Origin of the sequence: Paraburkholderia sp. EB58 (genome assembly GCF_050436665.1) — a bacterium.
GTDB lineage: Bacteria > Pseudomonadota > Gammaproteobacteria > Burkholderiales > Burkholderiaceae > Paraburkholderia.
This window is the reverse complement of sequence record NZ_JBNDMQ010000038.1, coordinates 1-55,097: the sequence shown is the minus strand read 5'-3', so window position 1 is coordinate 55,097 and position 55,097 is coordinate 1. Positions and strand designations below refer to the sequence as shown.

The 55,097-nt window shown below is 58.8% G+C and carries 60 protein-coding genes and 2 pseudogenes; 25 read left to right on the top strand and 37 right to left on the bottom strand.

Annotation, left to right across the window (positions count from 1 at the left end; all coding sequences use genetic code 11):
• Positions 1 to 415 precede the first annotated feature (415 nt).
• The 6 genes from P3T40_RS36825 to P3T40_RS36800 all read right to left on the bottom strand — a co-directional run bounded on the left by P3T40_RS36825 (position 416) and on the right by P3T40_RS36800 (position 2,522).
• Positions 416 to 889 (bottom strand): hypothetical protein, encoded by a 474-nt coding sequence (locus tag P3T40_RS36825; protein WP_429272612.1) that lies wholly within the window; start codon positions 887 to 889, stop codon positions 416 to 418.
• An 8-nt stretch (positions 890 to 897) separates the two neighbouring features.
• On the bottom strand, positions 898 to 1,290 hold the full coding sequence (locus P3T40_RS36820) for a hypothetical protein (protein ID WP_429272611.1): 393 nt from the start codon (positions 1,288 to 1,290) through the stop codon (positions 898 to 900).
• A 92-nt stretch (positions 1,291 to 1,382) separates the two neighbouring features.
• Entirely contained in the window at positions 1,383 to 1,640 is a 258-nt protein-coding gene (locus tag P3T40_RS36815; protein ID WP_429272610.1) for a hypothetical protein, read from the bottom strand.
• A gap of 102 nt (positions 1,641 to 1,742) precedes the next feature.
• Entirely contained in the window at positions 1,743 to 1,871 is a 129-nt protein-coding gene (locus P3T40_RS36810) for a hypothetical protein (RefSeq protein ID WP_429272609.1), read from the bottom strand.
• A 49-nt stretch (positions 1,872 to 1,920) separates the two neighbouring features.
• Positions 1,921 to 2,199 (bottom strand): hypothetical protein, encoded by a 279-nt coding sequence (locus P3T40_RS36805; protein WP_429272608.1) that lies wholly within the window; start codon positions 2,197 to 2,199, stop codon positions 1,921 to 1,923.
• 83 nt (positions 2,200 to 2,282) lie between these two features.
• Positions 2,283 to 2,522 carry a hypothetical protein gene (locus P3T40_RS36800; RefSeq protein ID WP_429272607.1) on the bottom strand — a complete coding sequence of 80 codons (240 nt, stop codon included), beginning with the start codon at positions 2,520 to 2,522 and terminating at the stop codon, positions 2,283 to 2,285.
• A 326-nt stretch (positions 2,523 to 2,848) separates the two neighbouring features.
• Between P3T40_RS36800 and P3T40_RS36795 the strand changes: the two genes are divergently transcribed.
• Positions 2,849 to 3,169: a DUF2471 family protein gene (locus P3T40_RS36795; RefSeq protein ID WP_429272606.1), complete on the top strand. Its 321-nt coding sequence runs from the start codon at positions 2,849 to 2,851 to the stop codon at positions 3,167 to 3,169.
• Positions 3,170 to 3,296: 127 nt separating this feature from the next.
• Here P3T40_RS36795 and P3T40_RS36790 read toward each other — a convergent pair whose 3' ends face one another.
• The 12 genes from P3T40_RS36790 to P3T40_RS36735 all read right to left on the bottom strand — a co-directional run bounded on the left by P3T40_RS36790 (position 3,297) and on the right by P3T40_RS36735 (position 11,118).
• A complete protein-coding gene (locus P3T40_RS36790) occupies positions 3,297 to 4,130 on the bottom strand; it encodes a PRTRC system ThiF family protein (RefSeq protein WP_429272605.1) in 834 nt (277 codons plus the stop codon).
• Positions 4,127 to 4,387, bottom strand: a complete 261-nt coding sequence (locus P3T40_RS36785) for a Mov34/MPN/PAD-1 family protein (RefSeq protein ID WP_429272604.1) — start codon at positions 4,385 to 4,387, stop codon at positions 4,127 to 4,129. Before P3T40_RS36785 ends, P3T40_RS36790 begins: the two co-directional genes overlap by 4 nt.
• A gap of 63 nt (positions 4,388 to 4,450) precedes the next feature.
• Entirely contained in the window at positions 4,451 to 4,771 is a 321-nt protein-coding gene (locus P3T40_RS36780; RefSeq protein ID WP_429272603.1) for a PRTRC system protein A, read from the bottom strand.
• Between the two features lie 11 nt (positions 4,772 to 4,782).
• Positions 4,783 to 5,496 carry a PRTRC system protein B gene (locus P3T40_RS36775; RefSeq protein WP_429272602.1) on the bottom strand — a complete coding sequence of 238 codons (714 nt, stop codon included), beginning with the start codon at positions 5,494 to 5,496 and terminating at the stop codon, positions 4,783 to 4,785.
• A complete protein-coding gene (locus tag P3T40_RS36770) occupies positions 5,493 to 6,503 on the bottom strand; it encodes a PRTRC system protein F (protein WP_429272638.1) in 1,011 nt (336 codons plus the stop codon). The genes P3T40_RS36775 and P3T40_RS36770 overlap by 4 nt, the downstream gene beginning before the upstream one ends.
• A gap of 41 nt (positions 6,504 to 6,544) precedes the next feature.
• Complete coding sequence (locus P3T40_RS36765) at positions 6,545 to 6,739, bottom strand: hypothetical protein (protein ID WP_429272601.1); 195 nt, start codon at positions 6,737 to 6,739, stop codon at positions 6,545 to 6,547.
• A 10-nt stretch (positions 6,740 to 6,749) separates the two neighbouring features.
• Positions 6,750 to 6,968, bottom strand: a complete 219-nt coding sequence (locus P3T40_RS36760) for a PRTRC system protein C (protein ID WP_429272600.1) — start codon at positions 6,966 to 6,968, stop codon at positions 6,750 to 6,752.
• A 7-nt stretch (positions 6,969 to 6,975) separates the two neighbouring features.
• Positions 6,976 to 7,437 (bottom strand): PRTRC system protein E, encoded by a 462-nt coding sequence (locus P3T40_RS36755; protein ID WP_429272599.1) that lies wholly within the window; start codon positions 7,435 to 7,437, stop codon positions 6,976 to 6,978.
• Positions 7,438 to 7,520: 83 nt separating this feature from the next.
• Complete coding sequence (locus P3T40_RS36750) at positions 7,521 to 9,191, bottom strand: PRTRC system ParB family protein (protein ID WP_429272598.1); 1,671 nt, start codon at positions 9,189 to 9,191, stop codon at positions 7,521 to 7,523.
• 230 nt (positions 9,192 to 9,421) lie between these two features.
• A complete protein-coding gene (locus P3T40_RS36745; RefSeq protein WP_429272597.1) occupies positions 9,422 to 10,438 on the bottom strand; it encodes an N-6 DNA methylase in 1,017 nt (338 codons plus the stop codon).
• Positions 10,435 to 10,815 carry a hypothetical protein gene (locus tag P3T40_RS36740; RefSeq protein ID WP_429272596.1) on the bottom strand — a complete coding sequence of 127 codons (381 nt, stop codon included), beginning with the start codon at positions 10,813 to 10,815 and terminating at the stop codon, positions 10,435 to 10,437. Before P3T40_RS36740 ends, P3T40_RS36745 begins: the two co-directional genes overlap by 4 nt.
• An 81-nt stretch (positions 10,816 to 10,896) precedes the next feature.
• Positions 10,897 to 11,118 (bottom strand): hypothetical protein, encoded by a 222-nt coding sequence (locus P3T40_RS36735; protein WP_429272595.1) that lies wholly within the window; start codon positions 11,116 to 11,118, stop codon positions 10,897 to 10,899.
• Between the two features lie 568 nt (positions 11,119 to 11,686).
• On the opposite strand from P3T40_RS36735, the gene P3T40_RS36730 reads away from it, so the two are divergent.
• The 10 genes and pseudogenes from P3T40_RS36730 to P3T40_RS36685 all read left to right on the top strand — a co-directional run bounded on the left by P3T40_RS36730 (position 11,687) and on the right by P3T40_RS36685 (position 19,241).
• Positions 11,687 to 12,133 (top strand): hypothetical protein, encoded by a 447-nt coding sequence (locus P3T40_RS36730; protein ID WP_429272641.1) that lies wholly within the window; start codon positions 11,687 to 11,689, stop codon positions 12,131 to 12,133.
• A complete protein-coding gene (locus P3T40_RS36725; protein ID WP_429272594.1) occupies positions 12,042 to 12,482 on the top strand; it encodes a DUF1173 family protein in 441 nt (146 codons plus the stop codon). Before P3T40_RS36730 ends, P3T40_RS36725 begins: the two co-directional genes overlap by 92 nt.
• Positions 12,376 to 13,404 (top strand): DUF1173 family protein, encoded by a 1,029-nt coding sequence (locus tag P3T40_RS36720; protein ID WP_429272593.1) that lies wholly within the window; start codon positions 12,376 to 12,378, stop codon positions 13,402 to 13,404. The genes P3T40_RS36725 and P3T40_RS36720 overlap by 107 nt, the downstream gene beginning before the upstream one ends.
• Positions 13,405 to 13,425: 21 nt before the next feature.
• Positions 13,426 to 14,445 (top strand): hypothetical protein, encoded by a 1,020-nt coding sequence (locus P3T40_RS36715; protein ID WP_429272592.1) that lies wholly within the window; start codon positions 13,426 to 13,428, stop codon positions 14,443 to 14,445.
• Positions 14,446 to 14,454: 9 nt separating this feature from the next.
• Positions 14,455 to 14,529, top strand: a pseudogene (locus P3T40_RS36710) (hypothetical protein); the annotation flags it as partial.
• A pseudogene (locus P3T40_RS36705) lies at positions 14,511 to 14,774 on the top strand (hypothetical protein); the annotation flags it as partial. The pseudogenes P3T40_RS36710 and P3T40_RS36705, both read left to right, overlap by 19 nt.
• Positions 14,775 to 14,808: 34 nt before the next feature.
• Positions 14,809 to 16,095 (top strand): DUF5131 family protein, encoded by a 1,287-nt coding sequence (locus P3T40_RS36700; RefSeq protein WP_429272637.1) that lies wholly within the window; start codon positions 14,809 to 14,811, stop codon positions 16,093 to 16,095.
• 330 nt (positions 16,096 to 16,425) lie between these two features.
• Positions 16,426 to 17,667, top strand: a complete 1,242-nt coding sequence (locus P3T40_RS36695) for an MFS transporter (protein ID WP_429272636.1) — start codon at positions 16,426 to 16,428, stop codon at positions 17,665 to 17,667.
• A gap of 263 nt (positions 17,668 to 17,930) precedes the next feature.
• Complete coding sequence (locus P3T40_RS36690; protein ID WP_429272591.1) at positions 17,931 to 18,152, top strand: DUF6434 domain-containing protein; 222 nt, start codon at positions 17,931 to 17,933, stop codon at positions 18,150 to 18,152.
• 147 nt (positions 18,153 to 18,299) lie between these two features.
• Positions 18,300 to 19,241 carry a CPBP family intramembrane glutamic endopeptidase gene (locus tag P3T40_RS36685; RefSeq protein ID WP_429272590.1) on the top strand — a complete coding sequence of 314 codons (942 nt, stop codon included), beginning with the start codon at positions 18,300 to 18,302 and terminating at the stop codon, positions 19,239 to 19,241.
• Positions 19,242 to 20,088: 847 nt separating this feature from the next.
• Here the strand turns inward: P3T40_RS36685 and P3T40_RS36680 are convergent.
• Positions 20,089 to 20,262, bottom strand: coding sequence for a hypothetical protein (locus P3T40_RS36680; protein WP_429272589.1), 174 nt, complete (start codon positions 20,260 to 20,262; stop codon positions 20,089 to 20,091).
• 329 nt (positions 20,263 to 20,591) lie between these two features.
• Between P3T40_RS36680 and P3T40_RS36675 the strand changes: the two genes are divergently transcribed.
• From P3T40_RS36675 to P3T40_RS36665, 3 genes are all read left to right on the top strand, one after another.
• On the top strand, positions 20,592 to 22,010 hold the full coding sequence (locus tag P3T40_RS36675) for a serine hydrolase domain-containing protein (RefSeq protein WP_429272588.1): 1,419 nt from the start codon (positions 20,592 to 20,594) through the stop codon (positions 22,008 to 22,010).
• 222 nt (positions 22,011 to 22,232) lie between these two features.
• Positions 22,233 to 22,817: a hypothetical protein gene (locus P3T40_RS36670; RefSeq protein WP_429272587.1), complete on the top strand. Its 585-nt coding sequence runs from the start codon at positions 22,233 to 22,235 to the stop codon at positions 22,815 to 22,817.
• Positions 22,818 to 23,264: 447 nt separating this feature from the next.
• On the top strand, positions 23,265 to 23,627 hold the full coding sequence (locus tag P3T40_RS36665; RefSeq protein ID WP_429272586.1) for an MFS transporter: 363 nt from the start codon (positions 23,265 to 23,267) through the stop codon (positions 23,625 to 23,627).
• 72 nt (positions 23,628 to 23,699) lie between these two features.
• On the opposite strand, the gene P3T40_RS36660 is transcribed toward P3T40_RS36665, so the two are convergent.
• Both P3T40_RS36660 and P3T40_RS36655 read right to left on the bottom strand, forming a co-directional pair.
• The gene (locus tag P3T40_RS36660) at positions 23,700 to 24,665 is read right to left on the bottom strand and encodes an SMP-30/gluconolactonase/LRE family protein (protein ID WP_429272585.1); all 966 of its coding nucleotides are present in this window, start codon (positions 24,663 to 24,665) and stop codon (positions 23,700 to 23,702) included.
• Entirely contained in the window at positions 24,644 to 25,819 is a 1,176-nt protein-coding gene (locus tag P3T40_RS36655; RefSeq protein WP_429272584.1) for a mandelate racemase/muconate lactonizing enzyme family protein, read from the bottom strand. Before P3T40_RS36655 ends, P3T40_RS36660 begins: the two co-directional genes overlap by 22 nt.
• A 268-nt stretch (positions 25,820 to 26,087) precedes the next feature.
• Here P3T40_RS36655 and P3T40_RS36650 point away from each other — a divergent pair, with 268 nt between their 5' ends.
• From P3T40_RS36650 to P3T40_RS36635, 4 genes are all read left to right on the top strand, one after another.
• The gene (locus P3T40_RS36650; protein WP_429272583.1) at positions 26,088 to 26,897 is read left to right on the top strand and encodes an SDR family NAD(P)-dependent oxidoreductase; all 810 of its coding nucleotides are present in this window, start codon (positions 26,088 to 26,090) and stop codon (positions 26,895 to 26,897) included.
• 97 nt (positions 26,898 to 26,994) lie between these two features.
• Positions 26,995 to 28,131, top strand: a complete 1,137-nt coding sequence (locus P3T40_RS36645) for a porin (RefSeq protein WP_429272582.1) — start codon at positions 26,995 to 26,997, stop codon at positions 28,129 to 28,131.
• Positions 28,132 to 28,221: 90 nt separating this feature from the next.
• On the top strand, positions 28,222 to 29,523 hold the full coding sequence (locus P3T40_RS36640) for an MFS transporter (protein ID WP_429272581.1): 1,302 nt from the start codon (positions 28,222 to 28,224) through the stop codon (positions 29,521 to 29,523).
• Between the two features lie 270 nt (positions 29,524 to 29,793).
• Positions 29,794 to 30,498, top strand: a complete 705-nt coding sequence (locus P3T40_RS36635; RefSeq protein WP_429272580.1) for a GntR family transcriptional regulator — start codon at positions 29,794 to 29,796, stop codon at positions 30,496 to 30,498.
• A gap of 909 nt (positions 30,499 to 31,407) precedes the next feature.
• Here P3T40_RS36635 and P3T40_RS36630 read toward each other — a convergent pair.
• The gene (locus P3T40_RS36630; RefSeq protein WP_429272579.1) at positions 31,408 to 33,312 is read right to left on the bottom strand and encodes an alpha-L-arabinofuranosidase C-terminal domain-containing protein; all 1,905 of its coding nucleotides are present in this window, start codon (positions 33,310 to 33,312) and stop codon (positions 31,408 to 31,410) included.
• Between the two features lie 597 nt (positions 33,313 to 33,909).
• Here P3T40_RS36630 and P3T40_RS36625 point away from each other — a divergent pair.
• Positions 33,910 to 34,035 (top strand): hypothetical protein, encoded by a 126-nt coding sequence (locus P3T40_RS36625; RefSeq protein WP_429272578.1) that lies wholly within the window; start codon positions 33,910 to 33,912, stop codon positions 34,033 to 34,035.
• 371 nt (positions 34,036 to 34,406) lie between these two features.
• Entirely contained in the window at positions 34,407 to 34,559 is a 153-nt protein-coding gene (locus tag P3T40_RS36620) for a hypothetical protein (protein ID WP_429272577.1), read from the top strand.
• A gap of 777 nt (positions 34,560 to 35,336) precedes the next feature.
• Here the strand turns inward: P3T40_RS36620 and P3T40_RS36615 are convergent.
• From P3T40_RS36615 to P3T40_RS36560, 12 genes are all read right to left on the bottom strand, one after another.
• The gene (locus P3T40_RS36615) at positions 35,337 to 35,708 is read right to left on the bottom strand and encodes a YciI family protein (RefSeq protein ID WP_429272576.1); all 372 of its coding nucleotides are present in this window, start codon (positions 35,706 to 35,708) and stop codon (positions 35,337 to 35,339) included.
• Between the two features lie 497 nt (positions 35,709 to 36,205).
• A complete protein-coding gene (locus tag P3T40_RS36610; protein WP_429272575.1) occupies positions 36,206 to 36,763 on the bottom strand; it encodes an isochorismatase family protein in 558 nt (185 codons plus the stop codon).
• A gap of 38 nt (positions 36,764 to 36,801) precedes the next feature.
• Entirely contained in the window at positions 36,802 to 38,187 is a 1,386-nt protein-coding gene (locus P3T40_RS36605) for an MFS transporter (RefSeq protein ID WP_429272574.1), read from the bottom strand.
• A 3-nt stretch (positions 38,188 to 38,190) separates the two neighbouring features.
• Complete coding sequence (locus P3T40_RS36600; protein WP_429272573.1) at positions 38,191 to 38,625, bottom strand: MarR family winged helix-turn-helix transcriptional regulator; 435 nt, start codon at positions 38,623 to 38,625, stop codon at positions 38,191 to 38,193.
• A 271-nt stretch (positions 38,626 to 38,896) separates the two neighbouring features.
• Positions 38,897 to 39,826, bottom strand: coding sequence for an alpha/beta fold hydrolase (locus tag P3T40_RS36595; RefSeq protein WP_429272635.1), 930 nt, complete (start codon positions 39,824 to 39,826; stop codon positions 38,897 to 38,899).
• Between the two features lie 716 nt (positions 39,827 to 40,542).
• Entirely contained in the window at positions 40,543 to 40,980 is a 438-nt protein-coding gene (locus P3T40_RS36590) for a cupin domain-containing protein (protein ID WP_429272572.1), read from the bottom strand.
• Positions 40,981 to 41,024: 44 nt separating this feature from the next.
• Entirely contained in the window at positions 41,025 to 41,546 is a 522-nt protein-coding gene (locus tag P3T40_RS36585; protein ID WP_429272571.1) for a GlcG/HbpS family heme-binding protein, read from the bottom strand.
• A gap of 611 nt (positions 41,547 to 42,157) precedes the next feature.
• On the bottom strand, positions 42,158 to 42,988 hold the full coding sequence (locus tag P3T40_RS36580) for an alpha/beta fold hydrolase (RefSeq protein WP_429272570.1): 831 nt from the start codon (positions 42,986 to 42,988) through the stop codon (positions 42,158 to 42,160).
• 14 nt (positions 42,989 to 43,002) lie between these two features.
• Positions 43,003 to 43,632 (bottom strand): ester cyclase, encoded by a 630-nt coding sequence (locus P3T40_RS36575; protein ID WP_429272569.1) that lies wholly within the window; start codon positions 43,630 to 43,632, stop codon positions 43,003 to 43,005.
• Positions 43,633 to 44,126: 494 nt separating this feature from the next.
• Positions 44,127 to 44,582: a LysR substrate-binding domain-containing protein gene (locus tag P3T40_RS36570; protein WP_429272634.1), complete on the bottom strand. Its 456-nt coding sequence runs from the start codon at positions 44,580 to 44,582 to the stop codon at positions 44,127 to 44,129.
• A gap of 57 nt (positions 44,583 to 44,639) precedes the next feature.
• Complete coding sequence (locus tag P3T40_RS36565; RefSeq protein WP_429272568.1) at positions 44,640 to 44,918, bottom strand: LysR family transcriptional regulator; 279 nt, start codon at positions 44,916 to 44,918, stop codon at positions 44,640 to 44,642.
• Between the two features lie 42 nt (positions 44,919 to 44,960).
• Positions 44,961 to 45,314, bottom strand: a complete 354-nt coding sequence (locus P3T40_RS36560) for a hypothetical protein (protein ID WP_429272567.1) — start codon at positions 45,312 to 45,314, stop codon at positions 44,961 to 44,963.
• A 250-nt stretch (positions 45,315 to 45,564) separates the two neighbouring features.
• On the opposite strand from P3T40_RS36560, the gene P3T40_RS36555 reads away from it, so the two are divergent.
• Positions 45,565 to 46,389 (top strand): alpha/beta fold hydrolase, encoded by an 825-nt coding sequence (locus tag P3T40_RS36555; RefSeq protein ID WP_429272566.1) that lies wholly within the window; start codon positions 45,565 to 45,567, stop codon positions 46,387 to 46,389.
• A gap of 33 nt (positions 46,390 to 46,422) precedes the next feature.
• Here the strand turns inward: P3T40_RS36555 and P3T40_RS36550 are convergent, their stop codons facing one another.
• From P3T40_RS36550 to P3T40_RS36540, 3 genes are all read right to left on the bottom strand, one after another.
• Complete coding sequence (locus P3T40_RS36550; protein ID WP_429272565.1) at positions 46,423 to 47,364, bottom strand: AEC family transporter; 942 nt, start codon at positions 47,362 to 47,364, stop codon at positions 46,423 to 46,425.
• Positions 47,365 to 47,481: 117 nt separating this feature from the next.
• The gene (locus P3T40_RS36545) at positions 47,482 to 48,585 is read right to left on the bottom strand and encodes a mandelate racemase/muconate lactonizing enzyme family protein (RefSeq protein WP_429272564.1); all 1,104 of its coding nucleotides are present in this window, start codon (positions 48,583 to 48,585) and stop codon (positions 47,482 to 47,484) included.
• Positions 48,586 to 48,684: 99 nt separating this feature from the next.
• A complete protein-coding gene (locus tag P3T40_RS36540) occupies positions 48,685 to 49,251 on the bottom strand; it encodes a VOC family protein (protein ID WP_429272563.1) in 567 nt (188 codons plus the stop codon).
• Between the two features lie 510 nt (positions 49,252 to 49,761).
• Between P3T40_RS36540 and P3T40_RS36535 the strand changes: the two genes are divergently transcribed.
• The 4 genes from P3T40_RS36535 to P3T40_RS36520 all read left to right on the top strand — a co-directional run bounded on the left by P3T40_RS36535 (position 49,762) and on the right by P3T40_RS36520 (position 54,704).
• A complete protein-coding gene (locus tag P3T40_RS36535) occupies positions 49,762 to 50,439 on the top strand; it encodes a type 1 glutamine amidotransferase domain-containing protein (RefSeq protein WP_429272562.1) in 678 nt (225 codons plus the stop codon).
• A gap of 59 nt (positions 50,440 to 50,498) precedes the next feature.
• Entirely contained in the window at positions 50,499 to 51,335 is an 837-nt protein-coding gene (locus P3T40_RS36530) for an enoyl-CoA hydratase/isomerase family protein (RefSeq protein ID WP_429272561.1), read from the top strand.
• Positions 51,336 to 51,790: 455 nt separating this feature from the next.
• Positions 51,791 to 53,527, top strand: coding sequence for an FAD-dependent oxidoreductase (locus P3T40_RS36525; protein ID WP_429272560.1), 1,737 nt, complete (start codon positions 51,791 to 51,793; stop codon positions 53,525 to 53,527).
• A gap of 130 nt (positions 53,528 to 53,657) precedes the next feature.
• Positions 53,658 to 54,704: a zinc-dependent alcohol dehydrogenase family protein gene (locus P3T40_RS36520; protein ID WP_429272633.1), complete on the top strand. Its 1,047-nt coding sequence runs from the start codon at positions 53,658 to 53,660 to the stop codon at positions 54,702 to 54,704.
• The last annotated feature ends 393 nt before the right edge of the window (positions 54,705 to 55,097 follow it).

The following is a 55,097-nucleotide window of genomic DNA, read 5'->3' as shown; positions in this document are numbered from 1 at the left end:
AGCGCCATTGCTTTGCCAGCAGATCACGCATGGACTGATCACACTCCTGGGCCACACGCTCACGCCTCACCCCCGAGCTATTGGACATGCTCGGTACACAACGAAAAAGCCGCACCCGAAGGTGCGGCTCAATGTCAGAGTGCCAGTTTTTTGACCGGCCGTGCAGGTTACATGCTACGAAATCCTGCGACGGGCGCGATCGGCTTTGCGACCATTGTGGTCCATAACCAGCCCGAGAGCGGACAGCGCAATTGCGACGCCCAACGCGAAGAAACTGAAGCCCATACTTTCAGCTAGCGCGAAACGCGAGTATGACGGCGTTCGCGATCAGCCTTGCGACCGAGGTTGCTCATATAGCTACCATACCCGCAAACGACCACGCCGATCGCCAGAACAAAAAGTCCGAAACCCATGTTCATTCTCCGTTCATGGAATCCATGCCTGTTAAAAATAGTATCACGAAGAAGACAACCAGCATGGCAATGTTGAACACGGCTGTTGCCGTCCAGACTTGCGTAGAGTGCCAGTAGCCAACCGCACCGACGATCGATGCTGCGGACAACGTGTGGGCATATCGCCCAAACTGCTGCCGCTGATCCTCCGTCCATTCATGGCCGATCCGTCTCAGCAGGAAGCCAGGACCTTGTTTCGGCTGCTCATCCGTCGCGAATTCGACCGAAAAGCACCCCTCGGTACACTGCTGAAGGACGACTGGTACGCCATCTATCGTTGCCGTGACCTCGGGCGGCGCTTCGGTAACGCCAAGCTCCCGTAACACCGCAGCAAGACGTTCGGAGACACGGACCTGATTGAAGCCGCGCGAATACGTCGCGGAATCAAAGATGCTCATGCCACTCGGATACTCGACAAACACATCGACGATTTCCATGGCGGCTCCTAGCGGCAGTCGCTATCCACGCCTGCGGCGAGCCGCAGCCCGCTCAGCAGTGAGTTATAGCCATCGCGCGATCCAGGCTGCGCGAGCGTCACTGCGTTGTCACGGCCACCCGATATGTCGGAACGGCCGCGACGCGCGCGGAGGGTCACGGCAACAGCCTGAAGTGTGGATGGAACGGCCACTCCCAGGATGACTGCCGCGGTACGCAGCGTGACGCGACAAGCTCGACCGCGGCGGGCCGGTTCGGTCACGATCTCGTGTTCGCCTGCGCGCAGACGAAAATCGCTTGCAACACGACGCAGCATGCGCGTCGTGTGATCAATGACAGCAGCGTCGGCCGCCGCGCTGGCGGAGCGCCGGTCGGCGTAAAACACCTTCGGAATTTTCAACATAACGGCTCACAAAAAGAAAATGGCGAGGAGGTCCGGAACGGACACGCGTCCTCATGCATGGAGGATTCCGGCTTGCGCCGGGCTGGAAAGCGTCAGTGGGTGACGCGAAGGCCCGAGTTCGTGTCCACGAGGAGCACCGGATCGCCGGGAGAGAAAAAGTGATCGTCGGGTTGGTTGACCACGAGCATTGCGCCCTTGGCCTTGCGCAGGACAATCTCGAGACCGGCGGTCCGCGAGAGTGCTGCGCTTACGTGCTGTGCGATAAAGCCCGAGCCTGCACCGGCGACGGCAGCCGCGACATAGCGACCACTGCCATTTCCGATGACACGCGAGCCGAGGAAAGCGCTCACGCCCGCAGTGATAAGACTGGTCGCACCTGAGCCATCCCCGAAGGTCTGGATCGTGACGCGACGAACCCGAACAACGGTGGCTTCCTCCAGACTGCCAGCGTGCTAAGAGTCCGCGCGCTGGTAGACGTCGGGCGAGCCGAAGTCGGTGTAGCCCGCGCAACCGGCGAGCATGGAAAACAGAACAACGAGGGTGATGATACGGATCACGATGGCCTCAGATGAACGAGGCAACCATCCCATCGGGGTGGTTGCCCCGATGGGAAAGGAAAGATGGGCCAGGTTAGAAACGCGGGCCGTTGAAAGCGAATCGGCGGTTGAAAACTTCCCGCACCCCGCTAAAGGAGCCGCGCACGATGGCGCAGATCACAGCGACCAAAGGCGACAACATGCACAAAAATCCGATATCAAGTACGTAGGCAGCAAGCGGCCGCTGGCTAGTTGACGTTATGGCCAACAGGCAAGCGCCAATGACTAGCACGACACTGATCAACGCCATCGCCAGCGTAATCGACACAAGCTTACGGTAAAACGACTTGCCAACTTTGTTGAAGAAAGACATGGAACAGCTCCGAATAAAAATGGGAGCCATCCCCTGTTGGGAGATGGCTCCCAACAGGGTTGAAATGACAGGCGGTGAAGTCGTTACGTCGGTTGGCGCACTAGGTGATGTAGCTCGACTCTACCGCTGCGAACGAGATGCCTTTCGGCTTCGAAGGGCAGATCGAAATCCCACTTGATGTCTGCCCACCCGTTACTCCAGACGCAACTGATTGCGCCAGGGTAACGTTGCGGAGGACTTGCTTCGACGTCCTGCGCGAAAACACGTTGATTGGCTTTAAAGCCGTTCAACTCTGAAACCTTGACGATAGCGGACTTGGCCATGGGACGACTCCAAAAAAAATAGGGAGCCGTTTCCCGTTGGGAAAAGGCTCCCAACAGGGTAATAAAGCAGAGGGTGATCTGCCTGAGATAGGGCCGATCATGAATCGGCTGAGAAAATCGGCACACTAGCGGAGCCGGTGAGCGTGGGTCGATGCGCCTGAGGCGCAGGGAATAGGGAAAGTCTACTGACGATGCCGCGGTAACTTAGCTGGAATGCTCGCGGAATTGCTACGTGTTTCCCGCGAGCCCCCAACGCAGTCCGGTTTCGAGCCAGGTCATGCGACCGGATTACAATTCCCATCCCACAGTCTGAACCATTCATCAGCATGATCACCGAAGAGGAACTTGCCATCCGGCGCGGCCACGCCGTTTTCCGGGCCGATGTCGAGCGCGTAGTGCGCGTCATTGCCGAGCGGCACCGCGCGTGCGGTGCGCTGCTGACCCGCCAGCTAATGCGCGATATCCTGGAAGAAACACTTGCGGACATTGGGCTTGCAGCCCGATGGCCTGCGCAGCTGATCGACGCGCGTTTGCTGGAAATCACCATACCGCCGGGTGACGACGTGCTGACGTCTGGCGATGCCGTTGCGGCCGGCGACTTCGGGAAGCTCGTTGCAAGAGTGTTAGTCGGCCCCAATGCGGACTGAGAAAGAGGTGGCGTCCGGACGAAAAAAAGCCGCCCGGTTGAGGGGCGGCGTTGGATAAAGAAACACGGCGAACCGATTTCAGTTCGGCAAAGAAAAACGCCGCTCCCTGGTATAGGAAGCGGCGCGGTCATGCTGCAGCCGTGGATTTCCGACTCTTGCGAGTCTTCTTTTCTTTTGGTGGTGGCGCTTCGTATCCGAAGCGCTTCCATGCAGCAGGGTCAATCGGAATCGGGTTCGTTCGTCCCGTAGTGAGATTCACGAACACGCCCGAATACTTCAGCGTGCCAGTCCGGTATAGCGTCCAGAGCAGATTGAACGCCTGCACCGAAATGGCAGAGTTGATAACCAATGACTGCTTGCGCATGGCATCGGCCATGGAACAGGACGGCGTCTCGTCAGCCGCGTCGAGCGACGGGTCAACGAGATCCGGGAACAGATCGGCGACGTGAGGCAACCTCTCGCGACTCTTGCGGCGGGACCCCGGGGGCATCATCTGCCCGAGGATGACCTGCCCGCGGTCAGTGTCATTTCCGCAATCGAGGTAGTACGTGCTGCCACTCCCGATTGCATCGACGATCGCCTTGCGCGCCGCGCGAGTGTCAACACAGCCGATAATAAGGTCGACGTTGAACAGTGCCGTGCGGCCGTTAAGACGCTGCGTGATCGCCCGCCAGTTGGTGCCCATGAGCATGTTCAACCGCTTGACGATCAACGGGGCCTTGAAGCTGCCGACATCGTTGGGGTAAAACCCCTGGCGCCCCACGTTCGTCTGACTGACAACATCATCGTCATAGACAGTGCACTCAATGCCGCCCGGATGACCCAGCTCGATCATCGCGTGGTGCAAGCGGGCGAGAGCCGGCAATACAGCACTGCCGGTACCGCCCGCCCCTACCACGATCACGCGCCATGGTCTGAGCACCATGTGCTCGGGAAGCTTGTGAACAATGGTTTCGTTCATTTCGCCTCCGCCGCCCAGACTGCCTGATACCAGGCTTGAGGCACGCGCTTCGTTTCCTCAAACAGGCCTTTGGCGCACAGACGCGCCGCGACGCTCGGATTCGAGCGGTCACAGTTGCCAATGACCAACGCCATCTTCACGTCGTGCCGGTCGTCCTGATTGTCGGTGGACGAGAAGTACGCCGGATGCCTCCCATGCGAATGGCAATCCATCACCAGCTCTTCATCACCGGCAAGCGCCGGCGGTTCATACTTCAACGAGCCGCTGCCGTGCGTGATGATTCCGACAGGTGCGAGACGGAACGCCTGCGTCGTAGAACTCTAGACTATCCACGCACCGGTTTCCTTCGGACAGGCCTGCCGTGCCATCGACGCAAACTGGCCAATCAGATCGACAGGAATGCGATCAAAAACCGTCAGACGGGTTGACTCAACCACCCGGCCATAGGGCACGGCGGTGCGCACGTGAAACTGTGCGATCTGTCGGACCAGGCTGATCCAGTTGCGACGGATCTCAAGAAATACGCCGTTCTCAGCCATCAACAAACGCTCTCCAGCCGCGTGCATTTCTGCAACCGGCTCCTTGCGCGGGACCATCACTGTCGGAAACGACTGTTGCAACGTCATATCAAGAACATTCATTTGCAGTTTCCTTAACGTCCCGCGATCAGATCGCCGAGACTGCGGTTCATGGGTACGAGGCATTCCAGGGGAAATTGCTCGCCGTACTTGCCGGCCAGCATCTCCTTCCAGAACGCGTACTCGCCTCGGGGGTGATTGACGTGCTTGTCACCCGCATTGGGGTGCGTGAACGCGGATTCGAAAAATCCGCTTTCCCAGCCACTCATCGACGCGACGTCGATGCGGTCAGGAACGCGGGCAGAACCGATGCAGATGCTGCCCCGGTCCCACGTGTTGAAATAAGGCGGCTCGTACAGCGCCGTCTCAGGTGTCGGCCGCGAGGCTGTGTCCAGTGCGAATACGTAAAACCCCGTGCTTCGCGCCTGAAAGACAAGGCCCGGATGCGGCACAACGGCACTGACGCGGCCCAGCTCCACACAGTCAAAAAAGACGCGACGCATTGCAGGCCGGCACCACCAGGTGATAGCAGTCTGATCAACCGACAGAACCGTTTCAGGAAGAAACTGGCCACCGATTGCACAGCGCTCGGCAAGCGCGTCCATTGCTGCGAACAGGGCCTTGCGCTCGACCGGCCGACCAGCACCGATAACTAAGCGCTTCCCGTTGTCCTCGACGGGATGAACCGTCGCGTACACCGGATTGCCACCCACCTTTGAGTAAAGAAGAATCGCCGCCGTCGCCAATATCTCTTCGGTGTGGCCAATTGAAAGATGAACGTGTTTCATCGGGAACGGTCCTGGGGATCGTAGGAAATAAGCGCGACAACGCGATCGACCTGACGAAGAATGGAAAAGCCCAACGACAGGTCCGCGTACTGCTTGCGGATGTCGGCGGGAGAATAGGCAAGAGCCATGAATCCGTGGAACAGGGATCCATCGCCGCCGTTGTTGAAGTACTCGTAGTGCGTATCCAGCACATCCGTCACGTGCGGGTCGTCGTTCGCGGCAATGGATGCCGCCGCATAGATCGTTTCCGGCCGGAATGACCAGTCGAACAAGTGCCGTTTGCCGGCACTGGCCAGAAGCAGCGCAAGCTGCTCGAGCTCCGCACACAACCGGTGTACCCAACCCGTTTGCGTCCAGCCGATGCGACGCAGTGCCGTGATACCGAGGCCCGGGAACGGGCGCCACTGATGCCGTCGAATGTCGTAACGGCCGATTTCCATGCTCGGAGGACACAGCGCGTCCCGAACAACGGACGGAAGAAAGTGCTCGTAGTCGTTCGGCTCGTCACCGAAGCGATCTTTCAGATGATCAACTGCCTCATCATCGGTGCACCACGGATCGCCGTCCCAATGCCACTGGGAAAACAATGCGATGAAGTCATCGGGCGTCCGGATGGTCAGCGTGCGAAACGCCGCCCGGTTGATCAGGATCAGCGCAGTTGCGAGTAGCCGTGGATGGGCCTTGCGCAATGCGATCGCCCGTTCCTCGATGACGTATACAAAGTCTTCGGCTGTCTCGATGCCCAGATACAGCGGCGAGGTCACCTCGAAGTCGGCGGCATCGGTCTGATACATGATCTGCTCCTGCACAGCAGGCGCATCGAAGAGCACCGGGTAGAAGCTCAGGCGTTTGAATGCCCCACATTGCCGGGCGACCCACGCAAACAATGCCTGCGCGAGCGCATCGCCGGCACCGGTAAATTGAGACACGTTGGCCGCCCTGAGATACCCGGCGTCGAAATGTCTGCCGACGAGCTGTGCCATCGCCACGTCGGTTCGCCGCGTCAGCTTCGCCTGCCCCGGAATGTCAGCAGCGACATCAGGAAGCGTCAGAAAACCATTGGCAGATCCACGTCTGGCAGCGGCATAACGCGCCGGTTGCCATTGCGTCCCGTATGAAGCGACTTCTGGATCAGTTGCCCGAGGATCAAAGAGCATTGCTCGATCTCCTTGTCATGAAAAAAAACCGCCCTTTCGGGCTGCTCCGTCAACGTCTGCGTCGCCTCATCGGCGATGCATTGCATGAGTGCGCGCTTACGCATCGCAGCCCTTTGCACCAGCCGCACGCCTGAACGTGTAGCGGGCCGTTTCGGCAGTGATCTCCGGACCATCTATTGCAGCCGTGGTCAGTTCCGGGTATTGCGCCGAGTAAAGATCGCGTACCTCATCCGGGGAGAAGGTCGGACCGGGATCAACAAAGCTGACGCCGTTGTAGACAAACTCGCGCAGCAGGGTCGTGATGGAAATGGACATGGGAACCTCAGCTAATCAGGGCAAACAGATCGGTACCGGCAGGCTTCGCTTCAACGGCGGGCTGTGACGGTGCTGGCGACGTGGCGGGGCTTTCGCCCGACTCGTCGTCATCCTCGCGTTCACCTTCCTCTGACGCCGTTGCCTGCGGCTTCGCAGTGCCCTTTCCACCCTTTGCGAGGGAGGTCTGGGCCTTGGTCACCTGAGTCTTTTCCGCTGCCTGCAGGATCGCGGTCGTTGCTGCGACCTGCTCAACCAGCGAACTGTGCGCGCTCGAGTAGCTCTCGACCGCTGCGACAAAGCCTTCGTCAAGCTCCGCCGGCGTCGCCGTCAGAATCAACGGCTGACGCAGAACGGCCTCTTTCGAGTCACCCTGCGGCACCAACGCGACGACCATCTTGTCGCCGTCGATCTTCAACGTCAGAGACAGCTTGCCCGCCGAGCGGACCAGCGCTTCAATTGCCTTGAACATGGAAACTCCTGAGAAAAAAAGAAACGCCGCGCGGTGGCGGCGTGAATAAATGGAAGAAGGCAGGACCACAGGCCCGCCGTGTATCAGAACTTCAGGACCTTCGGCAGCTTGCCCTCGTAGTCGAATCCATCGACCGCGAGCAGTGCCTCGATCACTTCCGGCTTCGATTTTCCGAAGACCTTTTTGAAATCGTCGCCGAGCGCGGCCCGCAGGCCCAGCTCGTCGGCGATCACCATCATTTCCGACTTGGTTATCAGCTCCAGAAAGTCCTTTGAGAGCTTCCAGTGCTTTTTCAGGTCGAGTTTGTGGTGTTTGCACAGTTGCGTCAGATAGCTGACGTCGATGCCTTCGATGGCCGAAAACAGCATGGCGAGCATCAGGTTCGACTGCACGTCCGCACTGGTGGCCTGCACAGCGGCTGCAGCCTTGGCCACATCGCTAACGGGCGCCTTTTCTTCAGTCAGGCGCTCCCACATGCCGCGGAACGTCGTGTCGTTGATCTGTCGCGCGTGACCTGAAAGCACAATTGCGATCAGGTACTGGCGCGCGAGATCGTGATTCCCTCCGATGTCCTTGCGAAGTGCCTTGCGCCAAAGTGCGACGCGATAGGTTTTGATCTTCTCGGATTCAGCGACGACCGTGACCGACGGGTTGGTTCCCCCGGTCTGTCCCGCAGCGGTCGACGCTGGCTTGCCAGCCGCCTTACCTGCGGACGCTGAGGAAGCGACCGTCCTGGCAGGTGCCGTTGCGGCTTTTTCGGCCTGGAGGCGCTCCGCGACCTTCTTCATGTTGCAGACGGTATCGAAGCACTGACCGCGATAGACCTTGCCCAACGAGTCGGGCAAGCCGCTCACGGCGACGCCGAAGTTCTGGCACGAGTGACAGGCCTTATGCTGCTCAACACCGACGCCATGCGGGCCGTCAACGGTGAGCTGGATGCGCGTGTGATTGTCGCCGGCGCGCACGATGCGCACGACCGGAAACTCTTCACGCAGTGTCCCGGCAGTCGCTTCGAGCGCGCCTTCCGTCTTCTCGTTGAAACAGGTCCTGTTCGTGCAGTTGCCGGTGCCGATTGCTTCACCGAACATCTGGCCCTGCGTGGACGAGTTGTGCGGGCAGCCCGCGCAATCCGACTTGTCGAAGATCGCTGACGTGAGCGAACACGAAACGCTTTCGACCAGTTTGCGGACGTCAGCGACCGAGCGCTTCTCCGCAACAATCACGGGAAGCACCTTGTCCTGATTCTCTTTCGAGAGCGCGGCGAGCAGCTCGGCATGACCGAGATTGATCTGCCGCGTGTTCAGCGATTCAAGAACCGCCGGTGAGCAGTTCATGAGCGCGAGACGGCTGTCGAGTGTCGAGCGAGACCACCCGAGGACTTTCGCGACAACGTCGCGATCGCCACCGTGCAGCCCGAGCATTTCTGCTGCGTCGATTGCTTCTTCAGACGGTGAAAGATCGTCACGCTGACTGTTTTCCGTCAACGCGATAATCCGCGCTTGCACGTCGTCGACGATGCGAACGGAAACCGGCATCGGATAATCCTCGCCGTGTGCCTCCATCGCAGCGCGATAGCGGCGACCACCGGCGATGACTTCGAAATAGACATCGTCCAGCGGACGTACGATTACCGGAGTGTCAACGCCACGCTCTCTGATCGACTCGGTCAGTTCCGCCATTTTTTTCGTATCGAAGTAGGTTCGCGGATTGCGGCCGAGCTTGATGAGCTTCAGGGGAATGGTAGGTTGTTGCATTACAGGTTCTCCAGAGAGGGAACCTGCCCCTGTCGGGAGAGATTCCCGATAGGGTTGAAAGGCAGATTGCCGGAAAGGTCCGGCGGTTTCGATGCGTCATCGACGCGAGTGATACTGGAACAGTACCGCCTCGAAACCCGAACGTTGAACGAGAAGCTGCAAAAATCCGGGGCGCTTATGACAAAAAAAGCCCACCGGTGGGCTTGTTGCAGTGGTGTGGGAGCATGGCCCTAGAAAAACGCCATCTGCTCGATCTTCGTGAACATTGCCGATGCGTTCGATGCCGCCGCGGATTCTTCAAACATATCCAGCAGCGACGACGCCGCCGGCGATACGACAGCCGGTGCCGCCTGCACCAGGGGACGCCCGAGAACGGTTGTCACATCGTCTCCCGAAGGCTCACAAGCATCGACAGCCGGGTCAGCAGACGTTTCCTCCACGTCCTGGACTGACTCCGATGCAATGGGTTGGCTCACCGCTCGCTGGGCGAGGCGACGTTCCAGCTTCCAGCGCCAGCCGCCCAGTACATGAGCGGGCGTGTACCACAGACCCCACACGTCCAACGAGAGCGCATTCCCAAGAACTACGATGGCTGGAATATGCAGAAGCGACAACTGCACGTAGGCCATGTGAACGCAACACGGGTCAATGTCGATGCACGTTGCGTGCATCGCCTGCTGATAGTTTCGACCTGCGTCAGCGAGGGCATGCGCGGTTGCGATCACCATTCCACCGGCACCGCATGCCGGCTCCTGGACGCGCATGAACCCACCGTTGCGCACTTCTTCGCCCCCATCGCCAACCGACATCATCGCCATCATGTGCGACACAGAATATGGCGTGAAGAACTGGCCGGCGCGGTCGTTGCCCAACTCCAGCATCATGTAGATCTGACCCAGGACATCGGTAAGGCCTGCGGAATGTGCTGACGCGCCTACCTCCCCCGCCTTGCGCGTGACCTGCACACGCAGTTCGAACGACAAGGTCAGCAAACCGAGCATCTCTGGAAAGCGCTGGATCTCGTCTTTCGTGTACTTGCCGACAATATCGAGATAACGCTTTTCTCGCGCTTCGAACTGCGTGCGATCGACACTGTTGCTGATCGCGATCGCACTCAGTTCGACAAAGTCCGAAAAGACTGAGTAAAGGTGGTGACCATGAGAAAACGACCGGATCAACTTCACCAGCTCCCGCTGGTGGTCGTCAGCCGTGGCGTCGAGTCTCCTTTCAGCGCTTTTCCGGCTCATTGACCTGCTCCTGTGGGAGCGCCGATCATGCCCAACTGCGCTTCCATCGTGAGCCACAAACGGTCAAAGTCGGGGACATCGCCACGAGCAAGCGATTGCTCGATATCGAAATCTGCCTTCTCTTCCATGCTGGCCAGATTGACTACAGGCCGGGCGCTACCGCTGGCGAACTGGCTACGGGCGCGCTCGACCATGCGCAGGGCGAGCGCCCCGTACACGCGGCGCAATTCGGCCGTGATCTCGCTTGTCGTCGGTACACGAACCACCGTTGCGAGACTCTCACCGAACAGACTTTTCTCAGCAGCCGCCACCGCGCTGTACTGCCGCCATGCTGCTGTCTGCGCATCGATAAACGTATTGATGAACTGGCTATACATCGAAGCCCCACATAGGAAATGGAGGCTCGCCCTTGGGGGCGTGCCCCCGAAGGAAGAAATCAGGTATGGGTTACTGACTGGCTAGACGCCGTAATGGCGACGCACCAGACGGCGACGTTCGGCGACGGGACGCCCACCAGTCACCGACAGCGGAGCGTTCATCACAACGTGGCGAAGGGCGGCCGCGCGGTAGTGGGTCGAATACCGTCGCTTCGCCTTCACGACGCCAATGAGCGCATCATGAGACAGAAACGACGTGTGGTAGACCTGCAGTGCAAAACGGCGCATGCGTTGGCGATTCATGCGTGCATTCCTCGTTCAGGGAGACGGGAAGCACGCCCCGGTCGGGAGTGATCCCGTCGGGGTGAAAGAAAGCCCTCATCGTGCAGGGCTGTTGTCGATGCGCCAGTGGCGCGGAAGATGACCCATCGTAGCGTGGCATTCGGGCAGGCAGGATCTCAAATGCGTACGGATTCATAGCCGCTTTCCACTCTCGCGCCGCGCAAGGTCGCGTGATTGTTATCCACAGATTCTGTGTACAAACCTGGGGATAAGCATCTACCCGTTGACGCCAATGGCGCCTATCTCACACCCCGCTCAGATTTCCGTCATCAGGCAGTGGCTGTAACCGGTTATAGCCGCTTTGTCGAAATGCTTCAGAAAACCATATAGCTTTCAAACGAACTTGTAACAGATCGTGCGCTCTGCGTTCTCGCGAAAGCTCTCCATTTGAGGCGCGCTTTCGGTGCGGCCCGATGGCGTTACACAGCCAGAATGAGATGCACGCGCGCGACTCGCCGTCGAGCTTTAGCCGCCACAGAGCGGCCGACGAATCCGCGCCCAAACAGACGCCTCTTCACGTGACCTCCACATGTCTCTAGATCTGCTGATTGGCCCGCTCGTCACCATCGCGGCGCTGCTCGCGTTTGCCTGGCGCATTGTTTCCGCGATAGTTCGCTCGCATCACTGGTCCTTGTGGTATGCCGCTGCGGCGGTCGCGGTCATCGTGCTGGGGATCATCGTCGTCGGGCTGCTCTTAGAACTTGCGGCTGAGCTACACAGGCGCCGCTATTCCCGCGACAAGATCGTGATGCAGCACCGCTATCTGTTCTGCCATGTAAAGCGCCTTTCAACTGGACGGTGGTTTCTCACCGACAGGGCAACGGGAAGGGAGTATCGGCCAGAGGGAGAAGTTGGCCACAACATGAACATCGGCAAAACCCGCAATGTCGCAGACCTGTTGCCGTCGTTCGGACCGGAACCGCAAACCGCAGGGATTGAAAACGACGGCCGGAACTGGAAGTTGGTTTTCCGCTGATAAACTGCATGGCCGCCTTCGCGGCAATTTTCTATGCAGGGCAACATCCGTGCCTAGAATTTCGTTCGACGGTGGCGCGTTCGAGTTCGAGGATGCACAGGAAAATCCTGCCCGCTATGTCGCGCGCCTTGAACGCGCAAAGATCACCCCCGGGTTCGCGTTGTGTCTTTGTGTGACGCCACCGAGGCAACTCGTCGTGCGCAGGTACGGGCGGCTATTGCATCTTGCCGGATGGCCGGAAGATGGCCACACGCATCGGAGTTCGTGTCCGTTCCAAGGACGCCGACGCTCTGAAGGCTTCGGGCGGCGACAGCCAGGCTGCTATCGTCGCATCGGCCGTTGGTCTTAACGCCAAACTCGATATCGCACTGACCCAACGTGATGTCGTTTCGGGCCCGCGTCAAGCCGGGAAGCCCGCCGGTGGGCCGCGCACGTCGCGCAGGGCCGCCAGTCTCCTCGCCTTTCTCCAGACACTGTGGATGAACGCGGGCCTCAACCGCTGGCACGGCAGAAGCCAGCAACGTCACTGGGGCGTCTGCAACGCGATGCTACTTGCCGCCCAAGGCGAGACGAGCGTAATCAACGGCACCAACGCACAGCAGGTGGTGCACGTTATGCGACGCTACGAGGAAGCAGAACGCGCAGCCATCAATGATGAATTCGATGCGTTCCTCTCGACCCTCAACAACGAAGACGGAAAGGTGCAACGCGGTCTGATCATCGGAGAAGTAAGCGAAGTTGCCGATACGCAGTACGGCAAATCGCTAAGCCTGCGACAAAGCCCAAAAAAGTACTTCGCGAATACTGCGCTGATTGAACATGCGGCGAAGACCTTTGCTCACGCAAGGAGAGCGCTCGGCGATCGCGCGGCGCGCGTCATTGCATTGCTGCTCGTTGAACGCACACCGAAGCGTCATTTGAAACTGGTGGACCTGGGCGTGATGCTTTGCTCGACCGCCTTCATACCCTGCGACTCGATACACGAGGTCGCGATGGCAAACCGGCTCACCCGCGAGCAGCGCGAGTTCATTAAGCCGCTGCGCATGGGCGGCGATGAAGAAGTCCTACCGGACTTCGTCCTGACGGATACGTCGCAGCCGGTTCACGTTGAGGTTTATGGGATGAACGGTCTGCCCGCATACGAGGCACGCAAGCTGGAAAAGGCCGCGGCGCGCAGACGCAACGGTATTCAGGCGGTCGAGTGGAATGTTGACCGCGAAGCACTTGCAACTGTCAGGCTCCCCTCTCCAGTCCACGTGACAGCAACTTGACTTCGCCGGTGCCCCGATAGATTGGAAACACGACTTCTGCACTGGGGCGCACCGCTAGCCACGCAGCTGGCGACACCTCCTTTTGTCGAAGCAGGCAGGCATAACGACACCCGCTCCTGGCTCCTGGATTTACGTGAAAGGCTTATCGGCGTACTCGCGGATATCGATCGCGCCGTCGTCGAGGTGCCGGGCCCGGGCCTCCACACCGGTGACGAAGAGCGTTGGTCCCAGGCCGAACAGCTAGCGTTCAGCGAATGGCTCTCCCGCGAGTATCCGAACGAACACAGCGCCGGCACCATTGCGCTGGGCGACGCATGGCAGGAAGGCAAGCGGTTCGGGATCGCCGCTGCATCGCTGCAGGTATTGGACGATCACCTCGAGGCGACAGCCGTCCACGAGTTGGTGGACGTCGGTGGCCAGCTCACGCGGTCCGGCAAGGTCCTGGCGGAGGCTATCGCGGCCGCCATGGTGGGTGCCTCTGCGCAGGATCCACCCTTGCTTGACATCGCCATAGGCACGGCAAGATGGACTCATCGGGCGAGAAATGGCGCCCACGTCTCACCCACTGGAGATCACATGCCAGGCAAGACGTTTTTTCTCGTCCGTGCGAAATCCCGCTCGCTCGACTGGATTGGTCGCTATCCGGCACCTGGATGCTCAAGTCGCGATCCGGAATCTCTTTCGGGTGGCCGCCAGATCGTCGTTGCCGCCGCAGACGACGTCGGCGTGCGTTGCGCGTTCTTCGGCAGCATCGGTTCGGTTCAGGACTTCTCCGCGACGTGGGCCGAACTCGACGGTGCACAACAGTGGTGGCATTTCGTCGGCCGCTGGTATTTCTGGGTGACCGATTGCGAGTCCACGTCGGCCACGCTCAGGCGTAACGGTCATCCCGAATCTGCTGGCTATGCCTTCGCAAGCGAAGCGGTCGACCGTCACGACGAAGTGCGTTTTCTCGCATTGCTCGACCGCATCGGGAATCGTGCGCGTCGCAGTCTCAGTGTCTGCGCGCCGCAGGCAGCACTCGAAACCCTCGACGCATAAAGGCCGCGTATGGGCGAACACGCCAGAATCGAGTGGTGCACTCGCACGTGGTCGCCTTGGGAAGGGTGCCAGAAGGCCGGGCCCGGGTGCGACCACTGCTACGCGGAAAGCATGAACCGCTGGCTGCGACATGGGGCAAACTGGGGTCCCGGCGCGCCACGTCGCACCTATATGATGACCATTGGGAGAAACCTTTGCGCTGGGAAGTTGCTTCAGCAAAGGCCCGTCAACGATTCAAGATGTTTCCGAGCGTCTGCGACCCGTTTGACAATGCTGCGGCAGAGAAACAGCGGGGTCGCTTCGCAGGACTCATCCGCCAGACGCCAAACCTCGTCTGGCTATTACTGACGAAGCGCATTGGAAATGCCGCTCCGATGCTCGACGAAAATGTTTCCAGGGAACGTGCCGGAAAACGTCAGGCTGGGTGCAACAGTTGTCAATCGAGAAGAGATGTTGCACGACGCGCCGAATCTGCTTGCTGTCCCGGTCGCCCTGCGCTTCTGGAGCGTCGAACCCATGCTTGGCGATCTGGGAACGATTCCTCCCAGTCTGTTGCCAGACCGGGTTATCTGCGGCGGGGAGAGTGGGCGTGGCGCGCGTCTGACGCATCCGCAATGGCCAGGAGCGCTGCATGATCAATGCGAGGCTGCCCATGTCCCACTTCCTTTCAAGCAGCACGGCGAGTGGGGACCACACGCCGATGGTCCGGTCCACCCACGAAACACGACGTTCATGACACCGGCGGGCGACCTGCACGGGGCCTTTGTGGTGGGCAGCATGCCCATGTTCCGCCTCGGGAAGATCGTACCGGCCGACTCCTCGCTGGCGAGATCTACGACGAGTTTCCAGCGGAACCCCAACCTCTCAGGTGATGCCAAAGCTTCGATATCGTTAGCTTTCTCCCGGATAATCCTACTTTGCGGTGGCGCGCAACGCGGTAATAATGCTTGCAAAAAGGTAACAGAACCGAGAGAGAAGATGATCGAGCAACTTTACCCATGCGACCACTGCAGTGGTCGTCCGACCCTTGGTCGCTCTCAGCGCGTAGTTGAACAGGACGGCTATCCGGCGTTCGACTTTACGGCCTTCGGGCGGTTTTCCGGACCGCCGAAGGTCGGTGATGTTCTGGCAAGGCCATTAAGTGCGCCAATGACGGAAAAGCTGGTGTGCATCTACTGTTCTGGCTGCGGAATGTCGACCCCTTGGGAACCCATCGGCGCCGATGAAAACACCGCTCGAGACAGGGTCGCCAAGATCTGGAACCAGCGAGTGAACCGCCCGAAAGTGACCCCAGGCGACATACGCGACCTGATTGAAAAGGAACTCGGCGCCGTTGACGCGCAGCTCGTTATCGGCATGCTTGCCCGTAACGACACGGACTGGGCCGAGCGTGGCCCCATCTTTGCGATGCTCGCCCAGCGCATTGTCGACGCCACCGTTGTCACGCTCGATTCGTGGCCAATCGATACGGTGCTTAGAGACGCCGCGCGCTATCGCAAGCTGCTGCAGTTGGCCCGCTGGGTGGAGATAGACGGGGAGCGCGCTGTGCAGTTTCCGAAGGTCCCCTCCCCTCGCGAACATCAGGAAATGCCTTTCGAAGACTGCATTGCGCTGGCGGTCGACGCCATGCCGGATCGGAATCGCTGGTAGCCACTTCTTTGCCAATCGGGTGCGAGCGCTGCAGACATGGGTGTGGCCCTAGCGTGCAGCGCCAATCGACCGTAGTCGGCCATGAAGGGACACTCGACATACCTCGGTGAATTGCTGACAATCGCTATCCGAAGCGTCGCCAGTCGCGAATCGGCCCTGTATGGCGTCCACTAATGAAACGTCGGCCTTTGGAGACGTGCATCTGAACGGCGAGAAAAATGTTGAGGTAGCATCATCGAACTCAACAGGGGGAAGACGGTGTTTCGGGAAACCAAAGCTCGCATAAACTCAATCGGCGTCCCTCTTGCCAGTCTGCTTCTCAGCGATCTGATGAGGATCTTGGCAGAAATGGTTGGCTATATCACGCTCCCTTGGTGGATCGTTCACCGGGGTGGCGCGCATGACTTGGCGATCTACAGCGTAAGCATTGCCATCACCACGATTTTTGCAATGCCACTGCTTTCGCCACTGGGGGATCGCTACGCAAAGAGACCGCAGATTGCATGGGGCCTATGCACGCTGATGGTCGTCGCCTTTACCCTCGCTACGCTCGCCTCGCTGCCCGACTACCGACTTATGCTCATCATCTGCATAGGCGTGGTCACTGTTATAGCGAAAGCTTTCATCGATCCGGCCAGTTCCACGATTTCGGCCGAACTTGTTCCGGCGAATCGTTTAGCGGCAGCGCTTCGTCTTCGTAAATCGACGCAAGCGGCTGGCCGTGCTTTAGGTCCAGCATTGGCTGGCGCGACACTGGCCTTGGGCGGAATCGCTGCAACATTTTGGATGAACGGCATACTGCTCGGCGTCGCTGCTTACGTGACTTTGCAGCTCCCGTCCCAATCTCTGCATCGCGAACACCATCGCGGTTTGGCCCGTTGGTGGAAAGACCTGCGCGCCGGACTGCACGCTAAATGGATCGTCCCGTTGGAGCGCGGCTGGACACTCGTAAACTTCCTCGTCTGGATATTCCAAGGCCCCGCAGTCGGCATGCTGATCCCGCTCAAAGTGCAATCACTTGGGCTGTCGGGTCTCTGGCTAGGTGTTTGCGAAGCGGCCTTATCCATAGGTTTATTACTCGGAAGCTTTCGTGGTTCTGATGCACTAGTCAGTCGTTTCGGCCGATTCAACGTCCGGGTGGGAGCCGCTATGTGCGAAGGGCTGGCTCTTGCTGCTTCGGGCTGGGCCCATTCACCGATCGTTCTCGTATTGGCCTTCACCTGTGTGGGTTTCGCCAATGCATCTATGGGACTCGTTGGCGCGACTCACCGCTCATTGGCTATCCCGCAGAATTTCCGCGTGCGCATTCTCGCTGCCAGCATGATGACCACGCAGATTGCGGGCATTCTTGGACCGATGATCGCAGGCGCGGCGCTCACGCATTGGGCGGTGGGCAACGTCTATACATGCTTCGGCCTTGCCACTTGTCTGCTCGCTTTTGGTTTTGTCTTGATACCGCGATCGCGCGAATTCTTTGCGCTCAACCACGATCAGGTGAAGGATTGGTTTCGTCACGAATATCCCCATGCATTCGAATCACCCACGATGCCCGACTCGAGACCGACTGTGTAGATCGCAACGCTGCAAGGGTCAGGAAATGCGATGTGTATGTGCGGGTTAGTCTTAACCGAGACATGATCGAGTGACCGCTTTGTAGCGATTTAATCGACCGCTCAGGGTCGACAGGTGCCCGATGCGGGGCCGATCAACAGCGGCCCACACCGCCCGATCGATGTCGGACCGGAGTCGGCCAATTTCGGTCACTCGACGCTGTGGCGTAGATCGCTAACAATAGCTGATCTCTTCCACAGTAACTCTTAAGACGGGGAGCCGCTATGAAATTTGACTGGCACCGAGGCCCGATTAACCGGGCCACCAAAGTTGACGAAACTTACAAGAACACCCAGAGCGTTCGTCGGTTTCTGACGAGTGAGCGTGGTGAGACGTTCAGGTTCGATCGAGTTTTCATGGCCTGGATTAAAAGCGGAGTACCCAGGAACATGGGGGAGGTGGCAGGCGAATGGATCAGGTTGCGCAAGGTCGACGTCGAAACTTAACTGCCCTATGCCGAACGCATCAGGCAGCACGCGCCCAAGACGCTACGGCCCGCGCCTGGATGACGTAATCTTCGTCCTTGTCGCACTGGATGCGGCATCGAGTTGTGTTGCCCGACAAAGCAAATTTGTTTCATTTGAGCCGTGTTCATGAAACCAGGGAAAAATTCTTCGCGCGCCTTCATCGATCTCGCCAGAATGGGGCGAACCGACTGGCGCAGTGTTGCTTTGACGATCCTGCTAGTTGCGTTCATAAGTATCGTGCTTTTCGTAATAAGCGCGATTTGCGTGATTAGCTCAGTCGACGTGGCTTCGCCAACCTTTTCCAAACATCCCGCGAACATGATCGCCCTTTTCGATGCACTGGCTGCCGCTGCCAGCATTTTCGGATTTTGGCTCGCATGCAAAAAAATCCTAAGCCGTCCATTTCGATCGCTGATCTCTACAGACATGACGTTTGATATTCGACGTTGCTTTCTGGGCGCCGTGTTATACCTCCCCGCCAATGCCCTCAGCCTGATGGCTATTTCGCTTTTCTTTTCGATGCGAGCTGGCGTCTGGGGTGCTCCAATCCGTCACTTCGAATGGCCGCATCACAATCACCAGATTGTCGCATCGGTAGGCATGCTACTCGCCATCCCGTTCGCTGCATTCGCAGAGGAACTGGTTTTCCGGGGGTGGCTGACGCAGACCCTCGGGCACTATATACGCTCGACGATTACCGTTGTTGCGTTGGTTGCCGTGCTATTTGCGGCTTACCATTCGCAATATGACTTAGAAGGGAAGGCGCTAATAATGCTTTGCTCGCTCGGATTTTCCGCCTTGAGCTTACGCGACCAGCGCCTTGAGCTTGCGATCGGCGCGCATACGGCGATGAATGTCTGGGTGACGCTGCAAGCACTGTTCTTCGCGGGTCCCCTACCTCATGTGCAGAATCCGTTAACCACGCTCGATTGGTGGATCATTGTGATCCTGAAAGGCACTCTCCCCTTTGGGCTGATGTACGGGTTGCTACAAAAAACGAGAGGATGGTTCGTCCCGACCGTCGCTCGCCCGGCGGGTCTTGGCGATGTTCAGCCGGGACACCCATGAAGTTGATGACGTTTATCCAGGGTTGTGCCCGATGAGCAAATGATCGCTCCCTCTGGTCAGGCGCTGAATGTCCGGTATCGGCGAGATTGAGGGACGGCATAGGGTCGGCTACGGTCCGACGCGCGATGCACGGCCTGCGAGTTCAGGCGTGCGGGACATCGGACAGGGTTCGGCCAACTGCGGACCTTCGACTTGGCGGGCTGGATCGTCGACAATTGTTCGGCTTAGCCGAAAGCCCGATGCAATTCTCCCAAGGGTCGCGTAGCATGCACATCTGCTTGCCAGCTTCCACGTGGCCTGGCCCGCGATAAAGCGTGGCACCAATACGCAGAAAATGCTGCAGTGCTTCGTCGAAGTCGTCGACACTCCAATAGACGACCGTGCCTGCTGAGCCCGCCGATAGTTTCTCATCGCAGGAACGATTTCGAGTCTGACACCGTTGAATTCGAGGTAAGTCAGATTGAACTCGTCAAGAAAGCGCAGTTCAGCGCCTCGGAAAGCTGACTGATACCAGTCCAATGCGGCCGGCACGTCTGGCACATACACAAGGACGGCACATATTTGGGAGATCATGCGAGTCCTCTGTTATGTCATTAGGGGACGAGGCGAGGAAGATCGCGATATTGACCGAAAAATCTGATTTAGCAAACCGGACACGTTGATCGTCTAACCGAGTGAATGCTTTTGTCGATGCCCATTGTTCGCTGTGGATCGACCCGAGGCAGTCGTCGGCCCGCGTTCGGCCACGAACGGACCTTCAACACGGAGTCTCAGATCGTTGACACCGATGGGCACACATGCGGGAATTCTCGCGAGCCCTAGATGCTAGCTCGCGCTCGCGTAATGCTCACAGCGCCACGAGCGAGTGCAGGTCGTAACCGGCAGCCTTGAGTTGCTTTTCAATGCCACGGGCTTCGGCGCGAAGCATTCCGGCTTTTTCCGCATCGCGCTGAAACAGTTCCGCTTCCGCCGCTTGCGATTGCAGGTCGCTCAACTGTGCAGCCATCTGACTTACATCCATGATTTCTCCATCCGGTCAAAGCGCTTTTGGCGCTGTCACTCGCGGCGCTGATGACCGCGAGATATCTGGTCATCGGAAGAAATCGAGAGGAATTTAGCCCCGAGACGAAGTATTTCTTGTTGGTCACCGTGAGGCAGAGGTCGGCCAATTTCGGACCTTGGTTACAACGCCCTACATTGCAATCCGGTCAGCATCGCGCGCCGCCGCATGCTTTCCGCCTCGATGGATAGCCAGTACAGTATGGGAGTATCGCCTCTGACGCTGAGGCGAGGCTCATTGACGCGCCGACGCAACCATTCATCGCGGTTCGAACAACGCACAGGATTGTTATGCCCGATACCGGCTCCCCGATGCATAACCGTGGTACCGCACCGCAGCTAGATGGCGACGCACGCATTAAGGGGCTGTTGGTGGCGATCAACTCCAACAGTCGTCAGTCCTTGCTGGATTTTTTGCGCGTCCATGTGGCTCTGCCGTCCTCCAGTCCGACGACTATGGACGAATATGCTGACTGGTTTGTCTGTTTCTCTCGTTTATCGCAAGGCATCGCGCTGCGGGAGATCAAGCCGGTAGAGACGAGCGATTTCACTCAGACGGTAGTTGTAGAGGACCGCATTTACTCCGCTACACATGAATTCCATTTGCGCTTTGAGCCGTTTGAGGACGGCAAGATTCTGGAGATTGAGGTCGGCCCGAGTGAGATGCAGTGCATCGCCAGGTCGCAGGCCGATTGTTTGGGACAAGTCCAGGATCTATGCGATCGAGGCGCTCGCGCAGGAGTGTTCTCGGGAACCGTGCTTATCGCACGCGGATCTGAAGTGCTGTTTGAATATGCATGCGGAGCCGCAAACAAGCGGTATGACGTGCCCAACAATCCGGACACTAAATTCAACCTTGGTTCGGCTAACAAAATGTTTACTGCAGTGGCGGTGGCCCAACTGGTGGAACGCGGCCTTCTTAGCTTCACGGATACCGTCGACCAGTACATTGACGACACCTGGCTACCGGCATCGGTGACCCGCCGCATCACGATTCATCATCTGCTCTCGCATACCTCGGGGTTGGGTAACTATTTCAACGAGACATTCTTCAGCGGCTCACGTGCCCGGTTTCGTGCCATCGACGACTTCAAGCCACTCGTGCGCGATGACCTTCCCGCCTTTACGCCGGGTGAACGATTCGAATACAGCAATAGCGGAATGCTGCTAGCCGGAGTGATCATCGAGCGGGTGACGGGCATGAGCTACTACGACTATGTTCGCGAAGCGATCTACGCACCGAGCGGTATGCTCGACACGGATTGCTACGACATCGACGCCCCGGTTCCGAATCTCGCGATGGGCTACATCCCGCTTGTCGATCCGCCGGATCGTCGGAGCGCATCTGGCTGGCGCGAGAATATTTTCGAGCATGTCGCCAAAGGTGGGCCAGCCGGCGGCGGCTACTCGACCGTGCGCGATCTACACCGGTTCGCCAACTCGCTTATTTCGGGCGCCCTCGTGGGCCCGGAATTGCGTCAAGCTCTCTGGACCGATTACGCTGGCGTGGGCTATGGCTACGGTTTCAATGTCGAAAAGACGGCATCGGGCACGATGATCGGTCACGGCGGCGGGTTCCCTGGAATCAGCGCGAGTTTCAGGGTAGCCCTGGACACTGGATACGTAGTGATTGTCCTGTCCAACTACGACATGGGTACGTTCGGGCTTGCCCGTTGTATCGAGCACGCTGTTGACCAGATACAGCAGTGAACCGCACTGTGACCTGATATATGCGAGATCTGCGATACGTTGCCGCTTAGGGATCTAGGGCCCACGGACTGGCGAGGCGCGAATGGCCGTTTTCGGCAAAGACGGGGGCCGCAGTGGGTCGATTTGGTGCGGTCGCTGTCGGCCCGCGTTCGGCCACAATGAGACATTCGCCGCGGCCACCTGAATTGGCGACAATGCACGCAACAAATAGAGATCGAGATTATGAAAACGGGGAAGGCAAAGTTGCCGACGACGTGCGTGGTTTCGGAATGCGCTCGTCTCGTCGCCTTGATTTTGGCGGCCATTTTTATCGCATTCCCGGCGTTAGCGGGACAGCACGCGACCGAGGACGTTTGCTCGTCTCGTGCGCACCAGATCAACTCGCAACTCGACCATCTAGTCGCCGTAATTCAGGATGAGTATGGGGCGGAAAAGCCGCATGGCAGGCAATTGCAGTTTGTTGTCGTGCCGAAGCACGGGACCATCGCGATTGCATCCTTTATCATCGAGGGCTTCGGCGACGGAAACAATGCTCATCAATTTCTTGCTGTCTTCGGGCCGCCTGCTGATCCGGGGCCAAAGTCCTCGTTTCCGTACTATGCGCTGTCAGGTCTCACGGAGGTTGGCGACGGCTGCGCTGTTGATGTCCGACGTATTCGCGTCTCACGCATTCGCGACGACCGATCATTGACTTTGACCTTGCCAACGTTTGTGACATCGACTACGGGCTCTTGCGAAGGCGGGACGAGTCGGTCGTACACGTGGCGGACCGGTGATGCACGTCTCGGCCAACTTAACCTCAGATAAGCTTGGACTATCGCATGGCGATAGGTGGCTCGAATGCTCGTTCCTTCGCGCGGCCACCGTCCCAGTGGGTCGAGAGGTCGAGATGAGCCGGCCGCATGGGGCGCGGATCGGCCAGGAAGAGTCATTCATCGCGGCGACCATTTGGACATTCGTGCGACTGCTTCACTCTGTCAACGGCCGTTCGACTGCTGATGATGTTCGTCGCGTCGTCTGAGCCGTCATCCGTTCTTCGTTGTTGGGGCCGCTATAGGCTACTTAACGGCCATTCGCTGATCAACTGCCGTAGACGGCCGATTGCTCATTCGCCGGATGCGTACTTTCGACCCCTAGACGTCCTTCTACGTAGATGCCCAGAACGGCAAGTCTCTACGGCATAGCGGTCACCCGTTGGGAGCCCTGCCTCACCAGTCGTGAAAGCGCCAATCATTTCGCCAAACAAAAGTGTTGATGCCGGAGTTGCTGCCGATGAAGGTGCGAGCCAAAGTCATGGGAGCAGCCGCGATGTGCACGTTTCTCACGAGCTTCGTCGTGGCTTCCTGTTTTCCAACACTATTGCGCGCAGGCGCTGGCTTCGTGTTCGTCATGTTTGCGTGCATATGTGTCATCGCAAGCTGTTTTGCGGCTTTTGTCTTGCGTAAGACGACGACAGGGTTGAGTCTCGAGGAGATCGAGGTGGAGGCTCAACATCATGTCCTTGCGAATGAAAAGGAGCGCGCCGGCAATGACGCCGTGGTCATAGCCAAACAGAATGCCGCCGAGTGCACCGAATGCATAAATCATTTACAAACGGTAGCGGGACGGTGTCGATAGGTAGGTCAGTGATTGATTTTGCATTGATTTGCTCAGAGTCGGGATTTCGTCCGGACTGGAAACTTGATTGATTCAGACGATCGCATCGCTCAAGCGGCCGACAGGATGTCCGGGAACATGTGTCTGGCAGGCAAATACCGCTCCGGCGAGTGGTTCTTGCGTGAGACGCAACCGATCCAATCCTTGACGAGCACTGGTGATGTACAGCGTCGTGAGATCTCGCCCACCAAAGGCGCAAGAGGTTGGCTGCGAAACCGGCAGCGGCACAAGTGAATCGAGCTGCCCGGAAGGATTGAAGCGCGCGACGCACGAGCCCCCGAAGCGAGCGTTCCATAAGAAACCGTCAGCGTCGATAGCAAGGCCGTCCGGGCGACCTGGGGCCGCATCTGCCGATATAAATGACAACCATGCACCCGCCATACCGGTTCGCGAATCGAAGCGTGCTCGCTCAATTGATCCCACGCGTGTATCTGCGAAATACACCCACTGCTCATCTGGCGAAAAGCCGAGAGCATTCGGTACCGTGACATCCCGGCGCAACGTCTGCAGAACTCCGTTTGAATTAATGTGCAACAGCGAGCCAGTTGGCGCCAGCCCGAAATCGCGCATCGTTCCAAACCAAAGAGCGCCACTTCGATCGCACTTCACCTCATTGAGCCGGTGATTTTGGTCCGGCAGCTCAAAATGCCACGACATGGGTTCAGGCAAGCCTCCACTCGCTACGCGTACCAGCCTGTTCCGACCCATGACATACACGACGCCCCGCCTATCAAGGATGGCCCCCATGGCACCCGACTCGAGAAATACTGTGTTCGTCTCCAACGTTGCCGGGTTGTGACACCGCAATAACCCCCGGCGCACATCCACCCAAAGCAGTTGATGATCCTCGGCACGCCAAACCGGCGATTCGCCCAGGACGTCCTCTGGCGTAGTGATCGTGGTGACCGCGCTTACCTGCTGCATTTTGACGCCCATCCATTGGTGATCATAGTGTGCTGCGATAACGTCGGCCTGCCTCAGACGAGGGTGACGTTGCATTTCTCAGGTTCGCGATTGAATTTCAGTCGGCAGATCGTCAATGAATCGAGTACCGAGCGATCGAGGCTGATACCAATGCCTGGCGCGGACATGACGCACATTCCCCCGTTTTCCGGGGCTGGCAGCTTCGCGCCGGCGAGCGCGTCGAAGTGCGGCGTCTCGTCGAACTGCATTTCCAGACGTCGGAAGTTCGGCACGAGCGCACAGATCTGCAGGCTGACTGCGTGCGCGACCGGTCCACTGGGATTGTGTGGCGAGAATTCGACGTCGTGCGAATCGAGGAGACGGGCAACCTCGAGCATCTCAACCAGGCCGCCGACATATTTGATGTCGGGCATCATGACGTCGTAGGCGCCCGCCTTGAGAAACGGCAGGAAACCGTCGACGCGAATCGCCTCCTCGCAGCCGGCAAGACGAATACCACGCTGGTTGGCAAATGACCTGAGGGCGCGCAGATCCCGCAGGTTGTCCGGCGTTTCCGGGATCGGACATTCAAACCAGTAAAGCCCGTCACAACAGTCACTTGCGAGCACTTCACGCGCGACCGCGACGTTGAGTCGCCAATGACAATCCACCATAACCTCGACCGACCGCCCGACCGCATCACGCACGGCGGCAATACGTTCGAACGCGAGGTCGATCAACTTGTGATCCCCGTTCTGGTGACCGCCATACAGCGACACACCATCGAAGGGCGCAATCTTGAGCGCGGTGAAACCTGCGGCAGTGGCCACCAGCGCACTCTCGGCAAAGCTGGCCGGCGCGCGCGAGCGCGTGCGCCGATTGATATTGGCATACGTAGGGACGAACTCACGCACAGTCTGGCCAAGCAGTGCGGCGACGCTGCAGTTGCGCGCCTGTGCTAACAGATCGGTCGTGGCGTGGCTGAGCGCGGAGACAACCGCAGCGCGCGGGAGGGTATCGAGGTTTAACGTCGACAGGAAAGGGCCGACTTCCTCGAGCCGCATGTTCACGACGACCACGAACAGTTCGTTGCCCACGCGCAGCAATTCGCTGTCGTATCCCGTGAGGGTCGCTTCCCCGAATCCAGACCTGTTCTGATCGTCGACCATTTCGACGAAGGCCCAGTGCGTCGACGGCGTGACCCGGGCGATGGACAGGGTGATGGAGTCAATACTGGCTTCTTTATTCATCTTCTGTTGAAGGACTGTAGTTTGCGTAATTTTGGGTGACCGTGTCGTCAGCAGCGGTGAACGTTCAAGCGAGTGAGGGCTGAGTGAAGGGTGTCTGCGTCGCCAAAGTAGATTCCACGCTTTTGATCATATCTGATCATATGTATCGTCGTAAACCGCATTTTAATCCTCGTTAACGCGTATTTATGATCATATATAAGGGATTGCCCCGATAGCAAAGATCACGGCCGACGGCTTCAATAGCGCTAATCAACGGAGCAGATTCGCCATGTCACAGCCCAGCCAGTTGCAGACCCATTGCTTGACTTCTCATGCAGGCCGCCGCGTTCTGATTACTGGCGCGAGCCTTGGCATTGGGCGGGAAGTGGCACGCCTCTTTGTGGCGAAGGGCGCCACGGTCGCCATCCACTACTCGCGCCAGATCGACGAAATGACTGGGTATGCAGGGGCCGCCGCGGCGCTCGTCAACGACCTGCAGGCGCTTTCGCCACGCTCGGTCGGGCTCGACGTCGACCTCAGTGCGCCAGCAAGCGGCGCCCAGTTGGTCGAACGTGCGAGCGAGGCGCTTGGAGGCGTAGATGTGCTGGTGGTTTGCGCGTCAACACAGATGCGCGAACGATTCGTTGCGATTACCCCGGAGTCGATTGCCCGACATGCGCGCGTCAACTTCGAGGCATCGGTCGAGATGCTGCAGGCAGTGCTACCGCCAATGGCGGCGATTGGCTGGGGACGCGTCATTTCGATTGGCAGCCTGAACCAGCACCGGCCTGACCCCGAGCTCGCCGTCTATGCCGCCATGAAAGCTGCGCATCACAACCTGATTCGCAACCTGGCGCGGGTGCATGCGGCGGACGGCGTCACGCTCAACACGGTCTCGCCCGGACTGATCTCGACGCCACGAAACGCGTGGCGACGCGAGAACCTTGACGAGTGGCATGACATCGAGCGCAAGGCGAATCCCATGCATCGGGCGGGTTGTCCCGATGAAGTAGCCCACATGGTGCTCCTGCTCGCTTCCGATGCGGGGGCTTTCACTACCGGCGCCGACATCCCGGTCGACGGCGGCGCCCACTTGTAGGCTCGAATCAAAGACGTGAATCTCGGCTAACTCCTGGCGTGCAACATCGACATGGGTGAGTCTTGTTTTTGCTTAGTACTACAAACAGGAAAATAAAATGAAAGCAGGAAGGCTGGCCATATACGGCTGTCTCTTTGGTGTGGCAGGGGTCGCACAAGCTCAATCGTCGGTGACGTTGAGCGGAATTATCGATGGAGGGTTCGAAGTCTCACAGGTGGGTGCACTGAAGACCGATCCGTCCAATCACCCGACGCTATATCGTTTCCAGAATGGCGACCTTCAGGCCAGCCGCTTCATGCTGACGGGCAACGAAGACATGGGTGGAGGTATGAGCACCCAGTTCCATCTCGAGAACCAGTTCAACATCAGCGACGGCTCAATTGCGGGCACAGGGCTGTTCACCCGGGAGGCATGGGTCGCCTTGACGAGCAATCAGGGGACGGTCACGCTCGGACGCTACCGGGCGCCGACCTTCTGGATCTATCTGTTCGAGGACGCGAACACCTATCGTCTCGACAGCTATACCGCGCCCAACATTCAGCATCAGGCAGTTCTTTCGCAGATTTTCGGCGCGCAGAAAACCAGTACGACACTCGGCGGGGCCTTTACGGGACTCGGCGGATTCAGTAACAACACCGTCAGCTACCGCACGCCGGTGTTGTTTGGCGGCCTGACCTCTGAAGTCACCTACTCGAACGGTGCAAACGGGGTTCAAGACGACACCCAGGACGGCAAGAACCTTGGCGCCAACCTGATCTACGCACGCGATGGACTCAAGATCGGTTACGGTTTCAATAATTCTCATTACTACATTGACGGCGCTCTCACGAGCCTGAAGACCCATGTTGTCGGCGCGACGTACAACTTAAGCTTTGCGACACTGGGTGCAGACTACGTTTATGCAAGCGACAGCCTCGGCCGATTCGCCTCCTCCTGGACCGCCACCGGCGTCGCGCCGGTCGGACCCGGACAGGTCAATCTGGGCGTTGGTCATATTAATAGCACGCAAAGCGGAGGCGTGGGCAGCGCAACGAGCTTCGACCTCGGATATGTTTACTTCATTTCGAAACGGACTCAGTTCTATACCCTGTACACGAGGCTCTACAACAGTTCGAACAGCACCATCGGTCTTGGCACGGTCAACGCGGCCCCTACCAATGAGTCGTCCTTTGCCAAGGTGACGCCGGGCTTCAATCCGTGGGCGTTCTCAGTCGGAATGCGGCACGCGTTCTAACAGTCCGACAGGCAACATCGGCAGTTTCCCAACCATTGAGTGGACAGACCACTCGTCGCGGCGGGCTTGAATCTGGTTTTGGAGAAGAGCATGACAACGATATCGGCACTTTCGCCGCAAGCCGCGGATCGCATCCGCGTCTGGACGCCCCGGCTCGTAGCATTTGGAGAGTTCATCGACGGGTATGACCTGCTCGTGATGGGGGCCGCGCTACTTTTTATCGGACCGCAACTGCATCTGACGGGTGGCGAAAAGGGCTGGCTGGCAGCCACGGCTTTTATCGGCACCGCGCTGGGTCTTGTCGTGTTCGGCGATCTGTCCGACCGGCTGGGACGCAAGGTCATCTTTATGTTGAACCTCGTTTTCTTCGTCATCGCGTCGCTGGCATCCGCCTTCGTGACCGACGTCTGGCAACTCATGATCGCGCGCTTTGTGATCGGAATCGCGGTCGGCATGGATATTCCCACCTCGCACAGTTTCCTTGCCGAGATTGCGCCGAGCGCGCGGCGTGGGCGCGTGGCGGGCTCGCTGCCAAATCTGATGTGGCTTTGCGGTGCGATCGCGAGCGTACTGCTCGCCCTGGCACTGCAGCCCATTACCGGCGAAAACACGTGGCGCTGGCTGTTCGGTCTTGCGGCTCTTCCGGCTCTCGCTGTGCTGATCGCCCGACAGTTCTTGCCGGAATCGCCGCGCTGGTTGCGGGCGCGCGGACGCACAGCTGAAGCGAGGGAGATATTCCTGGCGCTGGGCATTCCGGAGCCGAAGGCGAGCGTTACACCAAAACGTGAATACCGTAACCTTCTGACGGGCCAGGCACTGCGCCGCCTGTTGGCAGTCACCGGATTCTTCGCGCTCAATGGCTTCGCCGGTGCGGTCGCGACAATTGCGGGGCCGCTCGTCCTGGCGAGCAGCGGGCTGGGCACGAGCCGCTCCCTCCAGTTTGCTCTGGCCGGATTCTCAATCGGACTGATCGCCGTTTTCATCGGCTCGCTGATCATCGACAACGTGGACCGGCGCCGCATGGGCATCTGGTCATGCCTTGCCGTTTTCGTCGCGGGCATGGGCATCGCGTTTCTCGGCCCCTTGAACCAGGCCGCCTTGCTCGTCTGCTTCGTGTCCTACTCCATGCTGACCTGGTTCGGCCCAGGTGTGCTTTCGTGGGTATGGAGCTCCGAGGCATTTCCGACCGAACTACGAGCACTCGGCTCGGGTATTGCACAGTGCGTGACCCGTCTCGCGATTGCGCTCAATCTGGTGCTGGCGCCCGTGCTACTCAACGCTTATGGCCTGCGAGCGATCGCAATCTATTCCTGTGGCTACCTCGGATGCGCGTTGATCGCATTCGCATCGCCTTTCCTGAATACGACCCGGCGCGAACTCGAGGACGTTTGACGCACGCGCCTCCCACGAATAACGAGGAGTACCGGGACCCATCTCCGCTCCGGTAGTTTGCCCCGACCATCGTCGGGGCATTTTTTCGGGCGGAACGAGCTTTCCACTACCCCGAGATCATGGAGTGCGGCAGCCTATGAGCCGTATGCGGCGCCAAATGCATGATATGCCGGCAACGTCGCATCGAGCCCTTTTCCTCGCTTCGGCTAAACTACGACCAACAACATAGTTCCGCGCGAGCTGGGTGAGCGGGAACAATTTGAGGACGTCATGGTTCAGATACAGGATATTGAGCACCGGATCCGTGAGGACATCGTCGCGGGCGAACTTCAGTTCGGATCGCGCATCACCATTGCCGAGCTGGCCAACCGGTACGGCGTCAGTCAAATGCCGATCCGCGAGGCGCTTCGCGGCTTGCACGGCGAGGGCCTCCTGGTCATCGAGCCCAATCGTGGGGCGCGCGTTCGCTCGCTGGACAGGCATTTTGTGAGCAATATCTTCGACCTGCGCTGTTCGCTCGAGATGTTGATCGTCCGCCAGACGGTGACCCGCTGTACCCCTGAGCACCTGGTCGAGCTGGAACATATCGAAGCGCGCATCGAAGCGAATATCGAAGCAGCCGATTTTCCGGCCGTATTAAGTGCGAACCGCGAACTCCATCGTTTGATCGGCGACATCGCGCAGAATCCCGATGCCGTTACCCTGCTCAACCGGCACTGGCTGCTGATCGCCGCTCTGTGGAGGCGCTATGAGTATGGCCCGGAGAGATTCGCCGGCGTGGTCGACGATCACCGCCACTTGCTTGCGGCAATCCGCGCCCGAGACGTCGAGGCAGCCGTGATGCTAGCTGGCGCGCACGTAGTGAAAGCGAAACAGGTACTGCTTGCGAAAATGCCGAAAGATCCGGAGCCCGGAGAGGCAGCGCTTCGCAGACGTCGCAAATCGACGATTCCCGCTGAAGAAGTATCGCATTAGCCGGCCTTGGCTTCGCCATTGGACTGCACGCTGTTCGGCGTCAGCGCGGGGCGTCGTCAAGTGACCTGGACCATAACCCCACGTATCAAACATGAACGCGTCATTGCAAATAAATTAAATATAATTCGCAAGCTGCAATCGCGTCATCGATGCCACGTCTCGTCCATCGTCAGCAATTGGGAAAATACCGCCCGCTTAGCCAAGAATCTGGGCGTTGAGCGTTTAACTCGACTCACGCTTCGTTTGTTCGGCATGCCTGCCTGGAGCCGCATCGCCACTATTTGGTCGCGTCGCCCACATCATGTATTAAAACCGCCCCAGCCTGCAGTTTCGTCATATGGTTGACGAATCAAGAATCAGCTACTATGAAACTGGCCCTGTGGGAAGAGCAGTCCAACTATAGCGTCGTCACTCATCCGCACAGGCCTTTTACACATGCTCGGAGATGGATCATGAACGCGAGAATGCTCGTTTTCTTTCTTGGAATAGTGACTGCAGCCGCCATACAGCCTGCGTCCGCTCAACCCCAGGCGCAGTCGCCGATGACGACGACCGCGCATTGCGACTCTGTGAGCTTCGCCACTGGCACTCCGGAGAATCGTGCCGTCTGTCGCCGCGTGTACTCGCATCAAATGCGCAAAAACGGGGATCGGGTGCCGCAGTGGGCCGTCGACTATGAGTGGTGAGCAGCGGACGTTCGCGAAGCCAGGTCGGACGCACACCTGCCCGTGGGCAGTGCGGCGTCCGTCAATGGAATCGATCCGACAGGATCGGGACCTGGCTGCTTGATCTGAGGGTTGTAGAGGCTGTCGCAAACCGCTGTTCCTTCCGCAATCGCGACAGCAGCCTTCATGGCTTCTGGTTCAAACCCTTCCGTTGGAACATCGTTGCGGGTACAACCTCGCGTTATCACTGCGGCGAGAAGTGGATTGCCGTGATCGAATGCGCGGGGAAAGTCCACTGGAAACTCGAGCTGCCGACATTGGCCGTCTGATCGACCAACTGTACCGTGTTCGGGGCGGACGGCGAGTTTTCATCGGTGATCGACGGGGACGCAAGTGTCTCCACCAGAGCCGTCGAGCTGTGCGAGAGGTTATTCGGCTGAACCGTCGCTGTCACTGGATTCTCCGGATCCTGGTTGATGACGATCAGATAACCGTTGCCAGCTGCGTCGCGCGATGCGATAGGCACGATCGAACTGAGGACGTGGCCGCTCGTGAGCGTGCGCGTGGGATTGCTCGTCACCTGGCTCGCCATGAGGGTGGGTCCGCTATAGTGCTTGAAGAGCTTCATCGTCAGTGCGGCAGGGGTGGCGATGGTCTGCGGGCCGGGGCCGCCGAACAAGACGTTATCTGGGTAGCTTACGCCCGTGTTGACCGGTGCCGCACTGAACGTGTAGTCGGTGAGGGCATGGCGTTCGGCGCCCGGGACGCTGTTGGTCATCCACGCCGTCAGTGCCAGCCCCTGGAATACGGCCTCACCCATCGAGCGCAGAAAGTGGGGGGCGTAGCTCGGGCTCGCGCCGTTCATGCCGTACTCGCTGATCAGGATGTCAATGTTGGACGCATTGCTTCCGGCCGTATTGTTGATGTTCGTCCTCATCTGCTTGACGTTATAGGCGAGCTGCGACATCCCGAGCATGCTCTCGCCGAAGTAGTCGTCAATGTTGGTGGGCGTGGTCGGACTGTTGGCGTACTCGTGCATGACTGCACAGTCGTACGGGTTGGTCGGGCCGAGCAGGTTCGGTACGCCGGTCGATGCGCATACCTTGACCGACGGATTGACTGCCTTGATCGCGGCGTAATACGCATTGAAGCCGTCGTGTACGCCGGACTGGTACGTCATCGTGATCTTGTCTGTGCTGGGGGGAATTGCGCCATGCACGCCGTCGCCGAAGTTGATCGTGCCCGATACAGGATCGAAGGCATAGACGTGATCGCTTGGTCCTGCCATGGACAGACTTGCAATGGGGGTCCATGCCGTTCCAGCTACGAAGATGGTCTGCGAGTTCGGCACGACTGGCGGGTACATCGTGTAAAAAATCTGATTTTGCGCACCGGTACTAAGGGCGGCGGAGGACTGCCAGCTATCGAGCCCGACAACCTGTTGATTGGAAAAGCTCGTTGCGCCCCCGTACGAGTACAGACACGGCACCTTGTTTGACGAACACGACGCATTGATGGTGACGGGCGTGCCACCCATCCAGTAGTACTCGCCTCCAACGTCCATCTCGTTACCTATTTCGACGTACGCGATGTTGTACGGCGCCGTGTGTCCGTTCGTGGCACGCAGCGCAGCCCAGTCGACGCCGTCCACAACGCCGGAGCCCTGCGGTGCAGTCATGTACGCGACAAAGTGCGCGGCATCCACGGCCGTTGAGGTCGCGAAGTTGACCATGAGATTGCCGACCGTGCCGGTCTGGTCAAGCAGGTTGCCGAACTCGTCCGGACCGAAGGTACTTTGAAGTGGAATCGGGTAGGCCTGATTGCCGTTCACCTGGTTCTTGCGCTGCGGCTGCGGGCCGATGGCATTGCTCCAGCGGTACGTATTGGCCATGGTGCCGCCGGGGAAGCGCAGCATGGTGATACCTGTGTCCTGGATCTGCGAAACGAGCATCGGATAAGTGATGCCAGTGTTCGGGTCGGCGCTGCCGCTGGCGTTGACGCCATAGCGGTGATTTGCTCCAAAGAGATTCGGGTAAACGGTACCTGGCGATGGTGCATTGGCGTTAAAACTGATGACAGGCTGAGCTTGCGCGAATGCGCCCGTTGCCGTCGCGAGGTATCCGCAAAGTGCCAACTTTCGAATCTTCATCAGGCATCACCTTTCTGGTTGACTTTACTTTCTGTTCGGAACTGCATGACCTGTGTGCGGCGGGAAAAATAGATAAGGATTACTTAAGTGCGGCGTGAGAACGAGACCACCCAGGCAAAGCGCTGCTGCGGCTCGAACGGGAAAATATCCGGCGCATGCAGGTCAATCCCACCCACCACGCGCGAAACGGACGATCTCCCGCGAACATGCCCAGCGCCGCTCCTCTCCTTTAGGTCAGTACGTATATGATCAAATAAGACCATTAGATAGCGTATCAACTGTATAAAAAAGGCTGTATATGATCAATCTAGGGCAAATACCGAGAGTTGATGGCATCCAACGGGATGCGCCCCATAGCGTGCTGTGGACCGAACGGACCCCGAACAGCTTCCCCAAGACCTCCAATTCAACTCAGGACGGTACCGCCGGGCGCTCACCTTTCAGCGATACTCAAGTAACCAATTCGAACCCTCGAAAGAGTTTCTGCACGCCAGTCTCGTCCGTCAAGCGCTCTGAGCTGGCGGCTTATATCCTGTCCCAACTGAAGCACAAGACGGGCACGCCTTTGCAATTTCGCCACAAACCGTGGAGTGCGTAATGACGGCGCTCGAGGGCTGCTCGATCGCGGATACTGACGCCGCGTTGCATCGGCTCATCGACGAGGCTGCGGCGCAGCGTATCGAATCGGGGGACCCGCCATTACAGCTGCGGATGTATGCATAGCGCTTTCGACACTGGATACTTCCATCGATTGAAGCGTCTGAGGCAGATGTACGATGAGACGGTTAGCTTTGACGGGCCGCGCTTAGCCCCATGTGAGGCGCCACTGACCAACTCACTTTCGCATGACCAGCTTTAGCCCCGCGGATCCGAAGAAAACTTACTGTCGTCAGAACACCCGACCGATTATATTTTTCCTCGATTGACTGTTTTACTTCCGATCGTGGCCGTGGTGTGGTCCCTTGCGCGTTGGAATATGGTGGCGATGACCACCCCGAAAGCTGCCCAATTTGCGCGGGAGACCGTTCCGTGCGAGTGAGGTGTCGCGATTGCGATGGCACGGGAAAGGTCGAGGATTGAAAGAGGAGATTCAGATGCATAGCTACAATGTGGCATATCGACTTAACGGTTCGAAGAACGTCTCGAACATAATAATCAGTGGAGATAGCGAGCACGAGGCTCGCGAAAAGGCAAAAGCTCGCTATCCGATGCATACGGTTCATATTGAATTCGTCGTCAAGCGGTAACGAGACAGTTGGTCATCGTCGTGTCGAACCCGGAAATCGCAGACCTGTCGGTCTGCATTTCGCGCACGGGTGGCATAACAGTTCGGGGATCGGGTGCTCGCACCCTGCGCGGTGCGACTTCTCATGGGTTTGGCTGGTATGCGGCGACAAGCCGTAGCGCGAACGTTCGGCACGCACACCGTTCCTTAACTTGCGCGACGACGTTCGCCAGCGGCTCGGCGAGTGGACCAATGAATAGGTACTTGTTCCAAAGTTGCCGTTCGAATGTCCGCCCGTGCGCGAAAGCGAACGACCGGAGATGGGCCGTGTGCTGCCCGACACGCCGCGCTTCCTTGATCGATTCGATGTATGTCGAGACGTTGGCTGATCCCTACGTCACTCGCACAGTGAGCTCATGCTGACCACCCCGAGCAGCACTGCCTCCAATCGGACGATGGTCAGTTGCGAGTCGAAAGAACTCGTCCGTCGCTATCAATCGCAGAAACTAGCCACCGCCACCAACGAATGGCCGGTCTAACGCGATGAACGGTCGTGGCGAGGTCGATGGACGAACGTCGGCTCAGGCCGATTAACCTGCCGACCAACTCGGCGGAGCGAGCGTCCGTTGCACCCATAAAGCCGTCATCGCGGCATCAGGAGTCCGAACGGCAGTTGCGGGTCGATCACAGGCGTCGCCGCTCGGCCCAGAAGTAGCATCGTCGCGATGACTCACGAAGCCGCGAAGGTGTCTGAGGAGAACAGAGCCCCAACGCATTTTTGAGACACGCGTCCAAGCCCTCATCGGGACCAGTAGAAATCCACGGGGATAAGCTCGACGACCCATCCACCTTCTTCGCCCAGCGTGGCCGCCGGGTGCATGGAGGCGATGCGCAACGCCTCGTCATGGGTATCCGCCTCGATGATGAACAGTCCGCCCACGACTTCCTTAGACTCGGTGTAGGGCCCATCGATGACGTGCGTCTTGCCACTGCGCGGGCGGAGCGTCCTCCAGTTGTCCAGATCGCCAAGCGATGCGGAAATCAGTACCTTGTCGGTAGCCCGCATCTTGTCGTCCAATGCGGGGCATTGGCTCACCAATTTCTTGACGTCGTCTGGCGCCATCGCGGCGAATTTATCGGGGGTGAAGTAGGCCAAGCCGAGATATTTCATGGGAGATCCTTTGGGTGTGAATAACCTGACGACGAAGCTGATGATCGAAAATCGACAATCTTCTGAAAAGTTTGTAGCGGGTCTCGCCAGACTGTCCGCTTTTGGGGTCGCGCGGTGCCGACCGCCGGGCTCGTGCTGCACATGCGGATCGCGTGAGGCAGAGGTGATTGCATGAGGCAGCACGCGGCCGAGGCTGTGTCAAAACGCGCGCATAAGTCGAGAGCCGCCAAAGCCCGCTTGCGAGAACGGCCTACAACGGCTTCGGCTCATGTCGGCAATGGTAAAGCGACCCCTCAAAACCTTGTGATTTACTGTTTTGACACAGCCTCGGCCACTTCCAGCCGTTCGCTTGGGTGCCGAGATTGGCGCTACGCGTCAGGTTTAATCGGAATCCAGACCCTCACTTTAGGCCATCTGAACGCCTCAACCGGCGCTCGAAATTTCTCGCCGCACAGAAATCCCTTGGGCGGCAATTCTGGATCTAGTCTTCCTTGCAGTCAGTGGTTTGTGTTCAGGGACGACAACACCTCATTTGTGGTCGTGGTTTCACCGAGACGCGGGAAGATTTTCTCGACGCTGTGCTGATGCGAAACGGGGTCCAGGTCCGTCATGGCGTCCGTCACAAGAGCAACGTGGTATCCGTGTTCATGCGCATAACGGGCAGTCGATTCGACGCCGATGCTGGTTGCGATCCCGCACACGAATACCTGCGTGACGTTCAGATTCTTGAGATGCTCGTCAAGGCCCGTGCCGTGGAATGCGCCCCACCGCCTCTTCGTAACTTTGTGATCGCGCGGGTGTTCCTTGAGTTCCGGGACGAGATCGGCCCAATCGGCGGGAGGATCGAAATGATGAGACAGGTCGGTTCGCCCAGGCGCGCCCCCTGCGACATTCACAAGCACGACCGGGAAACCGCGATCACGAAAGGAGTCAGCAAGTTGAGCTGCCTTGCTGGTAATTTCATTGGTCGGATGCGCGAGTGGGAGGCTGACGATTCCCTTCTGCAGATCGATCACGATAAGCGCCGGTTGCTTGTCCAATTGGGAAAGCGGCATGGAGAACTCCCTAGGTTAAGGTCAAACGATGAGACGGATCATTCCAACGATCCCTTCGGAAGGGTCCGGTCGAAAAATGTAAAAATCAGCAGGAAGGCGGAGACGCAGCCCATCACGATAGCCAATGCATGAATGCCGCTGTCACTCGGCTTGTGCCCGAAGACGATCCCGAGCAGGCTGGCAGCAAAAATGGCGCCGACATACGCAAAGGTTCGCTGTAATCCGGCTGCCGTTCCAATCTCCGAAGCAGGTGCCTGAACATAGATCGCTGCCTGCGTAGCTGTCGATGTCATGCCCATGGGTATGCCGAAGAACATCGCAGCAGCCGCCACGAACCAGACGGGGCTATCGCCGTGAATGCAGATTAGGCAGACACATCCGACAAGACCACCGACTGCACTGGTAACGAACGGCGACTTGAGACCCTTGGTTCGCGCGGCTAGCAGCGAACACATGCCCGCGAGTATCGACATCGGCAATGTCATCAGGCCAGCCGCGCTCGCAGAATAATGAGCACTGCTTTCCAGCCATTGAGCGAAACCATACAGAACGCAGTAGGAAATCATGAGAAACAGCATGATTCGCAGATACGTGATGGTCAGCGGAAGATTCTTTGCCAGCATGCGCACATTGACAAAGGGCTGGCTGCGTTTCAGGGAATGAACGACGAAGCCGATCCAGCATGCAGCGGATGCTGGTAGCGTCCACCACAATAGATGGTCAAGATTCATCAGGAAGGTCATCAGCAATATCAACGCTACACCGAATAGCGCGACACCCGGCAGATCGACCTCCTGAACCAGACGCGAGAAGCCTGCCGTGCGAGGATCGTCTTTGGGCACCCAGAGCGTCGCCAGGCAGGCCGTCAGGAAAGCCAGCGGAACATTGATTGTGAAGATCGCATGCCAACCGAACGAGCCTGTCAGGAGACCACCCAGCAGCGGTCCGAAGGCGGTGGTTGCTATGCCTGCGGAAGACAACACCCCCATCGCCACACGAGGTGGCGCCATCCCGTGGCGATCGCCCTGGGATCGGAAGATGCGCATGGCCGACGGATAGGCACCCGAAGTTCCCACGCCAAGCAAAACGCGAGAGAGCACCAATACCGCTAGTGAAGGAGCGAGCGCACCGACGATTCCTGCAATGGCGACCAGTGCGAGGGAGATCAAGTAAACGCGGCGCGGACCGAACAAGTCCGCTAGCCGTCCCATCGTCGGCTGCGCAATCGCGCTCGTCAGATAAAGTCCGGCGATCAACCATCCCGTCTGTGCCTCGCTCGCACTGAACGCCACCGCGATGGGTGCAAGCGCAGTGGAGATCATCGTTGAGTTAATCGGATTGAGCGTCGATCCGAGCGCAAGCGGCGTCACGAAACGAAAGCCAAAATGCGATGATCGTTGTGTTTCGGGCAAGGGTGCGTCCATAGCCTACAGATCCCCGAGGTGCCGAATGATGTCCACCGCTTCGACGAGCGTTTTTTGCTCGGCAGGAGAAAGCTGCGAGATCGCGGCCAACAGCCAGTCGCGTTTGGCCAGACTCACTTTCTTTCGCGTATCCATCCCTTCGTCAGTCAAGGCATACAGAATCTGGCGGCCGTCTGTCGGATGCGGCTGACGGTCGACTAATCCTTCTGCTTCCATCGCTGCAAGCGTTACGCCCATTGTTTGCGGCTTCACTGCTTCGGCACGCGCGAGGTCTGCTGTCGTCATCGGGCCGACTTCCTCCAGCCGGGCCATGATTGCGACCTGGGACCACGTAAGTTCGCGTGTATTGGATACCGCTCGCAGCCGGCGAGTCAGTTGGCCCGTGACGGACAACAGTTCCGTAACGGCACCTTCGAGAGCTTTGTGGTTCGCGTCCATGAGGCATTAGCCTACATATTAGAAGAATAACTTGCAAGTTATTCTTCTATATTTTGCCTGTGTGCGCCTGATGCTTTGGATGTGTTCCTTGCTTACTATGGGAAGATTTCCGCGATTGAGTGGCCGCATTCGAGCAAGCCGGAAGACCGCTATGTCGGGTCGACTTGCGCCGACCGCATCCGGCAGTAGCCGGCCGACAGGAGCCGTTCGTCATCACAAACTTCGAGACCGCTCTCAGGGGTTTAACGGGCGTTCGTGCACGTGCGGCGAACTACAACCCATTCCGCCCGAGAAAATCGCGCATCCACGCAGCGATTGCATCTGCGTCGGGCGCAAGATCGAGCGCGAAATGCCCGGCATCCATCACGTGTATTTCCGCGTGCGGCAAATCCCGCCCATAGGCGGCTGCTTCTGCGACCAGTTGCGACGGATCGTAACGGCCCCAGATCACGAGTGTCTTGGGCTGCGTCTTTCTAAGCCATGCTTGCCATTGCGGATAAGACGCGACATTTGTCCGATAGTCGTAGAACAGATCGCTCTGGATTGCCGTCTCGCCGGAGCGATTCAACATCGCGTATTCGTCGGTCCAAAGGTCCGGATCGTAAACATCGGGGTCGGGACTCGCGCCGACATGCCGTTGTTTGGCGGCCGCAAGCGACATCAAATTCTGTTCAACGGCAGCTTCGTATTTGCTTCGATCATTCCAGAACGCCTTGCGCGTGTCCCATAGCGGGCCCAAGCCGTCTTCGTGCGAGGTTGCATTTTGGATGATGAGTGCCTTGACACGTTCGGGATGGGCCATTGCGAGCCGCATACCGACGGGACCGCCGTAGTCCTGCACGTACAGCACGTACGACGTCGCATGGACACGTTGCGCAAAGTGATCGACGATGGTCGCGAGGTGATCGAACGTATAGGCGAACTTGTCGGATGGCGGCGCGTCGCTATGACCAAACCCTGGATAATCGGGCGCAATCAGGCGATACCGGTCGGCGAGCCTTTGAAACAGTGGCTCATACATTCTCGACGTCGACGGAAATCCATGCAGGAGCAGGATCGTCGTCGCAGCAGGCGGCCCAGCTTCGCGATAGAAGATCTGGAGACCGTCGACTTCAACGCTTTTGTAACGCGTCAATTCGCGCACCGTGTTCTCCTGAGCGGTGACCTCAGCGACAGCCGAGACGGCGTGGCAAAGGACCATGCACACTGCCACCGCGTAGATCAAACTCTTGGAAGACATTTTTCGCTTGCTGCCTGACCGGTGTTATTCATCAAGACACTATCTCGACTCTCCCGACTTCGATAGCGGCCGCACGCGTACGAACATTATCCACCACAACTTTCGTCCACCGAGAATGACCGCGTCCTTCGGTCTGAAAGCGGGCGTCGGCACTTTGTAGCATGAGTCCGCTTGGGGCGGAGTTATGCCTTTTGCATGAGAGCCGCACCCGAGGCGATCGCCGCGCCTGGTTGTAGGGCGCTGATCGGCCAGGAGCGGCCGTTCACATGCGTCGTCGCACGGACGTTCAGGCGTCGGCTCCGCCCCGTAACCGGCCATCCAATCGTAAAGGACGAACGCTCGGTCATCGGCCTTTGCCGAGGTTCGTAGATCCGCCTTGCTATGGCCGCACACTGCTTCAGACCAGCGGTTCGTCGACGGCAGCGGCAAACGTTGTCGACTTCGACGAATGAGTCCTTTCGGACGCTGGAAGAACTAACCGCTCGAGCGTCGAAGGCCTCCCACCAGCCTACCAGCCCACCAGCCCACCAGCCCACCAGTTTATCGTCGGTCGTCACCTGGACGAGCGGGGCGTCAGCGGCCGGCATGTTCTTGTCGGCCCTGCCGAGGCGTCGGATTTGCCGCTGGCCTTTAGCGGGATACGCAGCGGGAACGTTTCGATCACCGTGGCGATCATCTCAGTTACCGCTCTGCGCCAAGTTGCGTGGGTCGTCGGCTGAATCGTGATAATCGAGGCCGAGCGGCCCTATCGCCATAACCTGCGTGACGTACTCACCGGATCTGGCCCAGTGGAAGTGCCAGGTCTCCCCGGGCAGAACGATGACACTACCCGGTGGATACGCCTCGACCTTGCTCCCGTTGAATTGCTCGCCGAGCCCGATATAGAACACGCCCGACATCACCGTGTAGATGCGGTCCTCCGGGTGCTTGTGGGGCATCAGCTTGACAGCCGCGGGCACTTTCACGCGAATCACATAGGGGCCGGCCGCCGAAGGTTCTCCGACGAGGACAGCGAGACGGACCGAAGGTGGAAAGGCCGGAAACGTCTTCCACTCAATGTCCTCGGGCAGAATAGCTTTGAAGGTGGATTCGCCCGGTTGATGCATACGAACCATTGAAATACTCCGGTGACTTGCCAGATAAACAATGCTGCCCTTACTTAATGCGGCAAGCGGTTAGCAACTTTAGCGACGCCGGCCGCCGCGCAGACCTCGTCCTTGTCGCCGCCGGGCGCGCCACCAATGCCGAGCGCGCCAACCATTTCGCCGTTCACCTTGAACGCTACCGCGCCTGGCAAAGCCATCACGTTATGCACCGTCGCAAGCCCCGGCGCGAACGGATTCGTCTTCGTCAACTCGAAGAATCCGCTTGACCTGTCGAAGCCGAATTCCGGTCCCAGCGTCACAACCGTAAAGGCCTTGCGGAAGCTGGATTCACCGGTATGCACGGTGCTTCGGTCACCACGCAGCACCACTTGAGGCACACCGTCCATATCCACTACTGTCGCCGTCACCCAATAGTGCTTGGCCTCACACACACGGATCGCTTCCTTTGCGGCGTCGACGGCAACCTCGAGGGGCAACGTGTAGTGATAACCGGAAGCTTGCGGATCCTGCGCATGTGCAGACAACGTCATCACGGAGGCCGTGCAAAGCGACATGGCGAAACTCGGCGATCTCATGATTGCTCCGAACACGTGCCGGCGGCCAAGGTCCCTACTGCGTGTTCGCTTAGCATCCGAATGTTGCTCATGGCTAGCTCCTCAGAGGCGTTGGCTATCAGTTCTCTGTTCATCGCTTCGAGTACGTGAAACGACAATATGCGAAAACACCACGTGAATACACAGCCCGTGAAGACACAATCCCTTTGCATTGATGCCAGCAAGACAACAACGTAGGCGGCATTGCACCAGTGCGTTGCCAATGCCCCACTCATACCATGGAATGGTCAGGCGATACCTGTACGGATTCCTGGGAGACATGGAATTGTTCCCCGGTAACGGCAACGAGGCCCGAAGCTACATTCAATTTCAGAACCCTCAACTTCGAAGTTAGATTAGCGAGTCATTGCAAAACGACCGGTTGTTACCCGATAACCAAGCTACCAGACAATTCCAAGCAGAAGGCCCAGCACGTCAAAACTGTAAAAAACGGCATGCTAACCAAAGTTGATGATGATCGAAGCCGTCAACGGCGTCTAAAGAATCGGCCCGAGCTGGGCCCGGCAAGCAGGATTGAATTTCCTTCGTATGTGTTCAGCGGACGCTCGATTCCGGCACCGACACGCGCGAGTTCAGCCCTCGATTTCCCGAAGAAATGCGAGAAGATCAGCATTCACTCGCTGGCTATCCGTTATTCCGATAGCGTGGCCGCTCCCTTCGTACTCAATGTAGCGCGCGCCCGCAATCATGTGCCTCACGATGTGCGCCGTGATTTCGGGCGGTACGTTGACGTCAGAGCCGCCATGCATGATCAAAGTCGGTATCGTGATGCTACTGAGATCGCTGCGAAAGTCGGTGTCCGACCATGCGCGAGCGCACTCGATGATGGCGCGCAGCGACGCCTGACTGGAAAGGAAGGAATACCAGTCGAGCACGCCGCGCGAAACTACAGGTTCAGCAGAAGTGCCGTAGAAGAAGCCTTCCCGGAAATCAGCAAGGAATCCATGACGGTCGGTTTCAAGCGCCTTTAGCAGACCATCAAAAACTGACGGGTCGATTCCGTCCGGATTGTCGTTGGACTTCTTCAATGAGGGCGTGACTGCAGACATCAGAACCGCCTGCGCCACACGTACGGCTCCGTGCCGTGACAGATAGCGCGCGACTTCGCCTCCGCCCATGGAAAATCCGACCAGCGTGGCATCGTGAAGATCAAGATGCTGCATGAGCCCATCCAGATCGTCGGCTAGCGTGTCATAGTCATATCCCGTCCACGGTTGCTCTGATCGACCGAATCCACGACGGTCATACGCAACCACTCTGAAGCCGTTTGCCGCGAGATAAATGGATTGCGGCTCCCAGAAATCCGAATTTAGCGGCCAGCCATGAATGAGAACGACGGGGCGGCCGGTTCCCCAATCGTTATAAAAGAGTGAAACGTTATCTACGGTTTTGAAGAACGGCATACCCTCTCCTTTGGCTATTTGCGAGCAACCGCAAAAGGGTCGTCTTCATCGGACACGCCTTTCAAGTCCCGGAACAGTTCGAATGCGGAACGCTCAACCCAGTTGCGCACAAGCCGCCCTTCTGCATCGACGTGCCATATCGCATTCCCCGTGAACTCGATCCGACGCTGGTCCGCCGGAAAACCCATTAAGCCGTTGTTCAAGCCGCGAATACAAAATCTCGCTGAGACGAGCCTACCATCGGCGGACTGAAACGTATTGACAACCTCGAACTCCAAATGTGCGATTTGTGCGGAGAAGTCACGAATCCATTGCTTGAATGCGTCGCGACCGACAATGTCCCTGCCGCCCGTCGTCAGGACGAAGTCATGCGCCACAAAATTGTCGACCGCGTCGACGTTGTCAGGCGTCTGCCAAACCGCCTTCCAAAAATTCTCGACCAGCCTAACTGAGTCCTGATTCATCATCCTTGCTCCTTGTAAACGTGTAGACACCACTTGATTCCCTGGCAGTGCGCCGATCGTGCAGCCAGGGCTATCGAGGGTGTCGCGCTCGAATACCGTCCGCGAGCGCGGCGCGAGATGGCTGGCGCGCGCGTCAAACACGAACTGTCCGATGCGCTGTGCAGTGGTGGGTGAACTCATGTTGCGGAGGTCCCGGCGCAAATTGTGTGTCAGCTGGAACGGAGCCGGTGACTCGATAGCAACGCGTTCGATACGCAAATCAACGACGAAGATTCGCGCCGTTTGCTCGCAATATCAAGCGAAGAGAATGCATAGGGTTATCTGTCTTGCAGATAGCCTCCGTCCCGTATGACTGAGCGGCCGCGCGCCCGCGCCTCGTCAACACACTTTTTACCTGGTTACAGCAATGAGTTTCAGTAGCTGAAAAAGCGATTGCTTCGGGCGGTGCAAGTTGGTTTGCGTGCTGGCTTGCGACTCGTAATGGCGCGGGAGGGGGCCCGAATTCTGGAGGGGTCAGCGAGTGGATCCCTCGCACCTGTTCCCGTGCGCATCAAATCAGCCACCGAGGAGTCTTGATGCCGTCCGGACGATTTCCTCGACGAACACCTTGATTGTTGGGTGGTTGCGCTCACCGCGGCGATAGGCGACGTAGATTTTGCGCCGAACCTCTGGCGTTAGCTTGACCCACGCCACGCCACGCCTGCTGGCGAGCGCAGCACCCTGAGTCCGGGGACGATTGATACCGAGCAGCCGGATGCCACCATCGCTTCGATCATGTCGGGCCCACGGCATTGGGCGTTGATCCGAGGCTCGTATCCGGCGCGATGGCATAGATCGGTGACGAAGGCGCCGAAGGTACTCCACGTCGATTCGACAGCCCCGGTTTCATGCCTGAGGTCGGCGACGCTCAGCGACGGCCTTTTGCTCAGTGGATGGTCAGTCGCGACTGCTACGTACAGCACATCCTCTGCCAGGGGCACAACCTCGACTTTTTCGCGATTATCTCCCGCCGCGATTGAAAGGTCGTCAATCAAGGCGATGTCGGTTCGCCACGACCGCAGTGCCGCGACTCCGTCGATTGGCTCTAGTTCTTCAAGTGCGATTTCCAGGTGCGGAAACGCCCGCCGCAGTTCCTTGACGGTATCAGGGAGTACAAACGAAGCGATTGACTCAAACGCGGCAACGCGCTACTCGCCTGCTATCTCGTGCCGTAGCTCAGCCAGCTCCGAGCGTGCCTCGTCCAGCACCGCCATCACCCGTTCGGCGTGCCGCACCAGCGCGTTGCCCGCGGCCGTGAGCCTAACCCTGCGGCCGATACGCTCCGTGAGCTTGACGCCGGCCTCATCTTCCAGTTGTGCGATCTGCTGTGAAATCGCCGAGGGCGTCAGGAACAGCGCCTCGGCGGCCGCCGCCATTGTGCCGCCCCGCGCCAGTTCCAGCAGCGCCCGCAGTCGCCCGACGTCCAAAGTGCGCACCTCAAACCATGATTGAACAGAATAGCTAATGTATTAGGTAAAAAACAATAAATATACGTGAACATACTTCCTGCCTACGATTGGTTGCAAAGACCACCAGAGAACAGTCGGGAAATTGCCTTTCGCGTCCCGCCAACTGCGTCGCTTGTGATCAATTTCATGGAGATTTTTATGTTCGGATTCCTTCTCACACGGATTCACTGCTGGTTCGAACGCGCCGAACAACGCCGCAATGATGAGTATCTCGCGGGCGCGCGAGACCTCGCAGAGCTCGAACGCCGTATGCGCTCGACGGAACGATGCCGCTAGCGGAGGGCAGACGGCGGACTTGTGCCGCCCATGGATTTCCTTGCGCAGTCTGTTTTGGCTGACGCTGGCGTGGCTCACGCCCCTTGTCGGTTGGGCTTGGATAGGTGAGGCCGTGGGGAAATGCGGTATTGCGAGCAATGAACTGCTCAGTTAGTCGAAGCAAGCGCGCCGGCGGTGAAATAAAAAACGCGCTAAAGTCTTCGCGGCCACGACGCTGACGCTCCAGGAGATCGTCCGAGGAGTTCATCGTCTCCGGAAGCATTTGGCGCGCGGATACGGTTGGCGTCGTTCATCTTTGTTATGCATGAGTAACTTTGGATAATCTGAAATGCCGTTCGTTACGATAGAAGGTCAGTCGCTGCATTACCAGGTGCGAGGCACCGGATTTCCCGTGCTGCTGGGGCATAGCTACTTGTGGGACTCGTCGATGTGGGCGCCGCAAATAGATGAGCTGTCCCGTCATTACCAGATTATCGCGCCGGACCTCTGGGGACACGGACAGTCGGGAAGGTTACCCGCGAACACGTGTACCCTTGGCGATCTCGCTACTCATGCGAATATGCTTCTCGATGCCCTCGGCATCGAGAAGTGCGCGGTGGTGGGTTTATCTGTAGGCGGCATGTGGGGCGCCGAACTTGCATTGCGCGAGCCCGAGCGTGTTCGCGCTCTCGTCATGATGGACACTGATCTGGGCGCTGAACCTGATGTGACGCGCGGGCGGTATTTCCAGATGCTTGACACAATCGAGACGCTGGGCAAGATGCCGCCTCCAATGCTCGACGCCATCGTGCCATTGTTTTTCAAGCCCGATGGGGAGCTAGACAGCGAGGTTCCAGCATCGTTTCGAAACGCGCTGGCATCCATGTCTGCTTCACAGTTGCAGCAGTCGATTGTCCCGCTGGGGCGGATCATCTTTGGGCGGCCGGATTCGGTTGCGCGATTGGCGGCCATGAACGGTACGAATACGCTCCTGATGTGCGGCGAGCTCGATTCCGCTCGTACGCCCGCGGAAATGATCAGAATGGCAGACGTAATCGGCTGTGAACACATTCTTGTGCCCGGAGCAGGCCACATATCGAACCTCGAAAATTCGTCCTTCGTAACAGGCACTCTACGCAGATGGCTCGGCGAGCATGTGTTGACGAGTGCTTGATGAACGGGGCCGCCTCGGGGCGGCTCAATCGTCTCAGGCCGCAGCCAGGCCACCGTCGATCAAATAGATAGCGAACGAAAAGGTGATAACGGACAGCACTGTGCTCACAAGAATCGAGGTGGCGGCCTCACTGCGATATGCGCCGGCCTCGTTAGCGAACATCGCGGTTATCGTCGCCGACGGGAGCGCGCAAAGCAGGATCATCTGTTGCACATACACCCCTTTGACCGAGACCAGCAGCGCGGCGGCGACCATCAGCGCGGGATGAAGCAGCAGCTTAAGGCCCATGTTCGTCCAGACTTCGCCGGAAAGCCTCAGCTTCACGGAGGACATGATCAGACCGAGACACAGCAGCGAAACGCCAGCCGTGGCCTTGCCAAGCAGAACTAGTGAGTCGTTTAGCACCGGGGGAAGCTTGACCGCGAGCAGCGAGCACAGGATGCCAATCGCCGGCGCCCACATCAGCGGCCGACGCACCGCAGCCGAAATGCTCGAGACGAACGCCTTCGCGCCTCCACCTTCACCGCTCGCTATTGCAAGCAGCATCGTCGTGAGAGGGATCATCACAAGGCTGGCGATCAGATTGAGCACCAGCACCGCATACAGGCTCGATGGCCCGAACATTGCCTCCAGGATCGGAATGCCCATGAATGCCGCGTCAGGATAGCCGCACACGAAACCCTTCAGCGTGGCGGATTTCAGTTCGCGATAGCGGTACCAGCCGGTCGCAAAGGCAAGCGCGTACATACCCATCATCGCAATGAACGTCGCGGCGACAAACCGCAGATTGAGCAGTTGCGATCGCGGCGTGCTAGCCATGCCCGCCAATAAAAGGGCCGGAAAAATCCAGTTCAGTACAAGCCTGCTAATCAACAGACTGTCGGAATAGGTGAGCTTGCCACGTTTGCCCGCGATGAAGCCGAGCATAATGACAAAGGCAACAGGCACGAGAGGCCGTACGATATGGTCCGGCATTTTCGTTTGTACTCCATGGCAATGGCCTGAGTGGTCCCCGCATGTGCCGACCGATACACCTCTACAGAATGCGAGGAGCGCGGCAACGCCCCCAAGGCACGCGCAGCTCCGGCAGATTCATCCCAGACGAAATTTGCGGATTACATCGGCATCCGGTTCAAGACCAAGTCCAAAACCTCTCGGAACGGCCATCGTTCCGTTCTTTGGAATGATCGCCTCGCCGTAGAGCTGGACCTCGAGGTCGAAGTAGCGCCATTCGACCATCGCAGCGGGACCGCCTAACGCCGCGCTTGCATGCACGTTTGCCAGCAGCCCCGGACCGTCGTAAAACGAGTGCACCATCACCGTGGCGTTATGGGCGTCGGCCAGCGCGAAGACCTTGCGCAGTTCGGTCAGGCCACCCATCTTTGCGGAGCTCGGCTGAATGAAGTCGACGGCCTTCGCCTCGAGAAGATGCTGAAAATCCATCAGAGTCGAAGCATTCTCGCCAGCGGCCACCGGAATGCCGCCCTGCTGCCTGACGTGCGCCAGCCCCGAGTAGTTCTCAGGTGGCCAGACCGGTTCTTCGAGCCACCGCAGCTTGAGCGGTCGCAGCAGCTCTGTCATGTCGAGTGCTTCGCGCACGGACCACGGACAGTTGACGTCCAGCATGATCTCGACGTCATCCCCGGCCTCCTTGCGCGCCGCACGCACACAACCGATATCGATCTCGTGCAGCTTGAGATGCCGAAACCCGCTATCCAGCGCACGTCTGACGTTTTTCCTGACGAGTTCAGGATCGGAGTAACGGATCAGGCTCGCGTAGGCAGGTAACGTAACGGCGTCGCTGCCGCCGAGAAGCTGGTGAACCGGTTGGCCCGCGACTTTGCCGGCGATGTCCCACAGCGCGATGTCGATGGCCGAGAGGCCGTAGATAAAGGCCCCACTGCGGCCGAAAACATGAAATTTTCTCTGCAGATCGAGCATCTGCTTTTCAAGCAACGTGGCATCGCGGCCAATTATTTCAGGTGCAAGGATCGAATCGATCACCACCTTCACCGCCGGGATGGCGGTAAATCCAAATGACTCCCCCCAGCCGACGATGCCTGTGTCGGTGGTGACCTTCACGATCAGCGAGTCGGCCGTTTGCAATCCCGCTTTACCCCATACTGCCGCGTCGGATCTGCCGCCCGCCGTGAACGGGATGCGCAGCGGGATCGATTCTATGCTGGCGATGTTCATGAAGTCTCCTTTCTTTGGCGAGGGTCTGCTGATCCCGCCGGTCAGCCAGTGAAAGTCCGTGAGGCCACGACTTTCCAAACAGAATCCTTCCCGTGACGGCTACCCCGGTGTCGTCGTATGAATCGCCTTCAGGACCTCGCTGGTGAACCTGGGGTCGTCCAGTTTGATATCTCCAGACAATCGCACGGTGATCTCCTGCATCAGCCAACCGTTGCCGTCGGGATCGCTGAACGAAGCGTACGAGGCATAGCTTTGACGTTGCGGATTCAGGCCGCTAACCACGCGTTTTCCGTCAGCATGATGGAATACGCCGCCCGTGTCGTGGAATGGCTCGCTGACCTCGATGCCACGACGCAGCAGTTCCTGGCGGGCAACTTCGAGGTCGGAGACGACGAGATGAAGCCCCTCCATTGAGCCGGGCGCGGCCGCGGTCATGTTCTTGCCGAACATGATCGAGCATCCGGAGCCTGGCGGCGTGAACTGGATCACGCGGTAGTCGTCCCCTCCCTTGAAGTCCATATCGAGCCGCCAACCCAACTCGGTATAGAAGCGCTTGGCGCGATCGACGTCCGTGGCAGGAATGATGACGATCTCGAGCTTCATGTCGAACGTGACGACGCCCGAGGTCTCGACTGCGCCTTCGCTCTGCATCGGAATGGTGCTCATGTCTGACTCCTTGGAAGTGTTGACTAACGGCTTCCCTTTCCACCGCTTTGGGTTGCTGAAAAAAAGATAGGTGAAAACGCAAGCTGAAAACACCCTACGGGGAGACACAATCTTTCAAATTTATTCCAGCAGCAGAACGACAGCGTAGTAGGGAAGCGAGAACCGCGCCAGCAACGGCTTCTTCTGAGAAGCCTAAGGCGAATGGCGAAGCCTACTCATACCATCGCATGATCCGGCGATACCATGGACCGATGGTGCATGCCCGGGGCAACGGCGTTAAATACAAACGCATTACAAGTGCGGCGATCTGGCGTCCTTCCGAAAGCGTCATTGAAAGCATCCTCGCTATCGTGATCCGACGACCCGGTGCTCCCGTGCTCCAACCCGCGCGGACCTGTTTCCAGGCAAGCTGAGGATAACGAACATCCGATCCGGGCAACGACTTCCACTTCGGGCAATCCCCCCGGCGAACCGCGTTAATGGATTTGCCCCTATGAACGGAGAATGGCAATGAAGATCCTGTTGGTTTTGACTTCGCACAATGTGCTTGGAGATACCGGCAAGCCGACTGGCTTCTGGCTTGAAGAGTTCACCGCGCCCTACTATGCGTTCACGGATGCCGGTGCAGAGGTCACCGTGACCTCACCCAAGGGTGGCCACCCACCAATCGATCCCAGAAGCGACGATCCGGACAATCAGACCGACACGATGCTGCGCTTCAAGAAAGATCCTGCAACTCAGAAGGTGTTGGCCAATAGCGTCAAGCTCGCCGACGTCAAAGCGGCGGACTACGACACGATCTTCTATGCCGGTGGTCACGGCCCGATGTGGGATCTGACCAATGACAAGAACTCGATCGCCTTGATCGAGGATTTCTACAACGCCGGCAAGCCGGTCGCCGCCGTCTGTCATGGCCCGTGTGTTCTGCTCAAGGCGACCTACGAGGGACAGCCTCTCGTCAAGGGCAAGCGCGTCACCTGCTTTACCAATGATGAAGAAGAAGCCGTGGGCCTGACCAAGGTCATGCCCTTCCTCGTCGAGGATGAGCTCAAGCGTCTGGGCGGCCGCTTCGAAAAGGTGGAAAACTGGGCCGTGCTCACCATTGTCGACGGGCGGCTGATCACCGGCCAGAACCCGGCCTCATCTGGCCCGACTGCCAGGGAACTGCTCAAAGTCATGCAGGCCTAGTTCCAATCCCGGCGCGGGCCATGGAGCCCGCGCGCATCTATCGGCGACAGGAGTCTGCGATGAAAGCGACGACGAGCCCCGTTCAGATTTACGTTACCCCGCGTTCCCCGGCGTATTGGCGTGTCACGATCGACCACCCGCCGCTCAACGTCATGGGCCCGACGATGGTCGCGCAGTTCCACGAGATCATCAATGCCCTCGAAACCGACGAGCAGGTCAAGGTGGTGGTTTTTGACAGCGCGGTAGACGGCTACTTCCTGAATCACGCGGATTTCGACGCCGGGATCGAGGACCTGACCGCCATGCCACCCGGCCCCACAGGCTTGCCGCAGTGGCCAGACTTCCTCGTGCGCCTGACACGCGCGCCCGTCGTCTCCATCGCCCTCATCCGTGGACGGGCGACCGGCAATGGCAGCGAGATCACGCTTGCCTGCGACATGAGTTTCGCCAGTCAGGAAAAAACCATCATCTCGCAATGGGAGGTGGGTGTGGGCATGGTCGCCGGTGGCGGCCCCATGGCGCGCCTGCCCCAACTCATCGGGCGTAACCGGGCTTTGGAGGTGCTCCTGAGTTCGGAAGACATCCGTGCCGACCAGGCAGAGGCCTACGGCTACGTGAATCGCGCACTGCCCGATGCCGAACTCGACGCATTCGTGGACGCGCTGGCAACGCGGATTGCCGGGTTTGACAAGTGGGCCATTGCCAACACCAAGCGTCTCGTCAACACCAGCCTGCCGCCCGACGTCGAACTCGGCGCCGGGTGGGATGCGTGCATGGCGTCGTTAGGGCGGCCCGCCGCGCAGGAGCGCATCAAGGCTCTCCTCGCGCGAGGCTTCCACAAGCCCGGGGATGTCGAAGTGCGGCTCGGATACCACATTGGCCAGCTCGCGGGCTAGTCCGGCGCTACGAGGTCTCTCGCTGCACCGATAGAGCCGACAGTCGACCAGGTGGTGGCGCCACCGCCCTTTTGCTGGAGGAGAATTAGCGATGAGCGACGAATCGATATCAGGCGGTAGTGCGCGCTGCCCTAGACAGGCATAAATAAGATTCCTGCCGCGTCGAACGCCATTTTGAGGCTGATATCGTTGCCGAGCAGGCCGTGCATTTTTCACGATCTGATTCTTATGAGGCGGCTGCAGGAATATCACCTTGTCGGCGCTCACGCGCAGGGCGACCCGCGTCGGCCAGGACTTCGTTGATGCTGTGAATCGCGCGGGAGTGTGCACCGAAAGCTGCGTTGTGATCATGGCAGCTATGAGCGCAAATTGATGGCCGATGCCGTGACGAAGCCGGCGTCCACGGCTCCCGTGCAGTGATCCATGAGCGTAGGGTGTTGCGAGGTAAATCCCAAATGGACAACGAGTCAGTATCGCCGGGCAGCGCGTTCGTCTGCGAACCACTGGACGACGCGCAGCGCGCGCAGGAGGGCGACCTGACCGACGATCCGAGTGTGCGCGACCATCCGCGTTTCCAGCAGATGTATCCGGTCCTGACCCAGGTCGAGGTCGACAGGCTGCGGCGTTTTGGAAGCCGTTGCCACTACGCCGCGGGCGAATTGCTCTATCGCGCCGGAAGCATCAGCCCGGGCGTGTTCGTCCTGCTTTCAGGTAAGGTTCGCATCGTTGGACGCGACGGCCTGGGCCGCGAGCGCGTGGTGCGGACCCATACGGGGTATGGCGAGTTCACCTCCGATGTCGCACAGCTCTCGCGCAAGCCCGCCTTGGTCGACGCGCACATCGTAGAGGATGTCGAAGCGCTGTTGCTGCGGCCCGACGGACTCACCGCGATGATGATGAGCGAAGCCGAACTCGGCGAAAAAATCATGCGTGCGTTGATCCTGAGGCGTGCCTTGATCATCGAGCGCGGGCAGGGCGTCGTTTTCGTCGGACCGCCCGGCAACGCGCGGCTCGTCGCCTTGCAGGATTTCCTTCTCCGCAATGGCTGTCCGCAGACGACGATCGATGCGGACAGCGATGCCGAAGCCATCGCGCTGCTCAAGCGGCTGACGACGCAGCCCGACGACTTCCCGCTCGTGCTGTGCCCCAACGGCACGATGCTGAGAAACCCCGACGAGGGCCAACTGGCGTCATGCCTGGGACTCGTTCCCGAGTTCGATCCAACTCACGTCTACGATGTGGCGATCGTCGGCGCCGGACCGGCGGGACTCGCAACCGCTGTCTATGCCGCATCCGAAGGACTATCGGTGGCGACTTTCGACGGCCGGGCGCCCGGCGGTCAGGCAGGTACGAGTTCGCGCATCGAAAATTACCTGGGGTTTCCCACCGGAATCTCCGGGCATGCGCTGGCGAGCCGCGCGTTTGCCCAGGCGCAAAAGTTCGGCGCGCATGTCGGTATCCCATGTGAAGTCAAGAGACTGTACTGCGACCGGCACCCGCTCGTCCTGGAGCTTGCCGACGCGCGGCACATAACCGCCCGTACCGTCGTGATCGCGAGCGGCGCGGAGTACCGGCGCCTCGATGTCGAAGGGCTCGCGCACTTCGAATCCCGCGGCGTCTATTCCTGGGCCTCGCCGATCGAGGCGAGGCTTTGTCGCAAAGAACCGGTGCTGCTGGTGGGCGGCGGTAACTCCGCGGGACAGGCCGTCGTGTTTCTCGCGTCGCACGCGGAGCACGTTCATATGTTCATTCGCGGCTCGAGCCTCGAAAAGAGCATGTCGCGCTATCTGATTGAGCGTGTTGCCGCGCTGGAGAACGTGACGGTTCATAGGCGCACCGAACTGACAGCGCTTGAAGGAGGCGAACGCCTCGAGCGCGTGCATTTCCGCGGTGCGGGCGGCATCGAGGGGACGATCACGGCACATCATCTGTTCGTGTTCGTTGGCGCCGAACCGAATTCAAGCTGGTTGAAGACATGCGGGGTGTCGTTGGACGACAAAGGGTTCGTCTTGACGGGCACTGACCTTCCCGAAGCGGGCCTTGCGGTGTCACCATTGCGGACGAGCGTTGAGGGCGTGTTCGCAATCGGTGACGTTCGTTCGGGCTCGACCAAGCGTGTCGCGGCCGCAGTAGGTGAAGGCGCGGCCGTGGTGTATCAGATTCATAGTTACCTTGCCGCTTCGCACAGCTAAAGCCGTGCGAATGCACCTTTTTGGGACAGAGCCAGATCGTCGGTCGGAGCTTCGCCGTAGCTGCGCCCACAGCAGGTGTGGCGGTTCGCGGTGATACGCCAAACGTCCTAAGCTGGCAATGGAGGTCGTCATGAAAGCATTGGTATTCCATGGTCCGGGCCAGAAGGCTCTCGAAGACAAGCCGGAACCGACAATCGCGAAGCCGACGGATGCGATTGTGCGCATCACGAAGACGACGATCTGTGGCACAGACCTGCACATTCTGAAAGGCGACGTCCCGAAAGTGCGACCCGGCACGACGCTGGGTCATGAGGGCGTCGGCGTCATCGAAGCCGTCGGCAACGCCGTGTCCAACTTCATGACCGGCGACCTGGTACTGATCTCATGCATCAGTTCTTGCGGAAAATGTGAATTCTGCCGACGGCAGATGTATTCCCATTGCACGACAGGTGGGTGGCTTCTTGGGCATCTCATTGACGGTACGCAGGCCGAGAAGGTCCTCATCCCACATGCCGACTCAAGCCTTTATCACATGCCCGCAGGCGCCGATGAGGAGGCTCTCGTGATGCTCAGCGATATCCTGCCGACGGGCTTTGAATGCGGGATACTCAACGGCAAGCTCAAGCCGGGGCAGAGCGTTGCCATCGTGGGGGCGGGGCCAGTCGGTCTTGCCGCACTGATGACAGCTCAGTTCTACGCGCCCGCCCAGATCATCGTCATCGATCTCGACGACAACAGGCTGGAGGTCGCGAAGCAGTTCGGTGCGACAGACCTCGTCAACAGCGGCGCAGGAGACTCCGTCGAACAGGTCATGGCGCTGACAGTCAACCGCGGTGTGGATGTGTCCATCGAGGCAGTCGGTCTCCCGGCGACATTTGCCATCTGCGAGTCCATTGTCGGCGCGGGCGGAACGATCGCGAACATAGGCGTTCATGGCACGAAGGTGGAGCTGCACCTGGAGCGGCTCTGGTCACACAACATCACGTTGACAACCGGCCTTGTGAACACGTACACCACGCCCATGCTGCTTTCAACTGTGGAGTCGAAACGCCTTGAACCGAAGAAGCTGGTCACGCACCGCTTCACGCTGGACAGGATTATCGATGCCTACGCCACGTTCTCCGATGCGGCGCATTCGCGGGCCTTGAAAGTTGTCATCTCGAACCAGGACGGGTAGATGAAAAGCGGCCCGGACAAGCAGCTCCGGCTACGCCTGCTAGCGGGACTGGAGATCTTGGTCGTGCCATCAAATCAAACCGTTTGATCAGTTCTGCGGGGCTGGGGCGTGCGCGAATATCGACGCTGGAAAGTCGCTTCGAAGCGGCATAACAGGCTTTGCGGGCCGCTCACCTGCACGGCGAATGGGAAAACCCCGAACTCTCGTTTTATGCGGATGATGTCGAGCCATCGTCAGTATTCCGCCTCATTGCTGACGTCGAACCCTGCCCGTGCCAATGGCGGTTACGGCCGATGGGACTAAACCGCTCGCGCGGTAAGGGGCTGCGGCCCAACTCTGGCGGCGAATGGGACGCCGGTGGCGCCGGTGCTTATGTTGGTGGTTGAGGCAATC

What these genes read in the sequence shown, in the direction of transcription:
- P3T40_RS36825 (WP_429272612.1), bottom strand. Translation starts at nt 889, where the DNA reads ATGGAAATCGTCGATGTGTTTGTCGAGTATCCGAGTGGCATGAGCATC.
- P3T40_RS36820 (WP_429272611.1), bottom strand. Translation starts at nt 1,290, where the DNA reads ATGTTGAAAATTCCGAAGGTGTTTTACGCCGACCGGCGCTCCGCCAGC.
- P3T40_RS36805 (WP_429272608.1), bottom strand. Translation starts at nt 2,199, where the DNA reads ATGTCTTTCTTCAACAAAGTTGGCAAGTCGTTTTACCGTAAGCTTGTG.
- P3T40_RS36800 (WP_429272607.1), bottom strand. Translation starts at nt 2,522, where the DNA reads ATGGCCAAGTCCGCTATCGTCAAGGTTTCAGAGTTGAACGGCTTTAAA.
- P3T40_RS36795 (WP_429272606.1), top strand. Translation starts at nt 2,849, where the DNA reads ATGATCACCGAAGAGGAACTTGCCATCCGGCGCGGCCACGCCGTTTTC.
- P3T40_RS36790 (WP_429272605.1), bottom strand. Translation starts at nt 4,130, where the DNA reads ATGAACGAAACCATTGTTCACAAGCTTCCCGAGCACATGGTGCTCAGA.
- P3T40_RS36780 (WP_429272603.1), bottom strand. Translation starts at nt 4,771, where the DNA reads ATGAATGTTCTTGATATGACGTTGCAACAGTCGTTTCCGACAGTGATG.
- P3T40_RS36775 (WP_429272602.1), bottom strand. Translation starts at nt 5,496, where the DNA reads ATGAAACACGTTCATCTTTCAATTGGCCACACCGAAGAGATATTGGCG.
- P3T40_RS36765 (WP_429272601.1), bottom strand. Translation starts at nt 6,739, where the DNA reads ATGCAATGCATCGCCGATGAGGCGACGCAGACGTTGACGGAGCAGCCC.
- P3T40_RS36760 (WP_429272600.1), bottom strand. Translation starts at nt 6,968, where the DNA reads ATGTCCATTTCCATCACGACCCTGCTGCGCGAGTTTGTCTACAACGGC.
- P3T40_RS36755 (WP_429272599.1), bottom strand. Translation starts at nt 7,437, where the DNA reads ATGTTCAAGGCAATTGAAGCGCTGGTCCGCTCGGCGGGCAAGCTGTCT.
- P3T40_RS36750 (WP_429272598.1), bottom strand. Translation starts at nt 9,191, where the DNA reads ATGCAACAACCTACCATTCCCCTGAAGCTCATCAAGCTCGGCCGCAAT.
- P3T40_RS36745 (WP_429272597.1), bottom strand. Translation starts at nt 10,438, where the DNA reads ATGAGCCGGAAAAGCGCTGAAAGGAGACTCGACGCCACGGCTGACGAC.
- P3T40_RS36740 (WP_429272596.1), bottom strand. Translation starts at nt 10,815, where the DNA reads ATGTATAGCCAGTTCATCAATACGTTTATCGATGCGCAGACAGCAGCA.
- P3T40_RS36735 (WP_429272595.1), bottom strand. Translation starts at nt 11,118, where the DNA reads ATGAATCGCCAACGCATGCGCCGTTTTGCACTGCAGGTCTACCACACG.
- P3T40_RS36730 (WP_429272641.1), top strand. Translation starts at nt 11,687, where the DNA reads ATGTCTCTAGATCTGCTGATTGGCCCGCTCGTCACCATCGCGGCGCTG.
- P3T40_RS36725 (WP_429272594.1), top strand. Translation starts at nt 12,042, where the DNA reads ATGTCGCAGACCTGTTGCCGTCGTTCGGACCGGAACCGCAAACCGCAG.
- P3T40_RS36720 (WP_429272593.1), top strand. Translation starts at nt 12,376, where the DNA reads ATGGCCACACGCATCGGAGTTCGTGTCCGTTCCAAGGACGCCGACGCT.
- P3T40_RS36700 (WP_429272637.1), top strand. Translation starts at nt 14,809, where the DNA reads ATGCCGCTCCGATGCTCGACGAAAATGTTTCCAGGGAACGTGCCGGAA.
- P3T40_RS36695 (WP_429272636.1), top strand. Translation starts at nt 16,426, where the DNA reads ATGAGGATCTTGGCAGAAATGGTTGGCTATATCACGCTCCCTTGGTGG.
- P3T40_RS36690 (WP_429272591.1), top strand. Translation starts at nt 17,931, where the DNA reads ATGAAATTTGACTGGCACCGAGGCCCGATTAACCGGGCCACCAAAGTT.
- P3T40_RS36685 (WP_429272590.1), top strand. Translation starts at nt 18,300, where the DNA reads ATGAAACCAGGGAAAAATTCTTCGCGCGCCTTCATCGATCTCGCCAGA.
- P3T40_RS36680 (WP_429272589.1), bottom strand. Translation starts at nt 20,262, where the DNA reads ATGGATGTAAGTCAGATGGCTGCACAGTTGAGCGACCTGCAATCGCAA.
- P3T40_RS36675 (WP_429272588.1), top strand. Translation starts at nt 20,592, where the DNA reads ATGCCCGATACCGGCTCCCCGATGCATAACCGTGGTACCGCACCGCAG.
- P3T40_RS36670 (WP_429272587.1), top strand. Translation starts at nt 22,233, where the DNA reads ATGAAAACGGGGAAGGCAAAGTTGCCGACGACGTGCGTGGTTTCGGAA.
- P3T40_RS36665 (WP_429272586.1), top strand. Translation starts at nt 23,265, where the DNA reads ATGCCGGAGTTGCTGCCGATGAAGGTGCGAGCCAAAGTCATGGGAGCA.
- P3T40_RS36660 (WP_429272585.1), bottom strand. Translation starts at nt 24,665, where the DNA reads ATGCAACGTCACCCTCGTCTGAGGCAGGCCGACGTTATCGCAGCACAC.
- P3T40_RS36655 (WP_429272584.1), bottom strand. Translation starts at nt 25,819, where the DNA reads ATGAATAAAGAAGCCAGTATTGACTCCATCACCCTGTCCATCGCCCGG.
- P3T40_RS36650 (WP_429272583.1), top strand. Translation starts at nt 26,088, where the DNA reads ATGTCACAGCCCAGCCAGTTGCAGACCCATTGCTTGACTTCTCATGCA.
- P3T40_RS36645 (WP_429272582.1), top strand. Translation starts at nt 26,995, where the DNA reads ATGAAAGCAGGAAGGCTGGCCATATACGGCTGTCTCTTTGGTGTGGCA.
- P3T40_RS36640 (WP_429272581.1), top strand. Translation starts at nt 28,222, where the DNA reads ATGACAACGATATCGGCACTTTCGCCGCAAGCCGCGGATCGCATCCGC.
- P3T40_RS36635 (WP_429272580.1), top strand. Translation starts at nt 29,794, where the DNA reads ATGGTTCAGATACAGGATATTGAGCACCGGATCCGTGAGGACATCGTC.
- P3T40_RS36630 (WP_429272579.1), bottom strand. Translation starts at nt 33,312, where the DNA reads ATGAAGATTCGAAAGTTGGCACTTTGCGGATACCTCGCGACGGCAACG.
- P3T40_RS36625 (WP_429272578.1), top strand. Translation starts at nt 33,910, where the DNA reads ATGACGGCGCTCGAGGGCTGCTCGATCGCGGATACTGACGCCGCGTTG.
- P3T40_RS36620 (WP_429272577.1), top strand. Translation starts at nt 34,407, where the DNA reads ATGCATAGCTACAATGTGGCATATCGACTTAACGGTTCGAAGAACGTC.
- P3T40_RS36615 (WP_429272576.1), bottom strand. Translation starts at nt 35,708, where the DNA reads ATGAAATATCTCGGCTTGGCCTACTTCACCCCCGATAAATTCGCCGCG.
- P3T40_RS36610 (WP_429272575.1), bottom strand. Translation starts at nt 36,763, where the DNA reads ATGCCGCTTTCCCAATTGGACAAGCAACCGGCGCTTATCGTGATCGAT.
- P3T40_RS36605 (WP_429272574.1), bottom strand. Translation starts at nt 38,187, where the DNA reads ATGGACGCACCCTTGCCCGAAACACAACGATCATCGCATTTTGGCTTT.
- P3T40_RS36600 (WP_429272573.1), bottom strand. Translation starts at nt 38,625, where the DNA reads ATGGACGCGAACCACAAAGCTCTCGAAGGTGCCGTTACGGAACTGTTG.
- P3T40_RS36595 (WP_429272635.1), bottom strand. Translation starts at nt 39,826, where the DNA reads ATGGTCCTTTGCCACGCCGTCTCGGCTGTCGCTGAGGTCACCGCTCAG.
- P3T40_RS36590 (WP_429272572.1), bottom strand. Translation starts at nt 40,980, where the DNA reads ATGGTTCGTATGCATCAACCGGGCGAATCCACCTTCAAAGCTATTCTG.
- P3T40_RS36585 (WP_429272571.1), bottom strand. Translation starts at nt 41,546, where the DNA reads ATGAGATCGCCGAGTTTCGCCATGTCGCTTTGCACGGCCTCCGTGATG.
- P3T40_RS36580 (WP_429272570.1), bottom strand. Translation starts at nt 42,988, where the DNA reads ATGCCGTTCTTCAAAACCGTAGATAACGTTTCACTCTTTTATAACGAT.
- P3T40_RS36575 (WP_429272569.1), bottom strand. Translation starts at nt 43,632, where the DNA reads ATGAGTTCACCCACCACTGCACAGCGCATCGGACAGTTCGTGTTTGAC.
- P3T40_RS36555 (WP_429272566.1), top strand. Translation starts at nt 45,565, where the DNA reads ATGCCGTTCGTTACGATAGAAGGTCAGTCGCTGCATTACCAGGTGCGA.
- P3T40_RS36550 (WP_429272565.1), bottom strand. Translation starts at nt 47,364, where the DNA reads ATGCCGGACCATATCGTACGGCCTCTCGTGCCTGTTGCCTTTGTCATT.
- P3T40_RS36545 (WP_429272564.1), bottom strand. Translation starts at nt 48,585, where the DNA reads ATGAACATCGCCAGCATAGAATCGATCCCGCTGCGCATCCCGTTCACG.
- P3T40_RS36540 (WP_429272563.1), bottom strand. Translation starts at nt 49,251, where the DNA reads ATGAGCACCATTCCGATGCAGAGCGAAGGCGCAGTCGAGACCTCGGGC.
- P3T40_RS36535 (WP_429272562.1), top strand. Translation starts at nt 49,762, where the DNA reads ATGAAGATCCTGTTGGTTTTGACTTCGCACAATGTGCTTGGAGATACC.
- P3T40_RS36530 (WP_429272561.1), top strand. Translation starts at nt 50,499, where the DNA reads ATGAAAGCGACGACGAGCCCCGTTCAGATTTACGTTACCCCGCGTTCC.
- P3T40_RS36525 (WP_429272560.1), top strand. Translation starts at nt 51,791, where the DNA reads ATGGACAACGAGTCAGTATCGCCGGGCAGCGCGTTCGTCTGCGAACCA.
- P3T40_RS36520 (WP_429272633.1), top strand. Translation starts at nt 53,658, where the DNA reads ATGAAAGCATTGGTATTCCATGGTCCGGGCCAGAAGGCTCTCGAAGAC.